This is a genomic window from Arthrobacter sp. Y3224055, assembly GCF_059090825.1.
In genome coordinates, this window is sequence record NZ_JBNHGB010000002.1 from 341174 (window position 1) to 398174 (window position 57001).

General features: G+C 67.8%; 49 protein-coding genes and 1 tRNA gene (2 of these 50 cut by a window edge). 16 read left to right on the forward strand and 34 right to left on the reverse strand.

What is annotated here, in order from left to right:
* The 9 genes from AC5RTY_RS06905 to AC5RTY_RS06945 form a co-directional block, all read right to left on the reverse strand.
* A protein-coding gene (locus AC5RTY_RS06905) for a hypothetical protein (protein WP_493999637.1) crosses the window boundary here: on the reverse strand, positions 1 to 73 show its 5' end (the start). The gene continues 122 nt to the left of window position 1, outside the view; 73 of the gene's 195 nt are visible here — the first part of the coding sequence; it begins with the start codon at positions 71 to 73; its stop codon lies off the left edge, out of view.
* Positions 74 to 100: 27 nt separating this feature from the next.
* Positions 101 to 1081: a DNA-binding protein WhiA gene (whiA, locus tag AC5RTY_RS06910; protein WP_493987300.1), complete on the reverse strand. Its 981-nt coding sequence runs from the start codon at positions 1079 to 1081 to the stop codon at positions 101 to 103.
* A gap of 15 nt (positions 1082 to 1096) precedes the next feature.
* The gene (locus AC5RTY_RS06915) at positions 1097 to 2137 is read right to left on the reverse strand and encodes a gluconeogenesis factor YvcK family protein (RefSeq protein WP_493999636.1); all 1041 of its coding nucleotides are present in this window, start codon (positions 2135 to 2137) and stop codon (positions 1097 to 1099) included.
* Positions 2137 to 3051, reverse strand: a complete 915-nt coding sequence (gene rapZ, locus AC5RTY_RS06920; RefSeq protein ID WP_493978538.1) for an RNase adapter RapZ — start codon at positions 3049 to 3051, stop codon at positions 2137 to 2139. Before rapZ ends, AC5RTY_RS06915 begins: the two co-directional genes overlap by 1 nt.
* A gap of 36 nt (positions 3052 to 3087) precedes the next feature.
* On the reverse strand, positions 3088 to 5097 hold the full coding sequence (gene uvrC, locus AC5RTY_RS06925; protein WP_493999635.1) for an excinuclease ABC subunit UvrC: 2010 nt from the start codon (positions 5095 to 5097) through the stop codon (positions 3088 to 3090).
* A gap of 48 nt (positions 5098 to 5145) precedes the next feature.
* On the reverse strand, positions 5146 to 5811 hold the full coding sequence (locus AC5RTY_RS06930; protein WP_494139272.1) for a lysophospholipid acyltransferase family protein: 666 nt from the start codon (positions 5809 to 5811) through the stop codon (positions 5146 to 5148).
* Positions 5808 to 6527: an HAD hydrolase-like protein gene (locus AC5RTY_RS06935; RefSeq protein ID WP_493999633.1), complete on the reverse strand. Its 720-nt coding sequence runs from the start codon at positions 6525 to 6527 to the stop codon at positions 5808 to 5810. The genes AC5RTY_RS06930 and AC5RTY_RS06935 overlap by 4 nt, the downstream gene beginning before the upstream one ends.
* 77 nt (positions 6528 to 6604) lie before the next feature.
* On the reverse strand, positions 6605 to 9451 hold the full coding sequence (uvrA, locus tag AC5RTY_RS06940) for an excinuclease ABC subunit UvrA (RefSeq protein ID WP_494001251.1): 2847 nt from the start codon (positions 9449 to 9451) through the stop codon (positions 6605 to 6607).
* 202 nt (positions 9452 to 9653) lie between these two features.
* Positions 9654 to 10037 carry a GntR family transcriptional regulator gene (locus AC5RTY_RS06945; RefSeq protein ID WP_493978542.1) on the reverse strand — a complete coding sequence of 128 codons (384 nt, stop codon included), beginning with the start codon at positions 10035 to 10037 and terminating at the stop codon, positions 9654 to 9656.
* 109 nt (positions 10038 to 10146) lie between these two features.
* Between AC5RTY_RS06945 and AC5RTY_RS06950 the strand changes: the two genes are divergently transcribed.
* Complete coding sequence (locus AC5RTY_RS06950; RefSeq protein ID WP_493999632.1) at positions 10147 to 10791, forward strand: MBL fold metallo-hydrolase; 645 nt, start codon at positions 10147 to 10149, stop codon at positions 10789 to 10791.
* 125 nt (positions 10792 to 10916) lie between these two features.
* Here the strand turns inward: AC5RTY_RS06950 and AC5RTY_RS06955 are convergent, their stop codons facing one another.
* From AC5RTY_RS06955 to AC5RTY_RS06980, 6 genes are all read right to left on the reverse strand, one after another.
* Positions 10917 to 11912, reverse strand: coding sequence for a DNA topoisomerase IB (locus AC5RTY_RS06955; RefSeq protein ID WP_494139347.1), 996 nt, complete (start codon positions 11910 to 11912; stop codon positions 10917 to 10919).
* Positions 11876 to 12331, reverse strand: a complete 456-nt coding sequence (locus tag AC5RTY_RS06960; RefSeq protein ID WP_494109216.1) for a hypothetical protein — start codon at positions 12329 to 12331, stop codon at positions 11876 to 11878. The genes AC5RTY_RS06955 and AC5RTY_RS06960 overlap by 37 nt, the downstream gene beginning before the upstream one ends.
* Positions 12332 to 12488: 157 nt before the next feature.
* The gene (locus tag AC5RTY_RS06965) at positions 12489 to 12740 is read right to left on the reverse strand and encodes a hypothetical protein (RefSeq protein ID WP_493999630.1); all 252 of its coding nucleotides are present in this window, start codon (positions 12738 to 12740) and stop codon (positions 12489 to 12491) included.
* A 289-nt stretch (positions 12741 to 13029) separates the two neighbouring features.
* Positions 13030 to 13239, reverse strand: coding sequence for a hypothetical protein (locus tag AC5RTY_RS06970; RefSeq protein ID WP_494013917.1), 210 nt, complete (start codon positions 13237 to 13239; stop codon positions 13030 to 13032).
* Positions 13240 to 13250: 11 nt separating this feature from the next.
* Entirely contained in the window at positions 13251 to 13664 is a 414-nt protein-coding gene (locus tag AC5RTY_RS06975) for a CBS domain-containing protein (RefSeq protein ID WP_494013916.1), read from the reverse strand.
* Between the two features lie 249 nt (positions 13665 to 13913).
* A complete protein-coding gene (locus AC5RTY_RS06980; RefSeq protein WP_493999627.1) occupies positions 13914 to 14132 on the reverse strand; it encodes a CsbD family protein in 219 nt (72 codons plus the stop codon).
* Positions 14133 to 14433: 301 nt separating this feature from the next.
* Here AC5RTY_RS06980 and AC5RTY_RS06985 point away from each other — a divergent pair, with 301 nt between their 5' ends.
* Complete coding sequence (locus AC5RTY_RS06985) at positions 14434 to 15327, forward strand: glucose 1-dehydrogenase (protein ID WP_493999626.1); 894 nt, start codon at positions 14434 to 14436, stop codon at positions 15325 to 15327.
* Positions 15328 to 15416: 89 nt separating this feature from the next.
* Here AC5RTY_RS06985 and AC5RTY_RS06990 read toward each other — a convergent pair whose 3' ends face one another.
* A complete protein-coding gene (locus tag AC5RTY_RS06990; RefSeq protein WP_494139273.1) occupies positions 15417 to 16193 on the reverse strand; it encodes a trans-aconitate 2-methyltransferase in 777 nt (258 codons plus the stop codon).
* 91 nt (positions 16194 to 16284) lie between these two features.
* On the opposite strand from AC5RTY_RS06990, the gene AC5RTY_RS06995 reads away from it, so the two are divergent.
* The 4 genes from AC5RTY_RS06995 to AC5RTY_RS07010 all read left to right on the forward strand — a co-directional run bounded on the left by AC5RTY_RS06995 (position 16285) and on the right by AC5RTY_RS07010 (position 21967).
* Positions 16285 to 18834 carry a DEAD/DEAH box helicase gene (locus tag AC5RTY_RS06995; protein WP_494139274.1) on the forward strand — a complete coding sequence of 850 codons (2550 nt, stop codon included), beginning with the start codon at positions 16285 to 16287 and terminating at the stop codon, positions 18832 to 18834.
* A 135-nt stretch (positions 18835 to 18969) separates the two neighbouring features.
* Positions 18970 to 20148, forward strand: coding sequence for a zinc-dependent alcohol dehydrogenase (locus tag AC5RTY_RS07000; protein ID WP_494139275.1), 1179 nt, complete (start codon positions 18970 to 18972; stop codon positions 20146 to 20148).
* A 29-nt stretch (positions 20149 to 20177) separates the two neighbouring features.
* On the forward strand, positions 20178 to 20672 hold the full coding sequence (locus AC5RTY_RS07005) for a GNAT family N-acetyltransferase (RefSeq protein WP_494139276.1): 495 nt from the start codon (positions 20178 to 20180) through the stop codon (positions 20670 to 20672).
* Positions 20673 to 20710: 38 nt separating this feature from the next.
* Positions 20711 to 21967 carry an alpha/beta fold hydrolase gene (locus AC5RTY_RS07010; protein WP_494139348.1) on the forward strand — a complete coding sequence of 419 codons (1257 nt, stop codon included), beginning with the start codon at positions 20711 to 20713 and terminating at the stop codon, positions 21965 to 21967.
* Between the two features lie 54 nt (positions 21968 to 22021).
* On the opposite strand, the gene AC5RTY_RS07015 is transcribed toward AC5RTY_RS07010, so the two are convergent.
* From AC5RTY_RS07015 to uvrB, 3 genes are all read right to left on the reverse strand, one after another.
* Positions 22022 to 23350, reverse strand: coding sequence for an MFS transporter (locus AC5RTY_RS07015; protein WP_494139277.1), 1329 nt, complete (start codon positions 23348 to 23350; stop codon positions 22022 to 22024).
* A 39-nt stretch (positions 23351 to 23389) separates the two neighbouring features.
* A complete protein-coding gene (locus tag AC5RTY_RS07020) occupies positions 23390 to 24508 on the reverse strand; it encodes a TerC family protein (protein ID WP_494013909.1) in 1119 nt (372 codons plus the stop codon).
* 259 nt (positions 24509 to 24767) lie between these two features.
* Positions 24768 to 26864, reverse strand: a complete 2097-nt coding sequence (gene uvrB, locus AC5RTY_RS07025; protein WP_494139278.1) for an excinuclease ABC subunit UvrB — start codon at positions 26862 to 26864, stop codon at positions 24768 to 24770.
* A gap of 162 nt (positions 26865 to 27026) precedes the next feature.
* Here uvrB and AC5RTY_RS07030 point away from each other — a divergent pair, with 162 nt between their 5' ends.
* On the forward strand, positions 27027 to 27860 hold the full coding sequence (locus AC5RTY_RS07030) for a VOC family protein (RefSeq protein WP_494139279.1): 834 nt from the start codon (positions 27027 to 27029) through the stop codon (positions 27858 to 27860).
* 11 nt (positions 27861 to 27871) lie between these two features.
* Here AC5RTY_RS07030 and coaE read toward each other — a convergent pair whose 3' ends face one another.
* A complete protein-coding gene (gene coaE, locus AC5RTY_RS07035; protein WP_494139280.1) occupies positions 27872 to 29083 on the reverse strand; it encodes a dephospho-CoA kinase in 1212 nt (403 codons plus the stop codon).
* A 171-nt stretch (positions 29084 to 29254) separates the two neighbouring features.
* A complete protein-coding gene (locus AC5RTY_RS07040) occupies positions 29255 to 29488 on the reverse strand; it encodes a DUF6480 family protein (RefSeq protein ID WP_493999616.1) in 234 nt (77 codons plus the stop codon).
* A gap of 118 nt (positions 29489 to 29606) precedes the next feature.
* On the opposite strand from AC5RTY_RS07040, the gene AC5RTY_RS07045 reads away from it, so the two are divergent.
* Together AC5RTY_RS07045 and AC5RTY_RS07050 are read left to right on the forward strand one after the other, a co-directional pair.
* The gene (locus tag AC5RTY_RS07045; RefSeq protein ID WP_494139281.1) at positions 29607 to 30281 is read left to right on the forward strand and encodes an IMPACT family protein; all 675 of its coding nucleotides are present in this window, start codon (positions 29607 to 29609) and stop codon (positions 30279 to 30281) included.
* Entirely contained in the window at positions 30274 to 31407 is a 1134-nt protein-coding gene (locus AC5RTY_RS07050) for a class I SAM-dependent methyltransferase (protein WP_494139282.1), read from the forward strand. Before AC5RTY_RS07045 ends, AC5RTY_RS07050 begins: the two co-directional genes overlap by 8 nt.
* Positions 31408 to 31461: 54 nt before the next feature.
* Here AC5RTY_RS07050 and AC5RTY_RS07055 read toward each other — a convergent pair whose 3' ends face one another.
* From AC5RTY_RS07055 to polA, 4 genes are all read right to left on the reverse strand, one after another.
* A complete protein-coding gene (locus AC5RTY_RS07055; protein WP_494013903.1) occupies positions 31462 to 31770 on the reverse strand; it encodes a PRC-barrel domain-containing protein in 309 nt (102 codons plus the stop codon).
* 232 nt (positions 31771 to 32002) lie between these two features.
* Complete coding sequence (gene rpsA / locus AC5RTY_RS07060; RefSeq protein WP_493980210.1) at positions 32003 to 33475, reverse strand: 30S ribosomal protein S1; 1473 nt, start codon at positions 33473 to 33475, stop codon at positions 32003 to 32005.
* 287 nt (positions 33476 to 33762) lie between these two features.
* Positions 33763 to 35073 carry a GNAT family N-acetyltransferase gene (locus AC5RTY_RS07065; RefSeq protein WP_494139283.1) on the reverse strand — a complete coding sequence of 437 codons (1311 nt, stop codon included), beginning with the start codon at positions 35071 to 35073 and terminating at the stop codon, positions 33763 to 33765.
* 108 nt (positions 35074 to 35181) lie between these two features.
* Positions 35182 to 37956, reverse strand: coding sequence for a DNA polymerase I (gene polA, locus AC5RTY_RS07070; RefSeq protein WP_494139284.1), 2775 nt, complete (start codon positions 37954 to 37956; stop codon positions 35182 to 35184).
* Between polA and AC5RTY_RS07075 the strand changes: the two genes are divergently transcribed.
* Positions 37955 to 38464: a hotdog fold thioesterase gene (locus tag AC5RTY_RS07075; RefSeq protein ID WP_494139285.1), complete on the forward strand. Its 510-nt coding sequence runs from the start codon at positions 37955 to 37957 to the stop codon at positions 38462 to 38464. The two genes, polA and AC5RTY_RS07075, sit on opposite strands and share 2 nt — an antisense overlap.
* A 117-nt stretch (positions 38465 to 38581) precedes the next feature.
* Here AC5RTY_RS07075 and AC5RTY_RS07080 read toward each other — a convergent pair whose 3' ends face one another.
* Together AC5RTY_RS07080 and AC5RTY_RS07085 are read right to left on the reverse strand one after the other, a co-directional pair.
* Complete coding sequence (locus tag AC5RTY_RS07080; protein WP_494139286.1) at positions 38582 to 40222, reverse strand: HNH endonuclease; 1641 nt, start codon at positions 40220 to 40222, stop codon at positions 38582 to 38584.
* Positions 40223 to 41141: 919 nt separating this feature from the next.
* The gene (locus AC5RTY_RS07085; RefSeq protein ID WP_494025862.1) at positions 41142 to 41690 is read right to left on the reverse strand and encodes a dihydrofolate reductase family protein; all 549 of its coding nucleotides are present in this window, start codon (positions 41688 to 41690) and stop codon (positions 41142 to 41144) included.
* Between the two features lie 138 nt (positions 41691 to 41828).
* On the opposite strand from AC5RTY_RS07085, the gene AC5RTY_RS07090 reads away from it, so the two are divergent.
* Positions 41829 to 42191, forward strand: a complete 363-nt coding sequence (locus AC5RTY_RS07090) for a nuclear transport factor 2 family protein (protein WP_494013897.1) — start codon at positions 41829 to 41831, stop codon at positions 42189 to 42191.
* A gap of 65 nt (positions 42192 to 42256) precedes the next feature.
* Entirely contained in the window at positions 42257 to 42877 is a 621-nt protein-coding gene (locus AC5RTY_RS07095; protein WP_494109200.1) for an L-threonylcarbamoyladenylate synthase, read from the forward strand.
* A 52-nt stretch (positions 42878 to 42929) separates the two neighbouring features.
* Here the strand turns inward: AC5RTY_RS07095 and ligD (AC5RTY_RS07100) are convergent, their stop codons facing one another.
* A complete protein-coding gene (gene ligD / locus AC5RTY_RS07100; RefSeq protein ID WP_494013895.1) occupies positions 42930 to 43952 on the reverse strand; it encodes a non-homologous end-joining DNA ligase in 1023 nt (340 codons plus the stop codon).
* Positions 43953 to 44002: 50 nt separating this feature from the next.
* Here ligD (AC5RTY_RS07100) and AC5RTY_RS07105 point away from each other — a divergent pair, with 50 nt between their 5' ends.
* Positions 44003 to 44677, forward strand: coding sequence for an alpha/beta hydrolase family protein (locus AC5RTY_RS07105; protein WP_494013894.1), 675 nt, complete (start codon positions 44003 to 44005; stop codon positions 44675 to 44677).
* Positions 44678 to 44752: 75 nt separating this feature from the next.
* Here AC5RTY_RS07105 and AC5RTY_RS07110 read toward each other — a convergent pair whose 3' ends face one another.
* Positions 44753 to 45184, reverse strand: a complete 432-nt coding sequence (locus AC5RTY_RS07110; protein ID WP_494013893.1) for a YybH family protein — start codon at positions 45182 to 45184, stop codon at positions 44753 to 44755.
* Between the two features lie 235 nt (positions 45185 to 45419).
* Here AC5RTY_RS07110 and AC5RTY_RS07115 point away from each other — a divergent pair, with 235 nt between their 5' ends.
* A complete protein-coding gene (locus AC5RTY_RS07115; RefSeq protein WP_494013892.1) occupies positions 45420 to 45872 on the forward strand; it encodes an SRPBCC family protein in 453 nt (150 codons plus the stop codon).
* A 24-nt stretch (positions 45873 to 45896) separates the two neighbouring features.
* Here AC5RTY_RS07115 and AC5RTY_RS07120 read toward each other — a convergent pair whose 3' ends face one another.
* The gene (locus tag AC5RTY_RS07120; protein WP_494139287.1) at positions 45897 to 48074 is read right to left on the reverse strand and encodes an elongation factor G-like protein EF-G2; all 2178 of its coding nucleotides are present in this window, start codon (positions 48072 to 48074) and stop codon (positions 45897 to 45899) included.
* Between the two features lie 180 nt (positions 48075 to 48254).
* Here AC5RTY_RS07120 and ligD (AC5RTY_RS07125) point away from each other — a divergent pair, with 180 nt between their 5' ends.
* Entirely contained in the window at positions 48255 to 49499 is a 1245-nt protein-coding gene (gene ligD, locus AC5RTY_RS07125; protein WP_494109194.1) for a non-homologous end-joining DNA ligase, read from the forward strand.
* A 265-nt stretch (positions 49500 to 49764) separates the two neighbouring features.
* Here ligD (AC5RTY_RS07125) and AC5RTY_RS07130 read toward each other — a convergent pair.
* Positions 49765 to 49845: transfer RNA gene (locus tag AC5RTY_RS07130), tRNA-Leu, on the reverse strand.
* Positions 49846 to 49982: 137 nt separating this feature from the next.
* Between AC5RTY_RS07130 and AC5RTY_RS07135 the strand changes: the two genes are divergently transcribed.
* On the forward strand, positions 49983 to 50576 hold the full coding sequence (locus tag AC5RTY_RS07135) for an ANTAR domain-containing response regulator (protein WP_493977830.1): 594 nt from the start codon (positions 49983 to 49985) through the stop codon (positions 50574 to 50576).
* A 105-nt stretch (positions 50577 to 50681) separates the two neighbouring features.
* On the opposite strand, the gene pyk is transcribed toward AC5RTY_RS07135, so the two are convergent.
* The 3 genes in view from pyk to gltB are tightly spaced (at most 46 nt apart) and all read right to left on the reverse strand, a layout consistent with a single transcriptional unit that may run on beyond the window.
* Positions 50682 to 52166, reverse strand: coding sequence for a pyruvate kinase (pyk, locus tag AC5RTY_RS07140; protein WP_494109193.1), 1485 nt, complete (start codon positions 52164 to 52166; stop codon positions 50682 to 50684).
* Positions 52167 to 52212: 46 nt separating this feature from the next.
* Positions 52213 to 53673 carry a glutamate synthase subunit beta gene (locus AC5RTY_RS07145; protein ID WP_494139288.1) on the reverse strand — a complete coding sequence of 487 codons (1461 nt, stop codon included), beginning with the start codon at positions 53671 to 53673 and terminating at the stop codon, positions 52213 to 52215.
* Positions 53666 to 57001, reverse strand: partial view of a glutamate synthase large subunit gene (gene gltB / locus AC5RTY_RS07150; RefSeq protein ID WP_494139289.1) — the 3' portion only. The gene runs 1296 nt beyond the window's last position; the window shows 3336 of its 4632 coding nt (coding positions 1297-4632); the start codon falls outside the window, past its right edge; its stop codon occupies positions 53666 to 53668. The genes AC5RTY_RS07145 and gltB overlap by 8 nt, the downstream gene beginning before the upstream one ends.

A 57001-nucleotide genomic window follows, 5' to 3' on the forward strand; every position in this document is an offset into this window, starting at 1 on the left:
CCATGATCCTCGCCCGGACGCGCCGTTCCAAGGCCGCGCAACCGTGGCCGGGGTGCAGTTCGTGCGTGCCCATGGTTCCCTCCAAACTGACGTGCCGTGCCTAGTCGTCCAGCATCTCCGGCGTCACGTTGGCTTCGGTCCCCGGGATGCGCAGCTCCAGCGCCCGCTTGTCCGCCATCGCCAGCAGCCGGCGGATCCGGCCGGCGATGGCGTCCTTGGTCATCGGCGGGTCCGCCAAGCGCCCGAGCTCGTCCAGGGAGGCCTGCTTGTGCGCCACCCGGAGTTCACCGGCGTAACGCAGGTGCTCCGGCACCTCGTCGTCGAGGATCTCGAGGGCACGCTCCACGCGCGCGCCCGCAGCGACGGCGGCCTGGGCCGAGCGCCGCAGGTTGGCGTCGTCGAAATTGGCCAGCCGGTTTGCGGTAGCGCGCACTTCCTTGCGCATCCGGCGTTCTTCCCACACCATCAGCGCATCATGGGCGCCCATCCGGGTCAAGAGCGCCGCGATGCTGTCGCCGTCGCGGATGACAACCCGGTCCACGCCACGCACCTCCCGGGCCTTGGCCGCGATCCCGAGCCGGCGGGCCGCGCCCACCAGCGCCAGCGCCGCTTCCGGGCCGGGACAGGTGACCTCCAGGGCGGAAGAGCGGCCGGGTTCGGTCAGCGAACCGTGCGCCAGGAAGGCTCCGCGCCAGACCGCCTCGGCATCGGCCGCCGAACCGTTGACGACCACGGAGGGCAGGCCGCGGACCGGCCGGCCGCGGCCGTCCAGCAGGCCGGTCTGCCGGGCGAGGGACTCCCCGTCCTTCACCACGCGCACGACGTAGCGGTTCCCGCGGCGCAGCGCACCGCCGGAGACCACGATGATGTCGCCGCTGTGGCCGTACACTTCCGAGATGGCGGTGCGCAGCCGCCGGGCGGTCGCAGCCAGATCAACTTCGGCCTCGATGACGATGCGGCCGGAAATGATGTGGAGTCCGCCGGCGAAACGGAGCGTCGACGAGACCTCCGCCTTCCGGACCTGGGACTTCTTGATGTCAAGGCGAGCGAGCTCATCCTTGACTGCTGCGGTCAGCGCCATGCACCTTGTCCTTACCTAATCCTTGTGGCCTTCGAAAATGTCGTGGTAGGCACTCGCCAGTCTCAACGGATCGTGTACGGGGCGTCCGCCTGAACTTCCTACTCTACCGAAGACCACGCGTGCTCCCAGCGCGGCCGCGGCATCCTCGAAACGCCCCTTGTCGTCAATCACGGCCGGATCGGCCAAGACCACGTCGAAACGCATCCCGGGGGCGCAGCGCCTCACCGCGGCCAGGTGGTCCGAGGCCGTCATCCCGGACGTTTCCTTGGTGTCCACCGACAGGTTCATGGTCAGGCAGCGGCGCGCCGGGGTGTCGCAGAGCGCCTCGCGCATCTCCTTCAGCATCAGGTGCGGCAACACCGAGGTGTACCAGGAGCCGGGCCCGAGGATCACCCAGTCGGCATATTCGACGGCGTTCAGTGCCTCGACGCAGGCCGGGGCGTCGTCGGGCAGCAGGCGCACGTCGTGGACGTGGCTGTTGCGTCCGGCCGCCGCCAACCGCGACTGGCCGGAGATCAGCGCGGTGCGCAGCCGCCCGTCCTCGCCCTCCACCAGCACGTCGCCCTCGATGGTCAGCGGCACGGTGGCCATCGGCAGCACCTCCCCGCGGGCCCCCAGCAGGGCGCCGGCCCACTTCAGGCCGGCAACGGGGTCGCCGAGCAGCTCCCACAGGGTCACAATCAGCAGGTTTCCGAGGGCGTGGTTGTCCAGCGACGGCTCGGCGCCCGGGGATGACTTGAAGCGATGCTGCATCACATCGCGCCAGGTCCGCCCCCAGTCGGTGTCATCGCACAGCGCCGCGAGGGCCATCCGCAAATCTCCCGGCGGGAGGACGCCGAACTCCTTGCGCAGGCGGCCGGAGGATCCGCCGTCGTCGGCCACCGTGACGATGGCCGTCAGTTCCGTGGTGAGCAGCCGCAGCGCGCCCAGCGAGGCAGAGAGCCCGTGCCCGCCGCCCAAAGCCACCACGGAGGGAGGCGCACCGCTCTTCCCGGTCCGGCTGCGGGAGGTCCCCGGGGCGGGAACCAGCGGCATCGGTCCGGTCAGGATCGCCACTATTCGCGCCCCAGGTCCCGGTGCTGGACGGTGACTTTGACGCTCGGCAGCTGGGCCAGCCGCTTCCCGATTTCCTCGGCGACCGCCACGGAACGGTGCTTGCCGCCGGTACACCCGATGGCGATGGTGCCGTAGTGCTTGTTCTCGCGGCGGTAGCCCTCCAGCACCGGCTCCAGCGCGTCCACATAGCGGTTGACGAATTCATCGGCCCCGGAGTCCACCAGCACGTAGTCGCGGACCTTCTCGTCCAGCCCTGTGTGCGGGCGCAGCGCGGGGACCCAGTGCGGGTTGGGAATGAAGCGGGCGTCGGCGACGAAGTTGGCGTCCACCGGCAGCCCGTATTTGAAGCCGAAGCTGACCACGTTGATGCGCAGCACGATCGGACCGGATTCGGTGAAGAGTTCCGTGATGGCAGTGGCCAGGGCGTGGACGTTCATCTCGGTGGTATCCACCACCAGGTCGGCCGAGTCCTTGAGGCTGCTCAACAGTTCCCGTTCGGCGGTGATGCCGTCGGATATGCGGCCGTCACCCTGCAGCGGGTGCGGCCGGCGGCCCTGTTCGAAGCGGCGGACCAGGACGTCCCCGGAGGCGTCCAGGAACAGCACCCGGTAGTGGATGCCGCTGGCCGCCAGGGCATGCAGCGCCTCACGGATGTCGCGGAAGAGGCTCTGGCTGCGCACGTCTACGACCACGGCAAGCTTGGGCAGCGACTGCGGCATCCGCGAAACCAGTTCGGCCAGCGTGCCCAGCATCTGCGGCGGCAGGTTGTCCACCACGTACCAGCCGTGGTCTTCGAGGGCATGCGCCGCCGTGGTCCGGCCGGCCCCGGACATGCCGGTGACCACCAGGAGTTCGGATTCCACCGGCTTTTCCGGCGTCAAGTCCTCATCCACCGTCATCGTCATTCCATCCATCCCGACCCCCGCTCCTCGATTCAAGCTCTAGCCTAACTAAGATTCGATGATTTCGCCGGTCGCCATATTTACCGCCGGCGCGGGCTCCTCCGCGGCACCGGCAGCCAGCTGGCGCTTCAAGGAAGCCGCCAGCGCCGGGCCGATGCCCGGAACCTGCTGCAGCTCTTCGGCGCTGGCCGCCTTGAGTTTCTTGGCCGAGCCGAAATGTTTCAGCAGCGCCTTGCGTTTCGCCGGCCCGAGGCCCTGGATGCCGTCCAGCACCGAGACGGTCATGGCCTTGCCGCGCTTCTGCCGGTGGTAGGCAATCGCGAAACGGTGGGCCTCGTCGCGGATCCGCTGCAGCAGGAACAGGCCCTCGGACGAACGCGGCAGGATCACGGGGAAATCGTCGTCGGGCAGCCAAACTTCCTCCAGCCGCTTGGCCAGGCCGACCACGAACACGTCGGTAATACCCAGGTCCGATAGCGCGCGGGAAGCGGCGGCCACCTGGGGCGGCCCGCCGTCCACCACCACCAGGTTGGGCGGATAGGCGAACTTGGTTTTGGGCGCCGGCGTGAGCGTCTCTTCAAGCACGACGGCGGTGTCCGCGCCGTCCCCGGCAGGGGTTTCGCCTGCATCGGCGGCCGCCGGGATTCCCTGGTGGCCTTGTTCCGCCAGATAGTTCCGGAAGCGCCGGCTGATCACGTCATACATCGCCGAGGTGTCGTCCCGGGCGGCCTCGCCGGTGATCGCGAAGCGGCGGTAGTCGGACTTCTTGGGCAGCCCGTCTTCCACCACCACCATGGAGGCCACCACGTTGGTGCCCTGCACGTGGGAGATGTCGTAGCATTCGATCCGCAGCAGCGCCACGGGCAGATCCAGTGCCTCCTGCAACTGCTGCAGGCCGGCCGAGCGCGTGGTAATGTCGCCGGCGCGCCGGCTCTTGTGCAGGGCCAGGGCCTGCTCGGCGTTCTCCCTCACGGTGGCCAGCAGGGCAGCCTTGTCACCGCGTTTCGGCACGTGGATCTGCACCCTGCTGCCGCGGAGTGCGCTGAGCCAGGCCTGCAGTTCGGCGGCATTCTCCGGTTCCTGCGGCAGCATGACCTGGCGCGGGATCCGGTCCGGCCCGTCGGCGTCCCCGTAAACCTGCTGCAACAGGTGTTCGGCCAGGTCGGCGTCGCTCTGGTCCTCGACCTTTTCCACCACCCAGCCGCGCTGGCCGCGGATCCTGCCGCCGCGGACGTGGAACACCTGGACGGCCGCCTCCAGTTCGTCCTGGGCCAAGGCGAACACGTCGGCGTCGGTGTCTTCAGTGAGCACCACGGCATTGCGTTCGAAGACCCGGCGCAGCGCGGCGATGTCGTCCCGGTGACGCGCCGCCGTCTCGTAGTCGAGTTCGGCCACCGCCGCGGCCATCTTCTTTTCGAGGTCCCGGATAAACCGGTCGGCTTCCCCGCCCATGAACGCGCAAAACTCGGCGGCCAGGGCCTTGTGGTCCTCGGGCGAAATCCGTCCCACACAAGGCGCCGAGCACTTGTCGATGTAGCCCAGCAGGCACGGCCGGCCGGTGCGCTGGGCCCGGTTGAAGACGCCGGTGCTGCAGGTGCGGACCGGGAAAACCCGCAGCAGGGTGTCCACGGTCTCGCGGATCGCTTTGGCCGGGTAGTACGGACCGAAGTACTTCACGCCCTTGCGCCGCTCGCCGCGCATCACCTGCACGCGCGGGAACTTCTCCCCCATGGTCACGGCCAGGTAGGGATAGGACTTGTCGTCCCGGAACATGATGTTGAAGCGCGGTGTGAACTCTTTGATCCACGTGTACTCGAGCTGGATGGCCTCCAGTTCGCTGCCCACGATCGTCCACTCCACCGAAGCCGCCGTGTGCACCATCGCATGGGTCTTGGGCGGCAGGTTCTTGGGGCTGGCGAAGTAACTGTTGAGCCGGGACCGCAGGTTCTTCGCCTTGCCGACGTAGATCACCCGCCGGTGCTCGTCCCGGAAGCGGTAGACGCCGGGATTGGTCGGGATCTCCCCCGTCCGCGGACGGTAGGAAGCAGGATTAGCCATGGCCGGTCACTCCCTTCCTCGCCTGGGCCCTGGGTGCCGTCCGGCCGGTCAAGCCGACGGCGTCTTGTTGTAGCTGTTCGAGCGTTCCTGGCCGGTCAGGTCGGCGATCGCGTCCATGATCTGGTCGGTGGCCGACCGGCGCGCCGGCAACGAGTGCTCCGGCCCGGTCCGCTTGAAGTACAGCGGCTTGCCGATCCGGACCGTGAAATGGCTCGGCCGGATCATCATCCTCCCGGCGGGCTGCAGCTGTTCGGTGCCGATCAGCCCGACCGGCAGCACCGGCGCCCCGGTCGTGAGGGCCAGCCACCCCACGCCGGTGCGGCCCCGGTAGAGCTTGCCGTCACGGGACCGTGTTCCTTCAGGATAAATCCCGAAAGCCTCGTTGCGGTCCAGTACGTCCAGGGCGCTCTGCAGCGCGGCCACGCTGGCGGCCTGTTCGCCCCGCTCCACCGGTATCGAGCCGACGCTGTGAAAAAACCACCGCATCGCAGCACCCTTGGGACCGCGGGTGGTGAAGTATTCGGCTTTGGCGAAAAAGGCCACCTTCCGCGGCATCATCGCCTGGATGATGACGCTGTCGAGGAAGGACAGGTGGTTCGGTGCCACAATCACCGGGCCGGTCGCGGAAAAGTTCGCGATTCCTTCAATCGTCGGCCGGCAGCTGAGCCGCAACCCGGCCCGGAACGAGGCGCGGGTCGCTTCGAACGTCCTCATGCGGCCGGTCCGGGGCGTCCGGCCAGGGCGCCCTCGGGCTCGGCGGCGGTCAGCCGCCCAATAGCGGCCTCAAGTTCTTCGGCGGTATCCACGACGACGACCGCGCCGGCGGCTTCCAGCTCCCCGGGGGCTGCGAAGCCCCAGCCGACCCCGACGGCGGGGATGCCGAGCCGGAGCGCAGCGGCCGCGTCGTAGAGCCGGTCGCCCACCATGACCACCGGGCCGCACGCGTCGCTGAAAGCGTCCAGCGCGGCCTGCAGGATCGGCACCTTGCCCAGCCCGGGTTCCGCCGGGGCGGGATCGTCACCCTCGGCTCCGTAAATTCCCGCAAAGTACTGCTCCAGGCCCTGCAGCCGCAGCAGCTCCCGCGCCAACCCGGTCGGCTTCTGCGTGGCGACGGCGAGGATAGCGCCGGTGGAGAGGAGCCGCTCCAGCAGGCCGGTAATGCCCGGGTACACGCGGCTGGCCGCCATGCCGGACCGGCGGTAGCCCGCCCTGTACAAGGCGATCACCTCGCCGAGCCGGTGCTCCGGGACGCCGGCGCCGCGCAGGGATTCACCCAGCGGCGGCCCGACCAGGGATTCGAGTTCTTCCTGCGGCGGGACCGGCAGGCCGGCCGCCGCGAGGGCGCCGGCTATTCCGGTGGTGATGGCACCTGCGGGGTCAACCAGGGTTCCGTCGAGGTCGAAAAGTACCAGCGCAGGCAATTGAGTCACCCGGGCATTTTCCCACAGATCCGCGGATCCGCCGGAATCCATTCCTGCTCGGGAATACCTTCTTCCCTCCGGCAGGCTCACTGCTGGCCGAGCGCCTCCGCCAGGAAGCGCCCGGTGTGGCTGCCCTCGACTGCCGCCACCTGCTCGGGAGTGCCGCTGGCGATGATCTGGCCGCCGCCGGAACCGCCCTCGGGCCCCATGTCCACAACCCAGTCGGCGCTCTTGATCACGTCGAGGTTGTGCTCGATGGTGATCACCGTGTTGCCCTTGTCCACCAGCCCCTGCAGCACCTGCAGGAGCTTGCGGATGTCTTCAAAGTGCAGGCCGGTGGTCGGCTCATCCAGCACGTAGATGCTTCGCCCGTTCGAGCGGCGCTGCAGTTCGCTGGCGAGCTTGACGCGCTGGGCTTCCCCGCCCGACAGCGTGGTGGCGGGCTGTCCGAGCCGGACGTACCCCAGCCCGACGTCCACCAGGGTCCGCAAGTGGCGGGCGATCGGGGTGAACGCGGCAAAGAATTCCGCTGCTTCCTCGATCGGCATGTCCAGGACTTCGGCAATCGTCTTGCCCTTGTAATGGACTTCCAGCGTCTCGCGGTTGTACCGCGCGCCGTGGCAGACCTCGCACGGAACGTAGACGTCGGGCAGGAAGTTCATCTCGATCTTCAGCGTGCCGTCGCCGGAGCAGGCCTCGCAGCGCCCGCCCTTGACGTTAAACGAGAACCGGCCGGGCAGGTAGCCCCGGAGCTTCGCCTCGTTGGTCTCGGCGAACAGTTTGCGGATGTTGTCGAAGACACCGGTGTAGGTGGCGGGGTTGGAGCGTGGCGTGCGGCCGATCGGGCTCTGGTCGACGTGGATGACCTTGTCCAGCTGGTCCACGCCTTCCACCCTGGTGTGGCGGCCGGCAACATGCTTGGCTCCGTTGAGCTTGTTCGCCAGCACCTTGTAGAGGATGTCGTTGACCAGGGTCGATTTTCCGGAGCCGCTGACGCCGGTGACCGCGGTGAAGATTCCCAGCGGGAACGAGGCATCGATGCCGCGGAGATTGTTTTCCCGGGCACCCACCACCTTGATCTGGCGCTTCTTGTCCATCTTCCGGCGCTTCGCCGGCAGTTCGATGCGGCGCCGGCCGGACAGGTAGTCACCGGTGATGGAACGCGTGTTGTCCAGCAGTTCCTGCAGCGAGCCGGAGTGCACCACTTCGCCGCCGTGCTCGCCGGCGCCCGGTCCGATGTCCACTATCCAGTCGGCCTCGGCGATGGTGTCCTCGTCGTGTTCCACCACTATCAGGGTGTTGCCGAGGTCGCGCAGCCGTGTGAGGGTCTCGATCAAGCGGCGGTTGTCCCGCTGGTGCAGGCCGATGGAGGGCTCGTCGAGCACGTAGAGCACGCCGACCAGGCCGGAGCCAATCTGCGTGGCCAGCCGGATGCGCTGGGCCTCCCCTCCGGACAGCGTGCCGGCGGCGCGCTCCAGGTTCAGGTATTCCAGGCCCACGTCCAGGAGGAACCGCAGCCGTGCCTGGATCTCGATGAGTACCTGGTGGGCGATCTGGGTTTCGCGGGCCGAGAGCTCCAGGCCGGCGAGGAACGAACTCGCCTCGCGCAGCGGCAGGGCAGACACATCCGCGATGGACTTGCCGTTGATCAGCACGGACAGCGACGCGGGGTTCAGCCGCGCGCCGTTGCATTCCGGGCACGGGACCTCGCGCATGTACTCCTTGTAACGGTCCCTCGCCCACTCGGACTCGGTTTCCTCATGCTTTCGGTGGATGTACTGGAACGCGCCTTCGAATCCGGTGCTGTATTTCCGTTCCCGGCCGAAGCGGTTGCGGTACTGCACCACGACCTTGAAGTCCTTGCCGTGCAGTACGGCCTCCCGGACCTTCTTCGGCAGGTTCTTCCACGGCTCGTCCATGGAGAACCCCAGCTCATGCGAGAGCCCTTCGAGCAACCGCGTCCAGTACTCCTGGGTGGCTTTGCCCAAGGACCACGGGGCAATGGCGCCCTCGGACAGGCTCCGGTCGGGATCCGGGACCACCAGGTCCACATCTACTTCAAGCTTGCTGCCGATACCGGTACAGGCCGGACAGGCGCCGAACGGATTGTTGAACGAGAACGAGCGCGGCTCGATCTCGTCGATGGCGAGCGGGTGTTCGTTCGGGCAGGCCAGGTGCTCGGAGAAGCTACGCGTACGGCCCGGGTCGTCCTCGTCAATGTCGACGAAATCGGCCAGCACGCGGCCCTCCGCGAGGGCCAGGGCGGTTTCCACCGAGTCGGTCAGGCGCTGGTGGATGCCTTCCTTGGCCACCAGCCGGTCCACCACCACCTCAATGGTGTGCTTGTACTGCTTCCCCAGCTTCGGCGGTTCGCTTAGCTGCACCTGCTTGCCGTCCACCTTTGCGCGGGAAAAGCCCTTGGTGCTCAGTTCCTTGAACAGGTCGACGAACTCGCCCTTGCGCCCGCGCACTACCGGGGCCAGGATCTGGAACCGGGTCCCTTCGGGAAGCTCTTGCAGCTGGTCAACGATTTGCTGCGGGGTCTGCTTTTCCACCGGTTCACCGCACTGCGGGCAAAAGGGGCGGCCGACGCGGGCCCACAGCAGGCGCAGGTAGTCGTAGATCTCGGTGATTGTTCCCACGGTGGAGCGCGGGTTGCGGCTGGTCGATTTCTGGTCGATCGAGACCGCCGGCGACAGGCCCTCGATGAAGTCCACATCCGGCTTGTCCACCTGCCCCAAGAACATCCGCGCATAGGAAGAGAGCGATTCCACGTACCGGCGCTGGCCCTCGGCGAAGATCGTATCGAAGGCCAACGACGACTTGCCCGAGCCGGACAGGCCCGTGAAGACGATCATGGCGTCGCGGGGCAGGTCCACGCTGACGTTCTGCAGATTATGCTCGCGGGCGCCCTTGACGACCAGCCGGGACATATCCGCGGAGCGGGAAACGGAGGTGGCAGACTCGGAATCGGTCGCCGGGACGGACGCTTCGCTTGCTTTTAGCACGGTATCTACTCTAATCGAAAATTCGTTCGAACTTGTATTACATCGGTCACGGCGGACGGCACCTGCGGACAGTGAGCGTCCGCAATCGTCGGCTCCCCGGCCGGCGCCAGACGACGCCTGATGCCGCCTACTTGATGCCGTGGCGCTCCAACGCGGCCTTGGCGGCGGCGAGTGCTTCCTTGCCGCCGATCCCTTGACCGTGAACGGCGCGGGCGAATGCTTCGGCGGCATCGCCCAGTTGTTGCCGGGCCTTGCCGGCTCCGGCGCTGACCACGGTGCCGGCCCGGCCGTGGGTTTCCACCCGCCCGGCAGTTTCAAGCTCCCGGTAGGCGCGTGCCACGGTATTCGGGACCACACCCAGATGGTCGGCCAACCGCCTGACGGGCGGCAGCTTCGTGCCCACCGGGAGTTCGCCGGCATCGGCCGCTTCGATGATCCGCAGCCTCAACTGCTCGAAGAGCGGCACGGCGCTGTCGCGGTTCATCCGCCAGTCAAACTCGCTCGCTTCCATCGTCTGCGCCCGCTCCTCGTCGTGTCCCCAGCATCGCGCTGCCTGTCCGCTGCTACAACCAGAATGACATCCTGAGCCGTCCGGGTCGACTGTCGGTAGGCTGGGAAGCATGTTGCTTCACGAAGATCCTGCAGTCACCATCCGCGGTATTTCCGTTTCCGAGATGGACAACAACGTCTATCTGCTGACGGCCAAGGCTTCCGGCACCCAGGTGTTGATCGACGCCGCCGATGACTTTCCGGCCATCCAGCAACTGCTGCGCGAGGGCGCCGCGGATGCCGGGCGGCCGGCCGAGGTTGCCCTGATCGTGACCACGCACAGCCACTGGGACCATGTCCGGGCCCTGCCGGAGGCGGTGGCCGCTACCGGCGCCAAAACGGCGGCCGGGGTGGAGGATATTCCGCAGATCGAGGTGCGGACCGATGTTGCGCTCGAGCATCAGGACGTCGGCCGCTTCGACGGATTCTCGTTGGAAGCCATCAAGCTGCGCGGGCACACGCCGGGTTCCGTGGCGCTGCTCTACCGCGCACCCGAGGGCCCGCCGCACCTGTTCACCGGAGATTCCCTGTTTCCGGGCGGGCTGGGCAACACGCAGCAGGACCCGGAACGGTTTTCAACCCTCTTCAACGATGTGGCCGAACGGGTGTTCAACTACCTGCCCGACGACACGGTGGTCCATCCGGGCCATGGCGCCGGCACCACCCTCGGGGCGGAACGGCCCCATCTGGACGAGTGGAAATCGCGCGGCTGGTAGGGCGCATTCAACCCCGACAGACGTGGACGTTGGGGGGAATCCCGCCTGCCGGGGCTCTCTAATTCTAGCGCCGCGGGCTGCTTTCGCTCCCTTGCCACCCGAGGAAGGATGGCAGGCTGCCCCTGTCAGGCCAGGAAGGACGGCAGGCTGCGTTCCGCCGCGGAGTACGTGGCGGCGTCCGGGATCTGTCCCGCCATAAAGCGGTCCACGAGCCGCGGATCCACGTACGACTTGCGGGCGACGGCGGGCGTATTGCCCAGCCGCTCCGAGACGGCGTGCATGGCTGCGACCACGGCCTTGCGCCGTCCGGTGAGATTCGGCTTGCCGGTGTAGCCGGCCAGTGCCACGGCGGCCGTTACCGTTCCCTGCCACGTCCGGAAATCCTTGGCACTGAACTCCGGCCCGCAGAGTTCGTGGATAAACTCGTTCAACTCCGACGCGCCCAGCCCCGACCAGTCTCCGGTGCCGTTGCGGTAACCGATGGCCGGATCGTCGGCCTTCAGGGTCCGCACCGCCGCCAGCTGGACGGCGATATCCGGATCCTTCAGTTCCACGTCCCACTGCAGTCCGCTCTTCCCGGGAAAATGCAGCCGGACGGTATCTTCCCGCACCTGCACGTGGCGAACCAACAACGTCGTAACCCCGTAGGATCCGTTATCTTCGGCGTAGACTTCCGAACCGATCCGCAACGACGCGCTGTCCAGCAGGCGGAAGGCAACGGCACAGGCCACCGGGCGGGTTCGTTCGCCGGACCTCAGCAGCCTCGTCACCTTGCGGCGCGCGGTGGTCAGGGTGGCTCCGAACGCCAGGGAGCGGTCGAACTTTTCCCGATCCCTGAGTTCCCGCCAACGGGCATGGTAGATGTATTGCCGCCGCCCGGCGTCGTCGGTTCCCGCGGCCTGGATATGCCCGTTGGGTGCCGGGCAGATCCACACATCCGACCACGCCGGCGGGACCGCCAGCCCCTTGATCCTTCGGAGCTCGTCCCCGGCAGGCCTCGAACCGTCGGGGTTGCGGTAGGAAAACCCCGTCCCGTGGCGCCGGCGGGTGATGCCGGGTGCACGGACGTTGCTGCGCCTTAGCCTCAGACGGGCACCTCCATCTTGAATCCGCAGCTGCAGCGAAGGATTTCGACGTCGACCCGCACGGTCGGGAGCGGCCCGGTTTCCGGGGAGCCTGCATCCACGGGATCTACGATGGAGTGGTCGATGCGTTCCACCGGCTGCATGGGCTCCCCGCAGTGCATGTAGCCCTCGGCGCCGAAATCGATTCCGACGCTCTCGGATTCCGTGGCCGGCACCTTGAAGGTTTCGTGCCCGTAGTACGCGTCGCAGCGGCTGCACCAGTAGCTGACGTCCCATCGCGGCAGTGCGGGTGCCCCGGCCTGCGGCGGCAGCAGCGTTACGGCATCGAAGACCAGGTACTCGTCGGTGCTGCAGGCAGAGCACGAGGGATCGGGCAACGCGCTTCCCGGTTCCCGGTCCTGGCCGGCATGGGCACTTGAACTGTCATTGGCAATCATGATCGTCTGCCCTTCCAATCTGCAATCCAACTAATGATAAGTATACTGTTTGTAACCCATCATACTGAGGTTGGAAAAGCAGCATAAGCGCCGCGGCGGCGCCCCCGGAAGGGTGTACGGCCACCGCGGCACGGGCCGCTTGGATCAGCCGCCAGGGAAGCAGCCCCGGGCGGGGCTAACTGGTGCCGTCATACAGCGAGTCCGGCGGTTCGCCCCCGGGTTTGCCGTACAGGCCACGGACCCGCCGCTTGCTGGCCTGCAGCGCGTCCCTGCTGTCGCGCCGGTCCAGTTCGACCCGCAGCTCCTCCAAGCGGAACTCGGTCTCGGGGTCGGCCGCGCCGAACTGGATGCTTTCCCGCTCGAGCTGGCGCATGGCCCTGCCGTACAGTGCCAGCAGTTCGGGGTCGCCCAGGGGAGCCAGATCCATGGGAAATTCGTCGGCGGGTGACAGATGGCGGTGCCGCATCAGTTCCGCCCCAAACCGAGGAAACCCCCTGCATACCGACCGGCATCGGACCTGTCCATGCGCAGCCTCCAGATAGCCCGGGAGCCGATTCGGCTCCAACTGCTGCGAGCTTACAAGCGCTTCCCCCCTCCGGCAACGAATGACTGTATTATCCCGCCGGCGCGGTTAATTTTACGCCTTGGTCTTGACAGGCGGCAGCCCGGGATGCCGTGGGCATCCCGGGCACCCGTCCGCCGGGGCGGCGGGATGATCATTCGTCGTAGCGTTCTTCCCGGATGGTTCCGAACGGGACCTCCTCGGTCGCCATGGCTTGCACTTCGTTGGGGAGGAAGCGGACCAGCACGCCGCGATCGCCTTCGGCGGCCGATTGCTTCAGCACCGGCAAAATCGCGTCGGCCTGGGTCGGCTCACATCCGGCCAGATACTTGGCATACGCCTCCGGCAACTGCTCCGACATCATGGCCGCCGGGATCAGTAGGAGATGAACTCGACCAGTTCACCCACCCGGTCTTCCGGATAGTTGCGGGCGACGTCGGCCTGGCTGAGTATTCCGACCAGGTCGTGTCCATCGATGACCGGCAGCCGGCGCACCTGATGGTCCTGCATGGTTCTGATGGCCTCTTCGATGCTGTCGTCCGCGCCGATGGTCACCGGCTTGCCTTGGCCCAGTTCGCCCGCTTTCACCTCGCGCGGGTCCCGCCCGTCGGCCAGGCACTTGATCACAATGTCGCGGTCGGTGACCATGCCCTTGAGCCTGTTGTCCTCACCGCAAATGGGCAACGACCCCACGTCGAGGTCGCGCATTTTTTGCGCGGCCAGCTCCAGCGTCTCGTTCTCGCCAATGCATTCAACACCACCGGTCATGATTTCCCTTGCGGTTGTCACGGATATCAGTCCCTTCAGGTAGTTCGAGCCGCTTCGCGCACCGTCCGGCCAGCGGAGACGAGCACGCCAAGCTGATTTATAAGGTTACTTACAATTACCACAGGGTGCGGGGGAATTGAAGGGCGGTTGGCGCCTCCCCCGCCCTGACGTCGGATTTGCGCCCATCCCCTTGGCCGCCGGCCCGCGCTTTAAGCCACGGAGCCCCCGTGAACCAGCGGCTCACGGGGGCTCAGTGACAAAGGAACCGGATCAGCGCCTGGCGCCGCCTTCGGTGTCGTCGGCAACACGGTCGGCGTCCTCGTTCAGGTGGGCCTTGGCGTCGGCGATCTTGTCCTTGGCCTCGCCCTCGACCTGCTGGCCCTTGCCCTTCAGCTGCTGGGACTTGTCATCCCTCGCCTCGCCGACGGCTTCGTTGACCTTGCCGGTCACCTTGTCCTTCGCAGCATCGAACTTGTCGCCCATACCCATATCAGCACCTCTTTCGGTTCAGGTTTTCCTACAGGTCCAGCCAGAGTATCGCGCCGCGGGCCAAGTAGAAAGCTTGCTGACCTTCGGGCCGGTTCGCCCGGGGCCGACCCTTCGCGCTTCCGGATCCTTGCGGGAGGGCAGGCCGCTATCCGGCTGTACGACCCGATGCACGACAGCGTAGGGTGGCATCACGATCAGCATACTGACCATACCGGCCGCTCCCCGGCCACGCCTTCCACTCCAGTGGAGCACCAACGGTGCCGGCGGAGCCTTCGCAGCGGCCGTTAGAAGGGAGCCAGACATGACGGATCAGTACACCTTCCAGAATCCGGTAGACCGTTTTCCCAGCATCTCGCCGCCCAAACAGAGCCAGCCGGAGCCCGGGCTGGACAAAGAGCTGGAGCCCGAGACCGACCGCGGCGAAGAGTCGTACCGCGGCACCGGCCGGCTGACCGGCCGCAAGGCCCTGATCACGGGAGCAGACTCCGGCATCGGCGCCGCCGTCGCCATCGGGTTCGCCCGCGAGGGAGCCGACGTCGCCCTCTCCTACCTTCCGGCGGAGGAATCCGATGCCCGGCACGTCGCTTCGGTCATCGAGCAGGATGGCCGGAAGGCGGTGCTGCTTCCGGGCGATATTTCCGATGCCGAGGCGTCCCGCGAGCTGGTCGCCAAGGCGGTGGAACAGTTGGGCGGGCTGGACATCCTGGTCAACAACGCAGGGCGCCAAATCGCCGTCGAGAAAATCGAAGACATCAGCGACGAACAGTTCGAGGACACGTTCCGCACGAATGTCTTTGCCATGTTTTGGATCACCAAGGCCGCCGTGCCGCACATGCCGCCGGGCTCGACGATCATCAACACGACCTCGGTCCAGGCCTACAATCCCTCGCCGGTCCTGCTGGACTATGCCTCCACCAAGGCGGCCATCAACAACTTCACCAAGGGTCTTGCGCAGCAGTTGGCAAGCCGCGGCATCCGGGTCAACGCCGTGGCCCCCGGCCCCTTCTGGACCCCGTTGCAGGTCAGCGCGGGACAGCCGAAGGAAAAGCTGCCGGAGTTTGGCAAGAACGTTCCCCTCGGCCGCGCCGGGCAGCCCACAGAACTGGCGCCGGCCTACGTCTATCTGGCCTCGCCGGAGTCGAGCTACGTTTCCGGCGAGACGCTGAACGTCAACGGCGGAACGCCCACGCCGTAGAAGCAAAACGCCCCGCCTTCGAGGGACCGCCCTGCGCCACCCGCCGGGCCGCGGGGCGGTCGTCCGGAGGAAAGCGGAGAACAGAAGACTCAGTCGAGCTTGCGTCCCACCGCGAAGATCCGGCGGAATCCGAACACGGTTCCGTGCTCGCCGGCCGGATAGGCGTCGCGCAGCAGCGTGGCGTACTCGGACTCGAACTTGGCCGCTTCTGCCGCCGGCAGGGCGGCCAGGACGGGGCGCAAGCCGGTCCCCCTGACCCACTCCAGCACCGGATCCGGCCCCTGGAGCAACTGCTGGTAGGTCGTTTCCCAGACGTCGGCGTCACATCCTTCGTCCCGTAGCAACATGAGGTAGTCCTCGGGTTCGGAAACCGCGTCCTCGTGGCGAAGCACCCCGTCCAGCCTGCGATGCCACCGCGGCGAGCCGGCGAGCGCCCGCATGAGCGCGTGCGACGGCGCGGCGAAGTTGCCGGGTACCTGCACGGCGAGCCAACTGCCGGGCTTCATGGCGCGCAGCCAGGAACGCATGAGGTCCTGGTGCCCGGGCACCCACTGCAGCGCGGCGTTGGACACCAGCACATCCAGTCCCGCCGGAGGGGTCCAGCTCCGGATATCCCCGGCCGCGAACGATAACCTGGCCGAGGTGTGCCGCTGCTGCGCCTGCCGGATCATCTCGGGCGAGGAATCCACTCCGGTGACGCTGGCGGCGGGCCAGCGGTCGGCGAGCGCCGCCGTCAGGCCGCCCGGGCCGCAGCCCAGATCCACCACCACTGCGGGGTCGTCGGCGGCGATCCTTCCGGTCAGGTCAAAAAACGGCCGGTCGCGGTGGCCGGCGAATTCCACATACTTCTGCGGGTCCCAGTGCATGGGCAGTACGTTACGCCACGCCCCCGCCGGGGCGGCGCACCGCCGGGTGCCCGCATGGCGCGGCGCGACCACCGCATAAGCTGGAAACAACATGAATCTTCTCCAGCTCCTGCCGGGTACCGGCACTGCCTCAGATCCCGACGACGTCTACACCTGGTTCACCGAGTGGGTCGAATCCCGTGGAATGTCGCTCTACCCTGCCCAGGACGAAGCCGTCATGGAGCTGGTCACCGGCAACAACGTCATCCTGGCTACCCCCACCGGGTCGGGGAAGTCGTTGGTCGCGATCGCGGCCCACTTCCACGCCATGTCCGCCGGGACCGTCAGCTATTACACGGCACCCATCAAGGCGCTCGTGTCGGAGAAGTTCTTCGCCCTGTGCGACATCTTCGGCCCGGAGAACGTCGGCATGGTCACCGGCGACTCGTCGGTCAACCAGGACGCCCCGATCATCTGCTGCACCGCCGAGATACTGGCCAACATCGCGTTGCGCGAGGGCTCCGCCGCGGACCTTGGCACGGTGGTCATGGACGAGTTCCACTACTACTCCGACCCGCAGCGCGGCTGGGCCTGGCAGGTGCCGCTGCTGGAACTGCCGCAGGCGCAGTTCCTGCTGATGTCCGCGACGCTGGGCGACGTGACCCGGTTCGAGAAGGAACTCACCGACCTCACCGGCAGGGCGACGGTCACCGTCAGTTCGGCCGAACGCCCCATTCCGCTGCATTACTACTATGTGCAGACCAGCGTGCAGGAGTCGCTGGAGGAACTGCTCTCCACTAGGCAGGTACCCGTCTACGTGGTGCACTTCAGCCAGCTGGAAGCCATCGAGCGTGCACAGAACCTCATGAGCATCAACGTCTGCACCCGGGAGGAGAAGGACCGCATCGCGGAACTGATCTCGGGTTTCCGGTTCGCGGCCGGCTTCGGCAAGACCCTCAACCGCCTGGTCCGGCACGGCATTGGCGTCCACCACGCGGGCATGCTGCCCAAGTACCGCCGGCTCGTGGAGCAGTTGGCGCAGGCCGGGCTGCTGAAGGTCATCTGCGGCACCGACACCCTGGGGGTGGGCATCAACGTGCCCATCCGCACCGTGCTGCTGACCGCCTTGAGCAAGTACGACGGCGTGCGCACCCGCCTGCTCAACGCGCGCGAATTCCATCAGATCGCCGGCCGCGCGGGCCGGGCCGGCTATGACACGGCGGGCACCGTCGTCGTGCAGGCCCCGGAACACGTGGTGGAGAACACCAAGGCGATGGCCAAGGCCGTGGCCAAGTTCGGCGACGACCAGAAAAAACTTCGCCAGGTGGTCAAGAAGAAGCCGCCGACCGGCTTCGTGAGCTGGGGCGAACCGACCTTCCACAAACTCGTGGAGAGCGACCCCGAACCGCTGACGTCCAGCTTCACCATCAGCCACGCGATGCTGCTGAACATTCTCGAGCGACCCGGCGACCCGTTCGCCGCCGCCAAACGGCTGCTGACACGCAACCACGAAACACGCGCGTCCCAGCTAAAGCTGATCAAGAAGGCACTGGGCATTTACCGGGAGCTGGTGGTTTCCGGCCTGGTGGAACGCCTGGACGCGCCGGACGAGCACGGGCACCTCGTCCGGCTGAAGGTGGAGCTGCAGCCGAATTTCGCGCTGAACCAACCGCTTTCCCCGTTCGCCGTGGCCAGTCTGGACCTGCTGGACCCCGAGGACGGCGGCTATGCACTGGACGTGGTCTCCATCATCGAGGCCACGCTGGAGAAGCCCCGCCAGATCCTGTCCGCGCAGGAGAAGAAGGCACGCGGCGAAGCCGTGGCTGCGATGAAGGCCGACGGCATCGAATACGACCAGCGGATGGCCCTGCTGGACGAGGTCACCTACCCGCAGCCGCTGTCCGAGCTGCTCGAGACCGCCTTCGAGACCTACCGCCACGGTGCGCCCTGGCTGGGCGATTTTGAACTGGCGCCGAAGTCGGTGATCCGTGACATGTACGAACGGGCGATGAACTTCGGCGAGTTCGTGCAGTTCTACGGGTTGGCCCGCAGCGAGGGCATAGTGCTCCGCTACCTGACCGACGGCTACAAGGCACTGCGGCAGACCGTGCCGGCCGAGGCCCTGCGCGAGGATCTGGCCGACATCATCGCCTGGCTGGGCGAGCTGGTGCGGCAGGTCGACTCCAGCCTGCTGGACGAGTGGGAAGAACTGGCCGCGGGCAAGGGCGCCGCGGATCTTGCGGCCGAGCACGCCGCCGAGTCGGTGTTCACGCAGGAGCCGCCGAAGCTGACGGACAACATCCGGGCCTTCCGCGTGATGGTGCGCAACGAGTTGTTCCGCCGCGTGGAACTGTTCGCCGAGGAGCAGGAAGAGGAACTCGGTGCCCTGGATGCCGATGCGGGCTGGGACGCCGACCGCTGGGCGGACGCGATGGACGCCTACTACGAGGAGTACGACGACCTCGGCATCGGGCCCGATGCGCGCGGACCGGCGCTGCTGATCATCGAGGAGCAGCCGGCCGTCTGGAAGGTGCGGCAGATCTTCGATGACCCGGCCGGCAACCGGGACTGGGGCATCAGCGCCGAGGTGGACCTTGCCGCCAGCAACGAGACGGGAGCGGCCGCGATCCGGATTCTCGACGTCGGACCGGCCGGCGGCTGAGGCCGGAGGGTCGGCCCGGGCCGGCCGGCGGCTTCCGCTTGCAGGCGGTTGGCGGCGACCCTAGGGTGGTAAGCACACTTACCTTCCGCGGGGCGCGGCCTGCGCTCCCCCGGGCGGCGCGACAGGGGGACAAGCGTGAAAGCACTGACTTGGCAAGGCAAACGGAAGCTGAGCGTCGAGCAGGTTCCGGACCCGGTGCTGCGGGAACCCACGGACGCCATCATCAGGGTCACCTCCACCGCCATCTGCGGATCCGATCTGCACCTCTACGAGCTGTTTGGCCCGTTCCTGTCGCCCGGCGACGTCCTGGGCCATGAACCCATGGGGATCGTCGAGGAGACCGGCAGCGCCGTGCCGGGGCTCAAGCCCGGCGACCGGGTGGTGGTCCCCTTCAACATCGCGTGCGGTCGCTGCCACATGTGCAGCCGGGGGTTGCAGTCGCAGTGCGAAACCACGCAGGTCAAGGACAAGGGTTCAGGTGCCGCACTGTTCGGCTACACCGAGCTCTACGGCTCGGTTCCGGGCGGGCAGGCCGAGTTCCTGCGCGTCCCACACGCGGACTACGGCCCCATCAAGATCGAGGACAGCCAGGCGCCGGACGAGCAATACCTGTTCCTCTCCGACATCCTCCCGACCGCGTGGCAGGCGGTGGCCTACGCCCAGGTTCCCGACGGCGGCACGCTGGCGGTTTTCGGGCTCGGGCCGGTCGGCCAGTTCGCCGCCCGCATTGGCCGCCATCTGGGCCACCGCGTGATCGGGATCGACCTCGTTCCGGAGCGGCTGGAAATGGCCCACAGGCACGGCATCGAGACCCTGATGTGGGGACCAAAGATCGCCGACGAACTGCGCGACGCGACCCAGGGCCGCGGTCCGGAGTCGGTGGTCGACGCCGTCGGCATGGAGGCGCACGGCGCGACCGCGGCGGCCACCGCACAATTCGCCGTCGGACTCCTCCCCGACCCCGTGGCCAGGAAGCTGATGTCAACGGCGGGCCTGGACCGCCTCTCCGTCCTGCACGCCGCGATCGACGCCGTAGCCCGCGGCGGCACCATCTCGCTGTCCGGCGTCTACTCCGGCCAGGCCGACCCCATGCCGATGCTGACGCTCTTCGACAAGCAGGTCACGCTGCGGATGGGCCAGTGCAACGTCCGGCGCTGGATCGACGATGTGCTGCCGCTGGCGGCTGATCCGGAGGATCCGCTCGGCGTCGGCGACCTGGTCACGCACACGGCCCCGCTGGATCAGGCCCCGGAGATGTACGAGAAATTCCAGAAGAAGGACGACGGCTGCATCAAGGTGGTGCTCAAGCCGTAGCGCCCGCTCCGGGACGCTAGGCTTTTGTCATGTCTGTGATCCGCCCGGCCGACGAAGCCGACGTCCCCGTTATCCTCGACCTGATCCGCGACCTGGCCGTGTACGAGAAGGAACCGGACGCGGTCAAAACCACGCCCGAACAGCTGCGGCACGCCCTGTTTTCCTCCCGGCCGTCGGTCTTCGCGCACGTGGCGGAAGACGACGGCGGTGTGCAGGGTTTCGCCCTCTGGTTCCGGAACTTTTCCACGTGGGAGGGTGTGCACGGCATCTATTTGGAGGACCTGTATGTACGGCCCGAGGCCCGCGGACGGGGGTACGGCAAGGCCCTGCTGCAGACGTTGGCCAGCCACGCGGTGGCGTCCGGGTACGCCCGGGTGGAGTGGGCGGTACTGAACTGGAACCGCCCGTCCATCGACTTCTACCGCAGCCTCGGCGCCCGGCCGCAGGAGGAATGGTCGACGTTCCGGCTGGCCGGCGACGCCCTCGCTTCGTTCGGCTCGGGCGCCGGCCGGGTGCACCCGTGACCGGACACCGGGTGACCGGAACGCACCGCATCCGCGGCATGCGGACGGCCGGGTATTTCTTTGACGTGCCGCTCGACCATGCGGATCCGGACGGCGAAACCCTCGAGATCTTCGCCCGCGAGTATTCATCCCTGGAACACGACGACGGCGCCGCGGCGCGTCTGCCGTGGCTGCTGTTCCTGCAAGGCGGGCCCGGCGGCCGAGGCAACCGGGTGACGTCGTTGTCCGGCTGGATGAAGGAGGCGGCCAAGACGTTCCGCATCCTCATGCTGGACCAGCGCGGCACCGGCCTCTCCTCCCCCGTGAACCGGCAGACGCTGCCGTTGCGCGGCGACGCGGCGGCGCAGGCGGCCTTCCTGGCCCATTTCCGTGCGGACTCGATCGTGCGCGACGCCGAACTGATCCGGCAGGAGCTCGGCAGCGGACCGTGGAGCATCTTCGGGCAGAGCTACGGCGGCTTCTGTGTGCTGACCTACCTCTCCCTCGCACCCGAGGGGCTGCGGGAAGTGTTGATCACCGGCGGCCTGGCCCCGCTGGCGGGAGGAGCCGAGCAGGTCTACCGGGCCACGTTTCCCCGGGTGGAAGCACGCAACCGGGAATACTTCGCCCGCTACCCGGAAGACCGGGCCCGGGTCACCGCCGTCGCACGACACCTGGAATCGGTGCCCGAATACCTGCCGTCCGGCGAGCGACTGACCACCGGCCGGTTTCAGATGGCCGGGTCGTTTTTGGGCGGCAACACCCGGATCGACGCCCTGCACTACCTGCTGGAGGACGCCTTCGTCCCGACGCCGTCCGGCCGGCGGCTCTCGGATACCTTCCTTGAGCAGGTCTCCGCGCTGGCGGGCCGTGCTTCCAACCCCCTCTATGCCCTGATGCACGAATCCATCTATGCCCAGGGCGAAGCGACCGGGTGGGCGGCGTGGCGCGTGCTCCGGGAGTTCCCGCAGTTCGCCCCGGAGGCGGACGAGCCGCTGCTCACCGGCGAGATGGTCTATCCCTGGTACTTCGAGCAGGACCCGGCCCTGGTGCCGCTGCGGGAGGTGGCCGAGCTGCTGGCGGCGAAGTCGGACTGGCCGGCGCTCTACGACGCCGACCGGCTGGCCGGGAACGACGTCCCCGCCGCCGCGGCCGTCTATCGCGACGACATTTACGTGGAGCGCGGCCTGTCCCTGGAAACGGCCGCGCGGGTGAAGGGGCTGCAGGTCTGGGAAACCGGTGAGTTCCATCACGACGGCATTGCGGACGACGGCGAGGCCGTCTTCCGGCGCCTGCTCGGCATGGTCCGGGGCTGACTGCCGTCCCTCACGGCCCGGCAAACGTGCCCGAATGCGCTTTCACCCCGTGGCTCACGATGGGCTCCTGTCGCCAGCACCCACGCCTGCCGGGATGCCCCGGCTGCGGGCGGCGAAAGCCATCGCCAGCAAGACGCAGGCAACGACGGCGGCCGCCGCGTTCAGGCCGCCGAACCCCAGGGCGGACAGCAGCGGGCCGGACAGGGCTGCCCCCATGGCCCCGGCGGCGCCCATCAGCGTGTCGGACAGGCCTTGGGCCGGCACGCGGCCGGACTCCGGCACGGACTCGGCCAACAGCGTGGAGCCGGCAATCACCGAGGCCGACCACCCCAGGCCCAGCAACACCAGACCGGCACCCACCAGCCACGTGTCCTGCTGTCCCAACCCGGCCAGCGCCGTCGCGGTCAGGAGGACCAGTTGCCCGGCCGCGATGGTGCGGGTTCGTCCCAGCCGGTCGGTCAGCCAGCCCATCAGCGGCGAGAGTGCGTACATGCCGGCCAGGTGCAGCGAGATCGTGAAGCCGATGATGGCGAACGTGTCTGTCTGGCTGTGCTGGTGCCCGCCGGCATGGTCCAGCGCCTGCAGGTGCACGGGCGTCATGGACATCACCGCTACCATCACCAGCTGGGCGCCCACCACGGACGCCAATCCTAGCGCGGCCATGGGATGGTGCCGGATCGCCGCCACGCCCGTCCGCAGGGTTCCGCGGCGGTTGACCGGCAGGGCTTCCGGGCCGCCGCGTGCGCGCGCATAGCCCAACGGGTCCGGCCGCAGGCCCACCAGCAGCAGCACGGCGCCGATGGCCATGCCCGCCATCGAGAACAGGAATGGTCCGGAGGATTCGGGCAAGCCGATCGCGGCGCCCAATTCGGCGCCCGGCCGGATCAGGTTAGGGCCGGTCACGGCACCGACCGTGATGGACCAGACCACGAAGGCCAGGTCCCGGCCGCGATGCTGTGGCACGGCCAGGTCCACCGCCGCGAAACGGGCCTGCAGGTTGGCTGCGTTGCCGACCCCTAAGAGGGCCGACCCGGCCAGCAGCACGGCAAAGGACCCGGTTACAGGTGCCAGCGCCATCAACGCCGAACCCAGCAGGGCCAGCAGCAGACCGGTGACCAGCGCCCGCCGGCGTCCGGAACGGGCGGCGACACCGGCCAACGGCAGCGCCGCCAGCGCGCCCGCCAGTGCTATCGCCATCGTGGACGTTCCCGCCAGGGCCTCGCTGCCGGTGAGCTCCACGGCCAGCAGCGAGCCGATGGCCAGCCCGGCGCCGTGGCCCAAGCCGCTGAACAGCTGGGCCAGGGACAGGGAAACAACGACGCGGCGCTGAACGGCCCTCGTGCGAGGGTCTGCGTTCAGCGCCGCGTCTGGTTGCTGGGTCACACGCCGATCCTAGTCGACCTGCAACCGGTTAAACCGCCGTTACTCGGTGTCGGACTTGGCGCGCTCGGCCTCCGACTGGACGCGCTCAGCGTTGGACCGGGCCGGCTCGGCGTCGGCCCGGGCGGCCTCGCTGTCGGCCCTTGCGCGCTCGGCGTCCTTCGCCAGCCGCGCATCGATTGCTGCCTGACGGCCGGCCGGGCTGAGCAGGCTGGCCACCGTGGCGACCACCAGGGTGCCGATGATCACTCCGAGCGACAGCTGGGTGCTGATCTCCGGGACCCACTCGACGTGCTGGCCGCCGTTGATGAACGGCAACTCGTTCTCGTGCAGCGCGTGGAAGATCAGCTTCACGCCGATGAAGGCCAGGATGACCGACAGCCCGTGCTTGAGGTAGACCAGGCGGTCCATCAGGCCGCCCAGCAGGAAGTACAGCTGGCGCAGGCCCATCAGCGCGAAGATGTTCGCCGTGAAGACGATGAACGCGCTCTGGGTGAGGCCGAAGATCGCCGGGATGGAGTCAACCGCGAACAACAGGTCGGTCATGCCGATGGTGATGAAAACCATGACCATGGGGGTGAACAGGCGCTTGCCGTCGACCGTGGTGCGCAGCTTGTTGCCGTCGTAGTGCTCGCTGACCGGCAGCTTCTTGGTCAGCCGGGAAATCAGCCCGGACTCGGAGCCCTCTTCCTCGTCCTCGCCCGAGTCTGTTGCCTGCTTCCAGGCGGTCCAGAGCAAAAATGCCCCGAAGATGTAGAAGACCCAGCTGAACTGGGCGATCAGCGTCGCGCCCAGCAGGATGAAGATGCCCCGCAGGATCAGCGCGATGATGATGCCGAACATCAGCACTTCCTGCTGGTACTTCCTCGGCACGGAGAACCTGGCCATGATGATGATGAAGACAAACAGGTTGTCCACGCTGAGGCTGTACTCGGTGATCCAGCCCGCCACGAATTCCTGGCCGTAGTCGGGGCCGGCCTGCCAGAACAGCATGCCCGCAAAGATCAGCGCCAGGGTGACGTAGAAACCGACCCAGAGGCCGGCTTCCTTCATGGACGGCTCGTGCGGCCGCTTGACCACGTACAGCAGGTCGAACAGCAGGATGGCGCCCAGGACCACGAAGGACGTGATCTCAAAGGACAGCGATAATTGGTCCGACACGGAACCTTGCCTTTCACAGAAGATGCCGCGCGGGTGCTGTGCGCGGGTGCGAGTGTTCGCCGCAAGTCTCTCCGCCTGCCGCTCTGCGGCCAGGCCACTGCGCCCGGCGGGGCGTCGATGCCCCGCGTGTTGACGTCCACAGTGTTCGGGATACTCCCCTACGCTCGGTCAAGTGTAGCGCAGGAGCGCCCGACGACGGCGGGCGCGCACCGCCGTCGTCGTTTCACCGCCGGAAGTCCGGGCGGCAGCTGCCGAGCGCCTAGGCGTGGCCCGCGGCGCGCATCTGCCGCAGGTCCTTCTTCAGGTCCGAGACCTCGTCGCGCAGCCGGGCAGCCAGCTCAAACTGCAGCTCTGCCGCGGCGGCGTGCATCTGCTCCGTCATCTGGGCGATCAGCTCGCCCAAATCCTCGGCTGGTGCCGCGGCCAGACCGTCGCGGCGGATCTTGTCCTTGGGCACGGCGGCGGACAACCCCCGCTTGCCCTTGCCGTAGTCGAACTCCTTGAGCAGTTGCTGGGTGTCGGCGTCCTCGCGGGCCAGCTGGTCGGTGATGTCGGCGATCCGCTTCCGCAGCGGCTGCGGGTCCACCCCGTGTTTCTTGTTGTGCGCGACCTGGATCTCCCGGCGGCGGTTCGTTTCCTCGATCGCCTTGGCCATGGAGTCGGTGATCTTGTCCGCGTACATGTGCACCTGCCCCGATACGTTTCGGGCGGCACGGCCGATGGTCTGGATCAGCGAGGTGCTGCTGCGCAGGAAGCCTTCCTTGTCCGCGTCCAGGATGGCGACCAGCGAGACCTCCGGCAGGTCCAGGCCCTCGCGCAGCAGGTTGATGCCCACCAGCACGTCGAACGTGCCCATCCGCAGCTCGCGGAGCAGTTCGACCCGGCGAAGGGTGTCCACGTCGGAGTGCAGGTACTGGACCTTCACGCCGTGCTCGTTCAGGTAGTCGGTGAGATCCTCGGCCATCCGCTTGGTCAACGTGGTGACCAGGACGCGTTCGTTGCGTTCCACGCGCGCATTGATCTCGCCCAGCAGGTCGTCGATCTGGCCCTTGGTCGGCTTGATGATCACCTCGGGGTCCACCAGGCCCGTGGGCCGGATAATCTGCTGGACATAGCCGTCGGACTTGGACAGCTCGTACTTGCCCGGCGTTGCCGAAAGGTAGACCGTCTGGCCGATCCGCTCCAAAAACTCGTCCCACTTCAGCGGCCGGTTGTCCATCGCGGACGGCAGGCGGAAACCGTAGTCCACCAGACTGCGCTTGCGGGACATGTCGCCCTCGTACATCGCGCCGATCTGCGGCACGGTCACATGCGATTCGTCGATCACCAGCAGGAAGTCGTCCGGGAAGTAATCCAGCAGGCAGTGCGGCGCGGTGCCCGGACCGCGGCCGTCGATATGTCGCGAGTAGTTCTCGATGCCGTTGCAGAACCCCATCTGCTGCATCATTTCGAGGTCATAGGTGGTGCGCATCCGCAGCCGCTGCGCCTCCACCAGCTTGTTCTGCGACTCGAGGACCTGCAGCCGGTCGCGCAGTTCGTCCTCGATGTCCCTGATTGCCCGGCTCATCCGGTCCTCACCGGCCACATAGTGCGACGCCGGGAAGACGTACATTTCAGTCTCTTCGCGGATGATCTCCCCGGTAACGGGATGCAGCGTCTGGATGTTCTCGATTTCGTCCCCGAAGAACTCGATCCGGACGGCCAGTTCCTCGTACATCGGAATGATCTCCACGGTATCGCCCCGGACCCGGAACGTGCCCCGGTGGAAGTCGATGTCGTTACGGGCATATTGCATGGCGACGAACCGGCGCAGCATGTCGTCCCGGTTCATTTCCGCGCCCTTACGGAGCGTGACCATGCCCGAGATGTACTCTTCCGGCGTGCCCAGACCGTAGATGCAGGACACGGTGGCCACCACGATGACGTCGCGCCGGGTCAGCAGCGCGTTGGTGGCAGAGTGGCGCAAACGTTCGACTTCCTCATTGATGGAGGAGTCCTTCTCGATGAAGGTATCCGTCTGTGCCACGTAGGCTTCCGGCTGGTAGTAGTCGTAGTAGGAAACGAAGTACTCCACGGCATTGTTCGGCAGCAGTTCGCGGAACTCGTTGGCGAGCTGGGCGGCCAGGGTCTTGTTCTGCACCAGCACCAGGGTGGGCCGCTGGACCTTTTCCACCAGCCAGGCGGTGGTCGCGGACTTGCCGGTGCCGGTGGCGCCGAGCAGCACAATGTCCTTCTCGCCCGCCTGGATCCGTTGGGTCAGTTCCGCGATGGCGGCCGGCTGGTCGCCGGCCGGCTGGAATTCGCTGACCACTTCGAAGGGCGCCACAACGCGTTTGATGTCCTGCGCAAGACTCATGAGGTTAACGGTAGACCCGATTGCGGTCAGCGTGGGTCCGGAATCGCTCTGGGCCTAACCCGGGCAGCGGATCGGCCCGCCCCTTGCCCCCTGACCATTGCCCGGTACCCGCCGCGTGCGGTAAATCTGTGGGTGCAGCCGACGACGAACGGAAGGCACGCCATGGACCTCGTCCGGACCTATCCCGAGGGTGTGACGTCGTGGATCGACGTCGAACACCGCGACCTGGAGGCGGCCAAGGACTTCTATGGCGGGATCTTTGGCTGGACCTTCGCCGATGCCACTCCGCCGGGGGCATCTCCGCGCTATGTGATCGCCAGGCTCGACGGCCGGGACGTTGCCGGTCTTGGCGAGGGCACTGCGGGCGCCACCCCCGCGTGGAACACGTACGTCGCCGTCCTGGACTCGGAGGCGGCGGCGGACCGGATCCGCTCCGCGGGCGGTCAGGTGCTCTCCGGCCCGGCCGATGCCGGTGACGGCGGCCGGGCGACGTTGTGCGCGGATCCGGCGGGCGTCCCGTTCCGGCTCTGGCAGGCGCGGAACCGGCCGGGCGCCCAGGCGGTGAATATGCCGGGCGCGTGGAACTTCAGCGACCTGCACGCGGCCGATCCCGCCGCAGCGTCGGCCTTCTACGGCAAGGTCTTCGGGTGGCACTTCGACGACGTCGGTTTCGGCAGCATGATTCGCGTCCCCGGCTACGGCGACCACCTGCAGGCGACCAGTGATCCCGGCATCCGCGAGCGCCAGTCGGGCATCAACGTCCCGCCGGGATTCGCGGATGCCATCGGGTGGCTCACGGGCCTGCAGCCCGGCGAGACGGCACACTGGCACGTGGCATTCACGGTCGCCGACCGCGACGAGACCGCCGCCGAGGCTGAACGCCGGGGCGGGACGGTGCTTGGCCAAACCACGTCCGACTGGACCCGGGATGCCCTGATCCGGGACCCGCAGGGCGCCGTGTTCACCGCCAGCCAGTTCGCCCCGTCCGCGGGGTGAGGCCGGCGCCGCTAGCTGCCGACGGCGGGCGGTTTCCACCCGGTGTCCCGGGCCCATTCGTTCATCTGCGGATCGGCCGTCCGGCTGAACCAGTCGTCCTTCGCACGTGCGTAGCCGCCGGTGGAGGGGTCGGACGCATGCAGGCTGGCGAGCCGACGCTTCTCGGCCAGATAGGCCGCAGCCGCGCGGGGGTTGGCCCGCAGCCAGTCGCGGAACAGCAGGGCGTAGCGCCACCCCGGGGAACCTGCTGCCCGGATGTGGACGTTGACGGCGCGGCCCGGGTCGGCGTTGCCGTGCAGTCTTTTCTGCCAGTCCCCGGGCTCCGGGTGCTGTGGTCTCGGGGTGTCGCGCCAGGTGCCGGGCCAGCGCGGGAAGCCGGCGGCCGCGAGTGCGTCCGCGGCGGAGTCGGCGTCGTCCAGGCTGCCCACGGTCACCTGCAGGTCCAGCACGTCCTTGGCCGGCAGCCCCGGAACGGCGGTCGAACCAACATGGTCGACGGCAAGGATGCGCGGGTCGGTGCGGCTGATCCGCGCCGCGAGCAGGGCTGCCTGCGTGGGCCAGTGTGGCTGGGGGTCGAGCAGGACCGGCGGGCCTGTGCGCGGAGCCAGCCGCCCGGCCAAGAGGTTGCGGTTGAAGGGCATCAGGCGTTCCGCCCAGAGCGCGTCCAGCGCCGCTGACAATTCCTCCCGGCTGCCGTTGTTTTCCAGCACGACGTCGGCGGCGGCCCGGCGTTCGGCCGCCGAGGCCTGGGCGGCGATGCGGGAGCGGGCGTCGGTTTCGCTCATGCCGCGGTCCTCCACCATGCGCCGCAGCCGCTCGGCTTCGGGTGCATCGATCACCAGCACCAGGTGGAAGGAGGGGCTCTGCCCGGTTTCCACCAGCAGCGGGATGTCCTGCACCAGGATGGCGCCCTCGCCCGCCGCCGCCGCGCGCGCGGCAGCGGTGGCGCGGACCAGCGGGTGCACGATCCCGTTCAGGCGCTCGCGGTGTGCGGGATCGTTGAAGACCAGGGCACCGAGCGCCGGACGGTCAAGCCGGCCGTCGGCCGTGAGGATTCCGGGGCCGAACGCGTCGACGACGGCGCGCAGGCCGTCGGTGCCGGGCTCTACCACTTCCCGGGCGATGGCATCGGCGTCGATGAGGGTGGCGCCGAGCTCGGCCAGCCGCCGGGCAGCCAGCGATTTTCCGGCGGCGATGCCTCCGGTGAGTCCGATTCTGAGCACGGCCTTAGTTTAGCCAGCACGCGGACTGGCAACGCGCCACCGCGCGCCCAACGTGCTGCGGGCGGTCCGGGCACCGGCCCGCCGTCGTCCTGCCTCCGCACCGGCCCGCCGTCGTCCTGCCTCCGCGGGCCTCGGTGCCCTGCCTCCCCCGGGCTTTGGTGCCCGGGCCCGCTACTCCTCGTGCCCTTGGTCTGCGCTCATCTGGTCTTCGGCGGGCGGCGTTTCTCCGGGCGGAACGCCACCGCCGGGTTCCAGTCCGGTGATGTTCTGGCTCTCGGGATCGGGGTTGGCCGAGTCGCCTTGGTCGGCCGAGACCCGGCCTTCGTTGACGCCCTCAGGTGCGGCCGGGCCGTGGCCCTTTCCGCCTGAAACACGGGGGTCGAATTCCGGTTGGTTTTTCGCCATGGTTCCGCCGTTCGTTGCGCTTTCCGGCCGCACCGCGGGCGCGGCCCTGTGCACCCACACTAGGCACGCGTGGGCCCCCCGGACAAGGGACCCGGGCGGGCGCACTAGGCTGGATCCTATGGTTCCCCCGTCCCCCAACAGCAGCTACACCACCGTGGCCGGCGAGCACCGGCACGAGATCGAAATCAAACGCTCGAGGTTCATCACGGTGCTGCGGCGGGTGGAAACTGAGCAAGAGGCCCGCGGCCTGGTCGCGGAGCTGCGCCGCGAATTCCACGACGCCCGGCACCACTGCAGTGCCTTCCTGCTGGGCCCGGACCGGGGCGCCCAGCGCTCCAACGACGACGGCGAGCCCGCCGGCACGGCCGGGGCGCCCATGCTGGAGGCCCTGCTCAAACGCGAGACGGCGCCCGGGGTGGCGGACCTCAGCGACGTCGCGGCCGTCGTCGTCCGCTATTTCGGGGGCATCCTGCTGGGAGCCGGAGGACTGGTGCGGGCCTATTCGGAGTCGGTGTCGCAGGCCGTGGCGGCCGTGCCGCTGGTCCGGCGGCGCCGGATGCGCCTGTTCGCGGTGCCGGCGGCGCATGCCCACGCCGGGCGTTTGGAAAATGACCTGCGCGCGGCGGGCACTGTGGTGCTTGGCAGCGAGTACGGTGCCGACGGGGTCCGGATCAGCCTGGCGGTTGATGACGAGCCGGCGGTCATTTCCCGGTTCGAGGAGCAGCTTGCCGCGCTGACCTCGGGTGGTTCGGGCGCGGACCCGCTGGGCACGAAATGGGTGGATCTTGACTGAGCGGCCCGCGTTCGATTATTCCGGGCTCCGGCGCTGGCCGGATGTGGAGGCTGACAACCTTTTCGCCTACGACGCGGCGGACAGGTTGCTCCTGGACACCGCCGCGGCCCTGTTGGACGGCGTGGACGGCAGCCGGATCACGGTCGTCAACGACCACTACGGGGCGCTGACACTGGCCCTCGCGGCAGCCGGCAAGCAGGGCATGCGCGTGGTCCAGGATCCGCTCAGTTCCGAGCGGGCCCTGGCCAACAACGCCGCGCGGATGGGACTGGCAGGCTACCGGAATGTCCTGCTGGAACCGGCGGCGTTCGACGACGCACTGCTCGTGCTGCTGCAGTTGCCCCGCGCGCTGGATGCGCTGGAGGAGATCGCCGGCTGTATCGCGGCGGCCGCCTCGCCGGGCGTCACCGTACTGGCGGGCGGGCGCGTCAAGCACATGACCACCGCGATGAATTCCGTGCTCGGCGCCTCCTTCTCTTCCGTGACCGCGGGGCTGGCGCGGCAGAAGGCACGCGTGCTCACGGCCACGGGTCCGCTGCCGGCGACGGGCGGGCGCTTTCCCCTCGCGGAAGAGCACGACGTCGGGCTGCCGGTTCCGCTGCGGCTGCTTGCCTTCGGCGGCACCTTCGGCGGGCCCAAGCTGGATCCCGGTACACGGTTCCTGCTGCCCTTGTTGGCGGGCGCCCGGCGGGCGGACCGCGCCGTCGATCTCGGTTGCGGCAACGGATCCATCGCCGCCTATCTGGCCCTCTCACGCCCGGGCATGCGGGTGCTTGCAACTGACCAGTCGGCCTCCGCCGTCGCGTCGGCACGTGCAACGGCGGAAGCAAACGCCGTGGCGGACCGCGTGCAGGTTTGCCGGGACGATGCGCTGTCCACCCTGCCGGCGGCCTCCGAGCAGCTGGTAGTGCTCAACCCGCCGTTCCACATTGGCAACGCCGTGCACGCGGGCATCGCGCTGAAGCTCTTCGCCGACGCCGGGCGGGTGCTGGGGCCGGCCGGGGAACTCTGGACTGTCTGGAACAGCCACCTGGCCTACAAGCCGGCGCTGAACCGGCTCGTGGGTCCCACCCGGCAGGTGGCGAGGAACTCCAAGTTCACGGTCACCGTCAGCACACGGCGCTGAGGAGCGGCTCCCGCGTGCCTGGGCGTCTGCTGCCGTTTCCCCGGCCGGGCAGCCCTAGGTCCCGTAGTACCTGCGTAACTCGGCCTCTTCCTCAGGGGTGAGGCTGTCGGACGCGTCCGGCGAGGGCGAGTCCTTGATGGTGTCATGGCTGTAGGCGACATACACGTCGCGTGACTCGATGCGGGCTCCGGCGACCGGCACGAACTTTTCGCGGGTGTCGGCCAGGCCCAGGCCAACCGTGAGCCAGGTGATGGTTCCGGTCTCCGGATCCTGGTGGACCTGCCCCACCACGCCCAGTTTCTGCTGCTCGCTGTCCCACACTGTGGATCGCTGCAAGGCGTGAATGTCGACTTTTTCTGCCATGTTCTCTCCATTCCGGCCAACGGCCTGCGTGGGTGTGCGTACGTTCCTCACCCTAAATCCCACGCCTGGACCGGGCAAGGACCGCAGCAACCCCCGGGCGGGCACCGGCCGCGCAGCGACGGTCTTCCGGCGCTTAGGGAAAGGCGCCGGAGACGGCGGAACCCCCGCGCCCTAGGGGTGCGGGGGTTCCTCAGTCAGCGATGCCGGGTTGCCCCGGCGCCCAGGGCCGTTGTTACTGGCCGGTCAGCTTCTCACGCAGTGCAGCCAGGGCTTCGTCGGAAGCCAGGGTGCCGCCGCTGGAGGCCGGAGCTGCCGGGGCGTCGGAGGAGTAGCTGGTCGGTGCGGCCTCGGACTCGCTCGGAGCCTCGGCTTCCTCTGCCATGGAGGCAGCAACCTGCTTCTTGTGGGCTTCCCAGCGCGCCTGGGCGTCGGCGTACTGCTGCTCCCACGCGGCGCGCTGCGCCTCGTAGCCTTCGAGCCACTCGTTGGTCTCCGGGTCGAAGCCCTCCGGGTACTTGTAGTTGCCCTGCTCGTCGTACTCGGCAGCCATGCCGTACAGGGCCGGGTCGAACTCGGAGCCCTCCGGATCGACGCCCTCGTTGGCCTGCTTCAGGGACAGCGAGATGCGGCGGCGTTCCAGGTCGATGTCGATGACCTTGACGAAGACCTCGTCGTTGACGGAGACAACCTGCTCGGCCAGCTCCACGTGGCGCACGGCCAGCTCGGAGATGTGGACCAGGCCCTCGATGCCGTCTTCGACGCGGACGAACGCACCGAACGGAACCAGCTTGGTGACCTTGCCCGGGACGATCTGGCCCAGCGCATGGGTGCGGGCGAAGGTCTGCCACGGGTCTTCCTGGGTGGCCTTCAGGGACAGGGACACGCGCTCGCGGTCCAGGTCCACCTCGAGCACCTCGACGGTGACTTCCTGGCCAACCTCGACGACCTCGGACGGGTGGTCGATGTGCTTCCAGGACAGCTCGGAGACGTGCACCAGGCCGTCGACGCCGCCCAGGTCCACGAAGGCACCGAAGTTGACGATCGAGGAGACGACGCCCGGACGGACCTGGCCCTTCTCGAGCTTGTTGAGGAAGGTGGAGCGGACCTCGGACTGGGTCTGCTCGAGCCATGCACGGCGGGACAGCACAACGTTGTTGCGGTTCTTGTCCAGCTCGATGATCTTCGCTTCGATCTGCTGGCCGATGTACGGAGCCAGGTCGCGCACGCGGCGCATCTCGACGAGGGACGCGGGCAGGAAGCCGCGCAGGCCGATGTCGAGGATCAGGCCACCCTTAACAACCTCGATGACGGTGCCGGTAACAACGCCGTCCTCTTCCTTGACCTTCTCGATGTCGCCCCAGGCGCGCTCGTACTGAGCACGCTTCTTGGACAGGATCAGACGGCCTTCCTTGTCTTCCTTGGTCAGCACCAGGGCTTCGACCTCGTCGCCGACGGAGACAACTTCGCCCGGGTCGACGTCGTGCTTGATGGAAAGCTCGCGGGAGGGGATGACACCTTCGGTCTTGTAACCGATGTCGAGCAGGACTTCGTCGCGGTCAACCTTGACGACAGTGCCTTCGACCAGATCGCCATCATTGAAGTACTTGATGGTCGCGTCGACGGCTGCGAGGAAGTCTTCAGCGGTACCGATGTCGTTGATGGCGACCTGCGGGGTACCGGGCTTCTCGGTGGAGGTGATGGTCATGTAGTAGGGGCTCCGATGTGGATAGTTTTCTGAGTTCCGCTGCTGCCCTGCTTCCCGGCGCGCAGCAGCATTGAACCGCTGCAGCACGAGGGATGCATTGCCGTTTACGGAAACGGACTGATGTGTTTTGGTGAAGCTCATGGAGCCTGCCCTTCACTGAAGGGCTCTCCATACGCATTACGCGCCCAATAAGTCTAACTGGTCGCGCCAATCCCGGCAAAGCGACTCGCCCCGTCAAGGCGCAGGTGCACGCCGAAACTGTGCCCGCGGCCCCGCTCCCGGAAGGGTCAAAAATGCGTGATGCAATACGGAGCGGTGTCCGTTGCGAACAGTCGGTCCATCCTGGACACTGCCTCCGCTGACGTACCGGAGAAGTGGCCGCCCGCCGCCAGGGTCCGCGCCCGGACTCCGCCCAGATAGAGCGACCCCAGGGAATCCACGGGCACTGTGGCGTCGACGTCCGCGTCCTCCGGCAGCACGTCGACCACTCCCCGGCCATCCTTGACGGTCAGCCGGTAGGCGCCGCCGCAGATGTCCAGCGGATCGGTGATCCGCAGGGTGCACGAGCCGTCGTGCAGGTACGGCCTGGCTTGGAGGGCCGCTACCGGGTCCAGCACGCGCAGCCACAACACATCTTCGACCGCCGCCACCTCGTAGCCGCGGCTGTCCGCCAGTCCCCACGCCAGCGGATCTTCCACCGGCCCGAGCGGGAACTTGATCCGTTCCACCAGGTCCAGCGACCCGAGGTAACGCCACAACTCCACGTACGCATCCTGTCCGGCGGCAACCAGGTCAGCCACTTTCACGGTGTAGGGCTTGCTGTCCCAGCCGGCAAAGCGGTAGCTGACATAGCCGTCCGGCCGGCCGTCGCCGTCGTAATGGACGGCCGCCCGCAGCGACTTGTCTTCCGACGCCTTGTCCTCGCTCCAGCGGCCCGAGACGCGGAAGGCGTAACTGGCCTGGCGTCCGACCGAGCCAGGGGTCCGGGTATGGAACCCGTTAAATATTTCCGGCGCCAGGTCCTGGAGCGAAGCCGGGTCGGCCAACTCCATCGTCCCCGTCGCCGCGGCGCGCAGCCCGAACCGTTCGCGGGCATCGATTTCCACTTCGCGGATGAACGTCGCCGCGCCAAACCCGAAGCGTCCGTAGATGGTGGCCTCGGAAGCGGTGAGCGCCGCCATCGCGAGTCCCCGGCCGGCCGCCTGCTTCAGGTCGTCGGTGATCATCCGTCGCAGCAGGCCGCGGCGCCGATGCGTCGCCCGGACCGTCACCGCGGTGATCAGGTGGGTGTCCAGCAGCTGCCCGCCGCCCACGTTCAGGGTGTTGACCATGGTGGCGTAGGTAGCGACAGGTACTTGGGGGTCCCACACGCCAGGGCGCTGCGTGTCGTCGTAGGCACCCCACAGGATTCGCTGGTCCATCCCGTAGACCCGGGCGTAGGCGGCGATGTCGGAGGCATCGGGCTTGCCGTCGTGGAACCCGAACCTGACCGCTTCGAACCAGCCGAGGGTCCTGGCGTCGGGCCGGTCGCCGTCGAGCCCGGCGGCAAACCGGTCGATGCGGATGTCCTGGCGGGTTTCCTGGGTGCGCGTGGTCACGATCTACGAGCCTAGCGGCACCTCCCCCGGTCCACCAGAGGGAGCCGCAGCCATCGCACAGAACCGTCACCGCCTCCGCGTGCCGGGGACACTGGAGGCTGGACGTGTCTAGTGTCCGGCTTCCTGCCAGTTGGCGCCGACGCCGACGGACACGTCCAACGGCACGGTCAGTTCCGCGGCGCCGCCCATTTGGGCGCGCACCAACTTCTCCACCTGTTCCCGCTCCCCCGCCGCTACTTCGAGCACGAGTTCGTCGTGGACCTGCAGCAGCATCCGAGACTTCAGTCCCTGGTGGCGCAGCTCCTCCGAGACGCCGAGCATGGCCTTCTTGATGATGTCCGCCGCCGATCCCTGGATGGGCGCGTTCAGCGCGGCCCGCTCCGACATCTCGCGCAGCTGGCGGTTGTCGCTGGCCAGGTCCGGCAGGTAACGGCGGCGGCCTTCGATCGTCGAAGTGAACCCGTCCACCCTGGCCTTGTCCACCACTCCCCGCAGATAATCGCGGACGGCGCCGAACCGCGAGAAGTATTCCTTCATCAGTGTCCGCGCCTCGTCCACGGAGATGTTCAGCTGCTTGGACAGCCCGAACGAACTCAGCCCGTACACCAGGCCGTAGGACATGGCCTTGACCTTGGCGCGCATCTCGCTGGTGACGTCCTCGGGCGCGACCCCGAAGATGTGCGCGCCGACAAACCGGTGCAGGTCCTCGCCCGAGCGGAATGCCTCGATCAGGCCTTCGTCTCCGGACAGGTGGGCCATGATGCGCATTTCGATCTGCGAGTAGTCGGCGGTCAGCAGCAGCTCGTAGCCCTCGCCGACGACGAACGCTTCCCGGATGCGCCGGCCGGCCTCCGACCGGACCGGGATGTTCTGCAGGTTCGGGTTGATGGAGGACAGCCTGCCGGTGGCGGCCACCGTCTGCGCGTAGGTGGTGTGGATCCGCCCATCGTCCGCCACGGTCTTGCGGAGGCCTTCCACCGTCTGCCGCAGCTTTGAAGCATCGCGATAGGCCAGCAGCTGGACCAGGAATTCGTTGCCCGTCTTGGCGAACAGGTCGTTGAGCGCATCGGCGTCGGTCGAATAACCGGTCTTGATCTTCTTGGTCTTCGGCAGCCCCAGCTCCTCGAACAGCACCGTCTGCAGCTGCTTGGGAGAGCCCAGGTTGATTTCCTTGCCGATGATGCCGAAAGCCGCCGAGCTGGCCGCGTCGATGGTGACGGTGAAATCGTCCACCAGCCGGTCCAGCGCGCCGGCGTCCACGGCAATGCCGTCAAGTTCCATCCGCGCCAGTACCAGCGACAGGGGCAGGTCGAGCCCGCCCAGCAGCTGGTTGGCGCCGCGGTCCACCAGTTGTCCGGCGAAGTGTTCGCTCAGCTGCAGCGCGGCGAATGCCTGCACCACGGCCGGTCCGGCCTTGTCGTCCTCGGACAGGCCGAGCTCCAACTGCCCGTTGGCTGCGGCTTCGGGGGCCGCCACGGACATCTTCAGGTGGTACTGGGCCAAGTCCGCCAGTTCGTAGCTGCGCCGGTCCGGCTGGATGAGGTAGGCCGAAATCGCGGTGTCGTCGACGACGCCCAGCAGCTCGAACCCACGCCGCGAGAGAACTTTGTAGGCGTACTTGAAGTCGTGGACGACCTTCGGCGCGTCAAGGTCGGACAGCCAGTGAGCCAGCAACTGCTCGGCGTCGGCGTCCAACGAAGTCAGCGGCACGTAGGCGGCCTGGGCGTGGGCCACCAGGGCCAGCCCGACGGCGTCGTCCCCGCCTTCCGCGGTTTCGGCCACCAACTGCAGGGCAACGTTGTGCTGGTTGGTCTCCTCCAGCCATTCCTTCAGGGCGGCCGCACCGGTGACCACCGTGTGGGCGGGGGCGTTGACCTCAGTCTCGCGGACGGCGTCCTCCTCGCCGAAGAGGTCGAAGAGCCGCTTGCGCAGGGTGTTGAACTGGAGCGCATCGAAGAGTTCCTCGATGGCAGTCCGGTCGGGGTGCTGCAGCACCATGTGCTCCAGCTTCACGGGCAGGTCCAGGTCCCGGAGCAGGTGGTTCAGCCGGCGGTTGCGCTTGACCGAATCGACATTGGCCCGGAGCGCCTCGCCGACCTTGCCGCCGATCGAATCCAGGTTCTCCAGGATGCCTTCGACGCCGCCGTAGAGATTGATCCACTTGGCCGCGGTCTTTGGGCCCACGCCGGGGACGCCGGGAAGGTTGTCGGCGGTCTCACCGACGAGCGCCGCGAGATCGGCATACCGCTCCGGCCGGACGAAGTACTTGGCTTCCACCGCGTCGGCGTCCATCGGCGGGATGTCGCTGATGCCCTTCTTCGGGTACAGCACGGTGACTTTGTCCGTGATGAGCTGGAACGCGTCCCGGTCCCCGGACACCACCAGAACCTCCCAGCCGGACTTCTCCGCCCGCTCACTCAGGGTGGCGATGACGTCGTCGGCCTCGTATCCGTCCAGGGTGACGGTGGGGATCTGCATCGCCTCCATCACCTTGACGATCAGGTCCACCTGGCCGTGGAATTCCTCGGGGGTTTTGTTACGGCCGCCCTTGTACTCGGAATACTCCTCGGTGCGGAAGGTGGGAGTGTCCAGGTCGAACGCCACGGCGATGTGGGTCGGTTCGCGCTGCTCGATCATCTTGATCAGCATGGAGGTGAAACCGTAGACGGCATTCGTGTGCTGGCCGGTATCCGTGGAGAATTTTTCCACCGGCAGGGCGTAGAACGCGCGGAACGCCATCGAGTGGCCATCGATCAGCAGCAGGCGCTTTGGCCCCGATGCTTCGCTCTCCGGGCCGGAAACGGGGGCTCCCTCCGCCTCTACTGTCGCGGTCGCTGCTGCCGGTTTGTTAGTTTCACTCACACCTGCCAGCCTAGTTCCCATGAGCGACAAATTCACACCCGGCGACAGTGCTGCGGGACACTCGCAGGGCGCGCTTCCGGCCACGGCCGCGGCCACGATCGCCGAACTGGTCGACGCCGGTGTCCCGGAACACTTGCACCGGTGGCTGATACACACCGGGGTGGGATCGCTTGTGGTGAAGATGGGCATCGTTTTCAGCGAGATGACCCCGCAGCGCATGGTGGCAACCATGCCGGTGGAAGGAAATACCCAAGTAGCGGGCATCCTGCATGGCGGCGCACACGTGGTGCTGGCTGAAACGCTGGGGTCCTTCGCGGCGACTCTGCACGCGGGAGCCGGCCGCCACGCCGTCGGCATCGAAGTCGGCGCCAGCCATCACCGCTCCGTCTCTTCGGGCCTGGTCACCGGCACTGCGACGGCCATCCAGCTGGGGCGTTCGCTGACCGTGCACGAAGTCGTGATGACCGATGACGCCGGACGGCGCCTCTCCACGGCGCGGATCACCAATTTGATCCGCGACAACGGGTAGGCACTCTTCGAAACCCTGGCCCGCGAGCCCGGAGGCCAGATCGACGCACTGCTGGGATCGGCGTCAGCGCCACTCCCCCTTGCGCTGGTCAGCGCCACTCCCCCTCGCGCTGGCAATTTAGGCGGCCGACGGGGCGAGCTTGTCCCTCGGGATTTTCGCTACTGCCCAACCGCCCGCAGTGCATGCGCTCCGCCGGGCGCCGTCGTCGGCGTCGTCATCGCTGTTCGCCGCGGCAGCGGCCAACGCGCCGTGAATGATTTCTGCGCTCGATGCCAAGGATGGCTGAGCGGTCTCTGCGGCCGACATCACTGTGCCCGCCGGCACCGTCTCGGTTCTGGCCTTATCGGTCTCTGACGCTCCGGTTGGCGGCGTGCCTGGTAGTGGTCGCGGGGTGGAGGTGTAGGTGTGTCCGGTGGGGGTGGTGGTTTCCACCGTGTGGTGGAGTCCGTTGAGGGGGCGGCTGGACCAGCCTTCGGCTTCCTTTGACTGGTTGCATTGTTCGCACAGTCCCTGGCCGTTGGCCATGGTCGTTTCACCGCCTTGCGTCCAGGGCACGATGTGGTCGATGTGCCGGATCGGGGCGTCGCACCAGGGCCTTGCGCAGACGGCGTCGCGGGCGTGGATCATCCGGCGCATCCCGTCGGGGAATCTCCGTGCGGCCGAGTCCATCCCCAACAGCTGCCCGGTCCCAGGGGCGGTGTAGAGGCGGCGGACCCAGACGTCCTCCACGCTGGCCTGTTTCAATACCTTGGTGCGTCGGGCCTGCTCGCGGGCGGTCTTCCACCCCGATTCGGTCCCGGCCGGCGGCGCCTTCTGCCCGGCCCCGCCCGGCGGGCTGCCGTCGGCTGCCGGCGGTTCTGGCGGGCGGGTGAGGTTGCGGGCGTAACGGGCCGGGACGATGCCGTGCCCGGTCAGCCAGGCCGGTTCGGCCTCGCCGCGGAGCAGGGTGCGGTCGGTCATCACCAACTGGATTTCCAGCCGGGCCGGGTCGGCGGTGCTGCGGCCGGTGACGCGTTCGAACACGGTATCGGCCATCATCTGGCCCCGCGACATGGGGTCTCCTAGGCTGCGCAGCCGGTCCGCTTCCTTGTGCAGGGCGGCCATCACCGCCACCCCCTGGGTGACCGGCAGCAGGGTCCGGACCGAGACCATCGTGTCCGGCTCGGGCCGGGAGGACACATGCCGGTCCGCTTCGGCCTTCGCCGCCCGGTCCACCACCGAGCGGGGATCGAGCCGGTAGGCCAGGCGCTTGGCTTCGGCCCGCAGCGCCCGGTTCCCCAACCCGTGCAACCGGTCCCGGTTCCCGGCCAGTTCCCGGTCCACCCGGGCCCGGTGCTCCGGGGACAGGCAGCCGGTCTCCTGGGCCAGGATCTCAGCCCGGTATTCGTTCAGGTCCCCCGCGGCGAGGGCGGCCAGGGTGTGCGGCATCTGTGTGACCAGGGTCCGGGACAGGTTCAGCAGGACCGCGGCACGGTGCGGGGACTCGCGCCGGGCCAACCCGATCTGGGCGGCCACCCCGGCGCCCTGCCGGTCTTTCGGGATCCCGGCGCAGGCACGGCGGGCACGCACCGATTCCTCCAACGCGACCTGCACCCTGGCCTGCGCGGCCGCCGCGGCAGCCTTCAAACCCTCCAACGCCGTCAGCTCCTCCACCAACTCCCGCTCCGACGCACCCACGTCGATGCCCTCGAGGGCAACGGCCGCAGCCCGAACGCCGGCAGAATCCAGCGGTGCCGAGGCCGGTCCGGGCTCCCGCAACAAACCTTCGCCGGCAGGTGATACCGGGGCGGCCGGGGTTGTGACAGACGGGGTTTCGGCAGGAGATGGTGCGGCGTCCCCGGTTGCGGCAGACGACGTTACGGCAGACCGGGCTGGGGCAGACGGGTCTCCGACAGGTCCTGCAGCAGGCGATGCTGCTGCGGGAGGATCGGGTACGGCCGGATCAAACATCTCAGCGTCTCAATCTTCAGCATGCATGCTGCATGGCTTCGACTACGAGCGGTCACGAACCCTGCACGGATCCGCAGACGCCGCCGGCAAACCCACAACCCGGCGGCCAACGATGGTGCTGAACTGCTACTGAAAAAAGGCTATCCGCCGCCACTGACAGTTTCGGGCGATGCAGAAATTCCCCGCCGAAAGCCGCGGATGAGTGGTATCGGGCCGTGAATTTGGATCGTCGAGCAGGGACACAGGCGGTGCAGGGACGCCGGAGGACGACATGGGGGAAGGCGGAGGCCCGAGCCTCATTGGTCAACATCGGAAGACTAAAGGCCGACTGCAGAGGCTGAGGGACCTAAGCGGCGCACCGCGGAGGCCTGACAGCCGGCAGTGGCCATCAAAGGAGAACCGCAAAGGCGCACCGCCGGGGCGGAGGACTACAGGGGTGGTCGCAGCGGGCGCCGGGCTACAGGGGGTTACGTTCGCCATCCCCCGGACGGGGCCTGCAAAGGAACCGTACAGGCGCACCGCGGGGACGGAGGACCGCAGTTATGGTCGAAGCGGGGGCCGCACGGCGCGAGCCAGGTGTGCGCGAGGTATGGGTTAGCCCACGTAATCCGAAGGCACAGACGGGTCCCCGCAGCAGGACCCCGCGGGGGCAAGGCGCACCGCTGAGTTGGAGGGCCGTAGTCGTGGTTGCAGCAGGACCGCGCGGGGGCACCGCGCAGGCGCGAGGCTAGACCGCCACCGGATTTAGGTCGTAGTGCATCTCTACCAAGTCGCCCAAAGTGCGGCTCCCGCGAAGCCGGGCCGGCGCCGTCGTGCTGGTAACCGGTAGCAGCGGTTGTCCTCCGCCCAGCATTACCGGCACCAACGTCAGGATGAGTTCGTCCAGCAGGCCAGCCGACGCGTACTGGGCGGCAAGTTGTCCGCCGCCGACCAGCCACACGTCTTTCTCGCCGGCATCGGCGCAGATGTCGTCGTGGAAGATACCCACGTCGCCCCGCACAAACGTGATGTCTGCCCCGGGGATGCCTGGAAGTTCGTGATGCGTGAAGACCCAGGTGGGTGTTGAGCCGTAAGGCCATTCCTCCGGTGCCTGCTCCAGCACGAACTTGTACGTCTCGGAGCCCATCACGATGGACCCGATGCGCTGCATGAAGGTTTCGAAGCTGTCCTGGACGCCGGCGGCGTCGTTGAATTGCGTGAGCCAGTCGAGCTTGTTGCTGCGGTCGGCGATATACCCATCCACCGAGCTGCCGACGTAGTAGATAGTCCGGGCCATGGGCCCCATGCTAGCCAGCGGGTTCAACCAGCGGAAGCGTGGCATGCGGCCCGCGGGAAAGACGGGGTTATCGGTCCGCACGCGGCCCGTGGGGATGCCGGGGTTGTCGGCCCGCGGCCGCCGCAGTACAACGGTGGGATGGATGGGAAGACGGCGGCGTGGATCACCGCTTACCGGCAGGCGTGGGAAACCAATGACCCGGATCAGATCGGAGCCCTGTTTGCCGACGACGCCGAGTACCGGCCGGAGCCGTGGACGGACCCGTGGCGTGGCCGGGACAGCATCGTCCAGCAGTGGCTGGCCCGCAAGGATGAGCCCGGCGCGGCGACCTTCGAGTGGCACGAAGTCGCCGTGACCGACGACGTCTCCGTGGTGGAGGGAACGACTGCCTACCACCGGGACGGACGCACCTACAGCAATTTGTGGGTGATCCGGTTGAACGGCGAAGGCCGGGCAACCCACTTCACGGAGTGGTGGATGGACCAGTCGGTCCCTTCCTGAGACCGACGCCCGCACAGGATGCTCCGCTCATGCATCAACCGCGCCCGTGGCCGTAAGCTCGGGGAATGGCGAGATACTTCGACGTACACCCCCAGGATCCCCAGCCGCGGTCGATCGGCCAGATTGTTGGCCTTGTCCAGTCGGACGCGTTGATCGTGTACCCGACCGACTCTTGTTATGCCTTCGGCGCGCAGCTGGGCAACAAGGACGCCCTGGAACGGATCCGGACCATTCGCCGGCTCGACAACAAGCACCATTTCACCTTGGTCTGCAAGGACTTTGCCCAGCTGGGCCAGTTCGTGCACGTCGACAACAAGGTTTTCCGCAGCATCAAGGCGGTGACGCCGGGAAGCTACACCTTCATTCTGCCGGCCACCGCGGAGGTTCCCCGCCGGCTAATGCATCCGAAGAAGAAGACCGTGGGCGTCCGCATTCCGGCGAACAAAGTCGCGCAGGCGATCCTGGCGGAGCTGGGCGAGCCGCTGCTCTCCAGCACGCTGCTGCTGCCGGGCGAGGAGGAACCGCTGACCCAGGGCTGGGAGATCAAGGACCGGCTCGACCATGTGGTGGACGCCGTGGTGGATGGCGGCGACTGCGGGTCCGAGCCCTCCACGGTCGTCGACTTTTCCGGCGGCACTGCCGAAGTGGTCCGTTACGGGGCCGGCGACCCGTCCCGGTTCGAATAGGGGCCGGGGGCGGCGGTCGCCGAGGGCGGTATCCGTCAGGTTGGCGGGCCCGCTAGTCCTTCTTGCGCGCCCGGCTGGGCTGCACCCGCGGCGGCTCGCCCGGCATCTTCGGATAGTCGGGCGGGAAGGGCATCTCCCCCAGGCCCGCGGCGAGGTCGCGTTCCCACCACTGGAGCAGGACGTCGATCTTGCCCGGCTCATCATGCATGCGGGCCCATGGGTCGCCGGTTGTCTTCAGCCTGTCCGGAACCGTGGCGATCGTGAAGTTCTTCGGATCGGCCGTCTCGAGTTCGTCCCATGCGATGGGGCAGGACACCGCCGCGTTCGGCAGGGCCCGCGGGCTGTAGGCACCCGCCATGGTCCGGTCGCGGTTGGCCTGGTTGAAGTCCACGAAGATCCGCTCCCCGCGCTCCTCCTTCCACCACGACGTCGTCACTTGTTTCGGCATCCGCCGCTCGATCTCCCGCGCCGCGGCGATGACGGCGTGGCGCACGTCCAGGAATTCGTGCGTCGGCTCGATCGGCGCGAACATGTGCAGCCCGCGGTTTCCGGAGGTCTTGATGAACGCGTTGAGTCCGGCCTCCGCCAGCACCGACCGCAGTTCGATCGCCACCGGGATGGCGTCGTCGAACGAGGTCCCCGGCTGCGGGTCCAGGTCGATGCGAAGCTGGTCCGGGTTGTCGGAGTTCCCCGCGCGCGACGGCCACGGGTGGAACACCACGGTGTTCATCTGCACCGCCCACACCGCCGCGGCGGGCTCGTCGAGGACCAGTTGCGGGTGCGACCGGGCGCTCGGATACACCACCATCACCGACCGCACGAACTCGGGCGCACCCTTGGGCGGATTCTTCGAGAAGAACTGCTCGCCGTCGACCCCGTTCGAGAACCGTTGCAAGGACACCGGCCGGTCGCCGTTGGCGCGGACGAAGGCCTCGCCAACCTCCGCGATGTAGCGCGCCAGATCCAGTTTGGTGATCCCGAGTTCGGGCCACATCACCCGGCTCGGGCTCGAAATGCGCACCTCGCGCTCGCCGTGCGGTCCGTCGACCGTCAGCGTTGTCTGTTCGCTGGCCATGGGAACACCTAAACACACACACTCGCTTCTGGCGAGGGCATGATGGGAGCATGCCTATCACCGAGTCCACCGTGACCATCGACGTCGGCGACACCACTGTCTCCGGTATCTACGCCCGCCCCGAGTCCCCCTTCGCTTCGCTGGTGGTGGCCCACGGGGCCGGCGCGGGCATGGACCACCCGTTCCTGTCCGGTTTCACCCGCGCCTTGAACGACGACGGCGTAGCCACCTTGCGCTTCAACTTCCCCTACCGGGAGGCCGGCAGGAAGTTTCCGGACCGCCCGCCGGCTGCCATCGTGGCGTGGCGTTCGGCCATGCGGGAAGCGGCAGCGCGGTCCGAAGGTGAACCGCTGTGGGCGGCCGGCAAATCCTTCGGCGGCCGCATGGCGTCGATGGCCGTGGCGGAGGGAATGCCGGCCGCCGGCCTGGTGTACCTCGGCTATCCGTTGCACCCGCCGGGGAAACCGGACAGGCTGCGCGACGAGCACCTGTATGGCCTCACGCTGCCCATGCTGTTCCTGCAGGGCACCCGCGATACCTTCGCAACCCCGGAACTGCTCGAGTCCGTCGTCGCACGCATCGGCCCGAATGCCGTGCTCGCCTGGCAGGAAGGCGGCGACCATTCCTTCGACGTCAAGGGCGGGAGAAGAGGGGCGGCGGAGATTGGGGCATCGCTCGCCGGCCCTGCTGCCGAATTCCTCCGCTCGAGGGTCAGCGGCGCCTGACCGCCGGCCGGCTGCCGGCCAGTGCCCGACGATGGAGTCGAGGGCCCGCGGCGCCTGCCGCCGGCCGGCTGCCGGCTACTGCTCGACGATCGAATCGATGGTCCGCGGGGAGGTGATGGGATCGGCGTGACGGTGGATGATCTTCCAGTTGCTGTCCTCCAGCCGGAATATCGTCGTGACCCGCAGCGAGATCGGGGACGCCGAATCGGACACGCTGACCTTCACCCGGGTCCGCTCGATTTCGACGATGTAGGCCAGATCGGTCGCGACGTAGGTCGAAATCCGTTCAAACCGGATCGGCTCGCCCTCCCTGAAATGCGATACCGCCCGGTCCATGGCCGCCTCGACCTCCGCCCAGCCACGGGCAGGCGGCCCCAACGGATTGGCAAGCGTGACCTCCTCCTGCCGCGAAAACAGGTCCTTCGCCAAAGCGGGGTTTCCCTGGACGAACGCGTCCAGCGCTCGGTGATACCGCTCGGCAACAAGTTCGAGATCGGGCCCTGGCATGATTCCTCCAGCCGCTGCCTCCCGCCGGGGCCGTGCGGCCGGGGCGCGAATACAGCCATGCTCCCACCGGCATCCGGGGATGTCCATGACCGGTGTCGACCCCGGGCTCCTGCACGGGGCCGGCCGGCGGGACTACGATGGCCGGGCCGGCGACCGCACGCCGGGACTACGATGGTCGGACAAGGGGCCCCCACGCCTTCAACTGCGGGGTCGGTGCCGGAAGGGGCCGCGTCCGATGAACGAGCAACCCGGCGGTTTCGTGCTGGAGCTGAAGGTGGTCCTGGCCGCGCCGTGCGACAAGGTTTTCCGCATGCTGACGGAGGCGGGTGAATTGGCCACATGGTGGGGTCCCGAAGGTTTCACAACACCCGACGCCGTGCTCGACGCCAGGCCGGGCGGCACCTACCGGCTGACGATGAAACCGCCCGACGGCCCGCCCTTCCACCTCGCCGGTGAGTTTCTCGAATTCTTCCCTCCGCGCCGCCTCGCCTACACCTTCCGGTGGGAGGAGCCCGCGCCCGATGACCGCGAAACCGTCGTCACGCTCTCCCTCAAACCCTCGGAGGACGGCACCCGCCTCGCCCTCCGGCAGGGCGGGTTCGCCACCGAGGAACGTCTCGGCCTGCACCGGGCCGGCTGGACGGACGCCCTGGGAAAACTCGCCCGCGTCCTCCGCTCCGGCGGGTGACCGGACCCGTCCCGGCCGAAGACCTTACCGCTGCCCGACCCCCGTCGCCGCCGCCGAAGGCACCGGGTCGTGCCTCAGGTAGGCCCGCCGGAAACGCCCGGTGCCGCCGGTCAGCGCACGAAGATCGATGGCGTAGCGCAGCAATTCCTGGTCCGGGACTTCTGCACTGATTTCGGTGAGGTCCCCGCCGGCCGAATCAGATCCGGTCAGCCGTCCGCGCCGTGCGGACAAGTCGCTCATCACAGTTCCCACGTAGTCGTCGGGCACCGTGATCGTCACGGCGGAGACCGGCTCGAGCAACTGGATGCGCGCCGCCGCTGCGGCTTCCCGCAGGGCCAGGGCACCCGCGGATTGGAAGGCCGCGTCGGAGGAATCGACGCTGTGGGTCTTGCCGCCGACCAGTGTCACGCGGATGTCGACGACGGGGAAGCCGGCGGAGACGCCTTTTTCCATCTGCGCCCGGACACCCTTCTCGACGGACGCGATGTACGGCCCCGGGATGATGCCGCCCACGATCTTGTCCACGAATTCAAACCCGGCGCCCCGCGGAAGCGGTTCCACCTCGATCTCGCAGATGGCGAATTGGCCGTGCCCGCCGGACTGCTTGACGTAGCGTCCGCGTCCGGTGGCCCCTATCGCGAACGTTTCGCGCAGGGGCGTGACGACGTCGACGGTTTGCACATTCACGCCCTGCCCGCGCAGCCGGTCGAGCACCACCTCGGCGTGCGATTCGCCCATGCACCACAGGATGAGTTGGTGGGTCTCAGTGTGCCGCTCCACCCGCAGGGTCGGGTCGCCCGCGGCCACCTTGGCCAGGCTTTTCGCCAGGGCGGCCTCGTCGTTGCGCGTGGCCGCCTCCACCGCGACAGGCAACAGCGGTTCCGGCATCTCCCAGGGTTGGATGAGCATCGGCTGCTCCCGCGACGACACCGTGTCGCCGGTCTCGGCCGTGCCGATCTTCGTCAACGCGCAGATGTCGCCGGCGATGCACAGGGACACCGACCGCAGGGTCGAGGCGAGCGGGGCGTGCAGATGCGTGACCCGTTCGTCGCTGTCGTGGTCGGCGTGGCCCCGGTCGGCGAGCCCGTGCCCGGACACGTGGATGGCGGAGTCGTCCCGCAGGGTGCCCGAAAAGATCCGGACCAGGGAGACCCGGCCCAAAAACGGGTCCGTGGTCGTGCGGATCACTTCGCCGGCGAGCGGTCCGTCGGGGTCGCAGCGCAGCGGGGTGCTGCGCGAACCGTAGAGTCCCGTCGCCGCCGGCATCGGGCGCTCGAGCGGGGACGGGAATGCCCGCTGGAGCATGTCCAGCAGCTCCGGGATGCCCAGCCCGGTTTCCGAGGAGGTGGCCAGCACCGGGTAGAAGGATCCGCGCGCGACGGCGGTCTCCAGGTCGGAGAACAGCACATCGAGGCCGATTTCCTCGCCGCCGAGGTAGCGGTCCATCAGGGACTCGTCCTCGCTCTCGGCGATGATGCCTTCGATCAGGGCGCTGCGGGCCTCCTCGGCTCCCGCGAGCTCCCCGGCGCCCGCGGGACGGACATCGGGCTTTCGTTCCCCGGCACTGTAGTCCGATACGATGCCGGACAGCAGTGCGTGCAGCCCCGTCAGGTCCGCCCCGCTCCGCACCGGCAGGTACAGCGGCTGCACGGACTCGCCGAAGGCGCGGCGGCAGCCGGCCAGCGCCGCTTCGAAGTCGGCCCGCGGGTGGTCCAGCCGGCTGATGGCCACCGCCCTCGGCATCCCGACGCTCTCGCATTCGCCCCACAGCGCGGTGGTCGCGGCATCGATCCCGTCCACGGCGGACACGACGAACAGGGCGGCGTCGGCGGCACGAAGACCGGCCCGCAGCTCGCCGGTGAAGTCCGAATAGCCCGGAGTGTCCAAGAGGTTGATTTTGACGTCGTCGAACATCACGGGAAGGACGGAGAGCACGACGGAACGCTGCTGGCGGATCTCGGAGGGATCCGAGTCGCTGACGGTGGTGCCGTCGATGATCGAACCCATCCGGTTCGTGGCCCCCGCCGCCAGCAAGAGGGCCTCCGCGAGCATCGTCTTCCCGGCACCGGAGTGGCCCACCAACGCCACGTTGCGGATCTGCTCCGGCCGGGACACCGTTGCCGCGGCGGAGACCTCCGCCCGGCGCAGATCCGCGCTCCGTCCAGAACCCTTCGCCAACCCGTTGGCCGATTTCCCCGACATGAGCGCCTCCTGGCGTCGTAGGCAGCCTCGTCCCTGCACACTCGCGTGCTGTTAACAGATTCGACACCCAGAAGGGGTACACCGGCAAGGGTTGGACCGCTTCCCTGTGCAAACAAGACCAGGCCGGGCTGCCGCGCAGCTGGTCTGGTTGGGACATCCGATCGTTGCTAGCGTGGCGGAATGAACCCGTCGAAGGCCCCAGCCGAGATCCTTAACATTGCCGGCAGCGAGGTTCGCATCTCGAGTCCGGACAAGGTGGTGTTCCCACAACCCGGGCTGACGAAGCTCGACCTGGTTCGCTACTACCTTGCCGTCGCGGATGGTGCACTGCGCGGCGCCGGCGGCCGCCCAATGGTGCTCAAGCGCTTCCCGAAGGGCATCGATGCTGAGCCATTCTTTCAGAAGCGCGTGCCTGAAAACCACCCTGACTTCATCCACACGACAACGCTGCACTATGCGTCGGGGACATCAGCCGAAGAGGCCGTCCTTAGGGATGCTGCGGGCCTAGCGTGGGTCGTGAATCTTGGATGCCTGGACCTCAACCCGCACCCCGTGCGCGCCGAGGACCTCGAGCACCCCGACGAGCTGCGGGTCGACCTCGATCCGATGCCGGGAGTCGACTGGTCGCAGATCGTCGACGTCGCCTGCGTCGCACGGGAGGTGCTCAACGACGTGGGACTGGTGGGTTGGCCGAAGACGAGTGGGTCGCGGGGACTCCACATCCTTGTGCGCATCGCGCCTCAATGGTCGTACCGCCACGTGCGGCTCGCCGCAGAGACCCTCGCTCGCGAGGTCGAGAACCGCGCTCCCGGCCTCGCCACCGCACGGTGGTGGAAGGAGGAGCGCGGCGAGAGTGTGTTCGTCGACTTCAACCAGAACGCCAAAGACCGCACCGTGGCTTCCGCGTACTCGATCCGGCCCCTGCCCGACGCCCGGGTTTCGACGCCGCTCACATGGGACGAGGTCACCTCCGCCCGGCCGGAACAGTTCACTGTGCGCTCGGTGCTCGAGCGCTTCGCCGACGTGGGCGACCCTCACGCCGGCATCGATGACGCGGTCGGCACCCTCGACGGGCTCCTCGCCTTGGCGGCCGAGCTCGGCCCCGCCGAGAAACCGCCGGGCGGCGGCGACGGCTCCGGCCGCCGGAAGTCGATGATGCCGCTCATTGAAGTGGCCCGAACCAAGACCAAGCGCGAGGCGTACGCGGCGCTCGATGAGTGGAAGACTCGGCATGCGGACGTCGTCCCGGCCCTGCAACCGGCTGATGTGCTCGTCGACGGAATGCGCGGATCAAGCTCGCTCTGGTACAGGGTGCGAGTGAACTTGCAGCACGTCCCCGTAACGAAGCGGCCGCCGCAGGAGGAGCTCATCAGCGACTACGACCCATGGGCCGGCAAGGACTGGCCGGGGCGCCCGGGGTCCTAACCCACTGACCAAAAACCGGAAGCGCACAAAGCCAACGGAACAGCCGGTGTCTGCAAGGTGCAGCTTGTCCCCCAGCCAATGTCACGTCTTGCAGTTCCGACGCGGAACAGCTCCGCCATGACCAATCTGCAGCGCCACTGCGCCAAAACCAAGCGAGGAGCCGGCTGCCCCGGCAACGGCCGACAAATGAAAGACCCCCGAAGGGGCCCACAAGTCAACATTTGTCCACTACCAGAGGCCTACATGCCTCCGCACAGTAAAAACGTGCCCGAGGTGGGATTCGAACCCACACGAGTTTCCCCGCCGCATTTTGAGTGCGGTGCGTCTGCCATTCCGCCACTCGGGCCTGCATCGGTCGCGAAGCCGGTCTCCAACTGTGAAAACCGTCATGCTGCCCGGTGCGCGAATCTACTCTACATGCCGATAGGCTATTTCACGGAACCGACGCCATGCCAATGGCAACGCAACACTCTAGGAGCGCCAGTGTCTGAACAAACCGAGTCTGTCCCCGCTCGCCGCGTCGTCGTCGCGGAGGACGAGACACTGATCCGCCTGGATATCGTCGAAATTTTGAGGGGCGAGGGCTACGACGTCGTTGGCGAAGCCGACAACGGCGAAAAGGCCGTGGAACTCGCCCAGGAACTGAAGCCGGACCTGGTCCTCATGGATGTGAAGATGCCCGTGATGGACGGCATCTCGGCCGCGGAGCAGATCGTCAAGGCACGCATCGCCCCGGTGGTGCTGCTGACCGCGTTCAGCCAGAAAGAGCTCGTGGAGCGCGCCCGCGACGCCGGTGCCATGGCGTACGTGGTGAAGCCCTTCACGCCGGCGGACCTGATCCCGGCCATCGAGATCGCGCTCTCCCGCCACGAAGAGATCGCCGCCCTGGAGTCCGAGGTGTCCGACCTGCAGGAGCAGTTCGAGACCCGGAAGCTGGTGGAGCGGGCCAAGAGCCTGCTCATCACCAAGATGGGCCTGACCGAGCCGGAAGCGTTCCGCTGGATCCAGAAGACGTCGATGGACCGCCGGCTGAGCATGCGCGAAGTCGCCGAGACCATCATCAACCAGGTGAACTAAGGCAACGCGAACGGCCAACCCAGTTGGCGAAACTAGACTACGGGAACGGCCTCCGGAATGATCCGGAGGCCGTTCTGTTGTCCGCGGACTGCGCCGGCCCTTCGCCTACGACGTCGGCCAGGGGCCGACCCGCTCGGGCCGGGGGTGCGGCTGGCCGTCCAGCAGCTCGCCGGCATCCGCCAGGTCGCCTACCCGGTGCACCTTCAGGGAGTTGGTGGAACCGGCCTTGCCCGGGGGCGAACCGGCGGCGATGACGACCAGGTCATCAATCTCCACCAGCCCGCGCTCGTAGAGGATCCGGTCCACCTGGGCGGTCATATGATCCGTGTGCTCGACGAACTCCACGACCAGCGGCTGGATGCCCCAGGTCAGCGACAGCACGTTCAGGGTGGACTGGAGCGGGGTGAACGCGAAGACCGGCCGCCCCGGGCGCAGCCGGCTGAGCCGGCGGGCCGAGTCGCCCGACTGGGTGAACGTACAGATGTACTTGGCGTCGAGCTGGTCGGCGATTTGCACGGCCGCCCGCGTGATGGCGCCGCCGCGGGTCCTCGGCTGGCTGCCCAGCGGCTGGATGCGGTCCAGCCCGTGCTGCTCGGTGGACTCGATGATCCGGGCCATGGTCCGGACCGTCTCCAGCGGGTACTTGCCCACGCTGGTTTCGCCCGAGAGCATGACCGCGTCCGCACCGTCGAGCACGGCGTTGGCGCAGTCCGACGCCTCGGCCCGGGTGGGCCGGGGGTTGTCGATCATCGATTCGAGCACCTGGGTGGCCACGATCACCGGTTTCGCCCAGCGGCGGGCGAGTTCGACGGCGCGCTTCTGCACCAGCGGCACGTCCTCCAGCGGCAACTCCACGCCCAGGTCGCCGCGGGCGATCATGATGGCGTCGAACGCGTCGATGATCTCTTCGATGGCGTCCACGGCCTGCGGCTTCTCGATCTTGGCGATGACCGGGGCGCGGCGTCCCTCCTCGTCCATGATCTCGTGGACCCGCCGGACGTCGCCGGCGTTGCGCACGAAGGACAGCGCCACCATGTCGACGCCGGTCTTGAGCGCCCAGCGCAGGTCTTCCTCGTCCTTCTCGCTCAGGGCCGGGACGTTGACCGCGACGCCGGGCAGGTTGATGCCCTTGTTATTGGACACCGCACCCGCCACGGTGACTTCCGTGACCACCTTGACGTCGTCGACCTCGATGGCCTTCAGCGCCACCTTGCCGTCGTCGATCAGCAGGGAGTCGCCCACGTTGACGTCGCCCGGCAGGCCCTTGTGCGTGGTCGAGCATTGCTCGGCGGTTCCCTCCACGTCCTCGGTGGTGATCGTGAAGCGGTCCCCCACCGCGAGGTGGTGGGGGCCGTTCACGAAGCGCCCCAGGCGGATCTTGGGTCCCTGCAGGTCGGCGAAAATGCCCACCGGCTTGGACAGTTCCGCCGACGCCTTGCGGACGTTGTCATAGGTCTGCTGATGCACGCGGTAGTCGCCGTGGCTCATGTTCATCCGGGCCACGTCCACGCCCGCCTGGAGGACGGCCAAGGTGCTCTCGTAACTGGCGATGGCTGGGCCGAAGGTTGCAACGATTTTTGCGCGTCTCATATACCTACCCTAATCAGAATGCGGCCATCGCGCAGGCGGGCCGCCGCTAGGGCAGCACCGCGATCGCACGGTCTTCCGGGGCCACCGGTGCCGGCAGCCGCGTGGTACCGGTCAACCACCGGTCGACGGCGGCGGCGCAGGCGCGCCCCTCGGCGATCGCCCACACGATCAAGGACTGTCCTCGCCCGGCGTCGCCGGCCACGAAGATGCCCTCGGCGCCGGTCATGTAGCCGCCGTCGCGTGCGACGTTCCCGCGCTCGTCGAAGGACGCGTTGACCTGCGCATCGATCCCGGCATGCTCCGGACCGGTGAAGCCCAGGGACAGGAACACCAGGTCCGCCGGGATCTCCCGCTCCGTTCCCGCCTTGGGCACCCGCCTGCCGTCCACGAACTCGGTCTCGGCGACCTTCAGCGCGGTGAGCACGCCGTTCTCGCCCACGAACTCCACGGTGGAGGCGAGGTAGGTCCGCTCGCCGCCTTCCTCGTGGGCGCTGGCCACTTCGAACAGCGTGGGGAACGTCGGCCACGGCTGGTGCGAAGCACGCTGGGCCGGCGGCTGCTTGCCGATGGCCAGGGTGGTGACCGAGGCCGCCTGCTGCCGGTGCGCGGTGCCGAGGCAGTCCGCGCCGGTGTCGCCGCCGCCCAGGATCACCACGTGCTTGCCCCGGGCGTCGATCTGGTCCGGGACCGATTCGCCGGCGACCACCCGGTTGGCCTGCACCAGGTAGTCCATGGCGAAGTGCACGCCGGACAGCCCGCGACCGGGGATCGGCAGGTCCCGTGGCACGGTGGCACCGGTCGCGATCACCACGGCGTCGTAGCGGCGGCGCAGCTGGTCCCAGCTGATGTCCTTGCCCGCCTCGATGCCGGTGCGGAACCGCGTGCCCTCGGCCCGCATCTGCTCCAGCCGGCGGTCCAGGTAGTGCTTCTCCATCTTGAAGTCGGGAATGCCGTAACGCAGCAAACCGCCTACCTTGTCGTCGCGCTCGTACACCGCCACGGTGTGGCCGGCCCGTGTCAGTTGCTGCGCCGTGGCCAGCCCCGCGGGGCCGGATCCGACGACGGCGATCGTGTGACCGGTCAGCCGCTCCGGCGCGTGCGGAGTCACCCAGCCCTGGTCGAAGGCTTCCTCGATGACGGAGACTTCCACCTGCTTGATGGTCACCGCCGGCTGGTTGATGCCCAGCACGCAGGCCGCCTCGCACGGCGCCGGGCACAGCCGGCCGGTGAATTCGGGGAAGTTGTTGGTGGCGTGCAGCCGCTCGATCGCTTCCTGGTCCTTGCCGCGCCAGGTCAGGTCGTTCCACTCCGGGATCAGGTTCGCCAGCGGGCAGCCCTGGTGGCAGAACGGGATGCCGCAGTCCATGCAGCGGCCGGCCTGGCTGCGGAGCACTCCCTTTTCCTGTGCCTCGTAGACTTCCTTCCAGTCCATGATCCGCACGGGAACAGGACGGCGGGGCTGGGTCTGGCGTTCTCGAACTTTCATAAATCCGCGTGGGTCAGCCACCGGTTACCTCCAGGATTCGGGTCCAGACAACATCGCCGTCGGGGTCGAGCCCTTCGGCTTCGGCGTTCGCCCGGGCTTGCAGCACCGCCGCGTAGTCGCGCGGCAGCACCTTGGTGATGCGGGCCAGGGTCCCTCCGAGGTCCTCGAGCAGGCGCCCGGCGAGCCGGGAACCGGTCTCCTCCGTATGTTTCTTCAGCAGGGTGGCGATGGTCCCTTCGTCCGCCGGGTCCGGCCGCAGCAGCTGCAATTCGCCGCTGCCGGTGCTCTGCGTGTTCAGCATGCCGGGGTCCAGGTCCAGCACGTAGGCCACGCCGCCGGACATGCCGGCGCCGAAGTTGCGGCCGGTCCGGCCCAGGACCAGGGCCAGTCCCCCGGTCATGTACTCGCAGCCGTGGTCGCCGATTCCTTCGACGACGGCGGTGGCACCCGAGTTCCGGACCAGGAACCGCTCGCCCACCTGGCCGCGCAGGAACATCTCGCCGCTGGTGGCGCCATAACCGATGACGTTGCCCGCAATCACGTTGCGTTCGGACGCGAACGTGTTGGCCCGGTCAGGCCGGACGATAATCCGTCCGCCGGAGAGCCCCTTGCCGACGTAGTCGTTCGAGTCGCCGAGCAGCCGCAGGGTGATGCCGGCGGGCAGGAAGGCGCCCAGCGACTGCCCGGCCTGTCCGGTCAGCGTCACGTCGATGGTGTCGTCCGCCAGGGTCTCGATGCCGAAACGCTTGGTCACTTCGTGGCCGAGCATCGTGCCCACGGCCCGGTCGGTGTTGATCACGTCCAGGCTGATCCGCACCGGTTCGCGGTTGGTCAGCGCGTCGGAGCTCATGGCGATCAGCTGGTTGTCGAAGTGCTTGTCCAGTTCGTGGTTCTGCGTGGTCGTGTTGCGCAGCGGAATGTCGGAGTCGGTGCCGTAGCCGCGCAGGATCGGTGACAGGTCCAGGCCGTCGGCCTTCCAGTGGTCGAGTGCTTCGCGGGTGTCCAGCAGCTCCGCGTGGCCGACGGCCTCGGCCAGGCTGCGGAAGCCCAGTCCGGCCAGCAGTTCGCGCACTTCCTCCGCAATGAACTCGAAGAAGTTCACCACGAACTCGGGCTTGCCGGTGAACCGCCGGCGGAGTTCCGGGTTCTGCGTGGCAACCCCCACGGGGCAGGTGTCCAGGTGGCAGACGCGCATCATGATGCAGCCGGAGACCACCAGCGGCGCCGTCGCGAAGCCGAACTCCTCGCCGCCCAGCAGCGCCGCGATCACCACGTCGCGGCCGCTCTTCAGCTGCCCGTCCACCTGCACGACCACCCGGTCCCGCAGGCCGTTGAGCATCAGCGTCTGCTGCGTCTCGGCCAGCCCCAGTTCCCAGGGCGCTCCGGCATGCTTGAGCGAGTTCAGGGGGCTCGCCCCGGTGCCGCCGTCATGCCCCGAGACGAGGACGACGTCGGCCTTCGCCTTGGTCACGCCGGCCGCCACGGTGCCGATCCCGACTTCGGACACCAGCTTCACATGAACGCGCGCCGAGGGGTTGGAGCGCTTCAGGTCGTAGATCAGCTGCGCCAGGTCCTCGATCGAGTAGATGTCGTGGTGCGGCGGCGGGGAGATCAGGCCCACGCCCGGCGTCGAATGCCTGGTCCGGGCCACCCACGGGTAGACCTTCTGGCTCATCAGTTGGCCGCCCTCGCCGGGCTTGGCTCCCTGGGCCATCTTGATCTGGAGGTCCTCCGCGTTGGTCAGGTACAGGCTGGTGACGCCGAACCGGCCGGAGGCCACCTGCTTGATCGCCGAACGGCGCTCCGGGTCCAGCAGCCGGTCCACGTCCTCGCCGCCCTCGCCGGTGTTCGATTTCCCGCCCAGCCGGTTCATGGCGATGGCGAGCGTTTCGTGCGCCTCCTGTGAGATGGAGCCGTAGCTCATGGCCCCCGTGGAGAAACGCTTGACTATGCTGGAGACCGGTTCGACCTCCTCCAGCGGCACGGGCGGGCGGGCGCCGGCCTTGAACTTCAAGAGGCCGCGGAGCGTCATCAGGTCCTTCGCCTGGTCGTCCACGCCGCGGGTGTACGCCTTGAACACGTCGTAGCGCCGTTCGCGGGTGGCATGCTGCAGCCGGAACACCGTCTCCGGGTTGAACAGGTGCGGCGGTCCTTCGCGGCGCCACTGATATTCGCCGCCGTTCTCGAGTGACCGGTGGGGGTCTTCGATCCCGTCGGCGGGGTAGGCCTGGGCGTGCCGCGCCGCGGTCTCGGCGGCGATGACGTCCAGGCCCACGCCGCCGAGCTGCGACTGGGTGCCGGCAAAGTACTGGTCGACCAGGGATTGGGCGAGCCCGATCGCTTCGAACGTCTGGGCACCGCAGTAGGAGGGGACGGTGGAAATGCCCATCTTGGACATGATCTTGAGCACGCCCTTGCCCAGGCCCTTGATCAGGTTCTGCACGGCCTGGGCCGCGGTGACGCCCTGGAGGTCGCCGTTGCGCACCAGTTCCTCGCAGCTTTCCATCGCCAGATACGGATTGACGGCGGAAGCGCCGTACCCGATGAGGGCGGCCACGTGGTGGACCTCGCGCACGTCGCCGGCTTCCACCAGCAGGGAGATCTTGGTCCGGTTGGCGCTCTTGAGCAGGTGGTGGTGCACGGCGCTGGTCAGCAGCAGCGACGGGATGGGCGCCCATTGGGCGTTCGAGTCCCGGTCCGAGAGCACGATGAACTTCACACCGCGGTTGACGGCGCCGGAGACCTTTTCGCAGATTTCCTGCAGCCGGGCGGCCAACTCGGCGGCGCCGCCGTCGGGCCGGTAGAGGCCGCTCACCTTCAGCGCGAGGCGGCTGCCCTCCTCGTCTTCCATCGCGGCGATCTTGGCCAGTTCGTCGTTGTTGATCACGGGGAAGTTCAGCGCCACCTGAGTGGTGCGAACCTGGCCGGTCGCCAGCAGGTTGCCGTCGGGGCCGATCGACGAACGCAGCGAGGTCACGAGTTCTTCGCGGATGGCGTCCAGCGGGGGGTTGGTCACCTGGGCGAAGGACTGCACGAAGTAGTCGAACAGCAGCCGAGGGCGCTTGGACAACACCGCAATCGGGGTGTCGGTGCCCATGGCCCCCAGCGGTTCGGCGCCGGTGCGGGCCATCGGGCCCAGCAGGATCCGCAGCTCTTCCTGCGTGTAGCCGAAGGTCCGCTGGCGGAGGTTGACCGACGCGGCGGTGTGCACCACGTGCTCGCGTTCCGGCAGGTCTTCCAGCCGGATCATGTTGTCCTTGAGCCATTCGCCCCACGGGTTGGCGGCCGCGACGTCGGCCTTGATCTCCTCGTCCTCGACCAGCCGGCCGGCCTCGGTATCCACCAGGAA

What these genes read in the sequence shown, in the direction of transcription:
- AC5RTY_RS07105 (WP_494013894.1), top strand. Translation starts at nt 44,003, where the DNA reads ATGCCTATCACCGAGTCCACCGTGACCATCGACGTCGGCGACACCACT.
- AC5RTY_RS06930 (WP_494139272.1), bottom strand. Translation starts at nt 5,811, where the DNA reads ATGAGGACGTTCGAAGCGACCCGCGCCTCGTTCCGGGCCGGGTTGCGG.
- uvrA (WP_494001251.1), bottom strand. Translation starts at nt 9,451, where the DNA reads ATGTCCCGGCTGGTCGTCAAGGGCGCCCGCGAGCATAATCTGCAGAAC.
- pyk (WP_494109193.1), bottom strand. Translation starts at nt 52,166, where the DNA reads ATGAGACGCGCAAAAATCGTTGCAACCTTCGGCCCAGCCATCGCCAGT.
- AC5RTY_RS07010 (WP_494139348.1), top strand. Translation starts at nt 20,711, where the DNA reads ATGCGGACGGCCGGGTATTTCTTTGACGTGCCGCTCGACCATGCGGAT.
- AC5RTY_RS07115 (WP_494013892.1), top strand. Translation starts at nt 45,420, where the DNA reads ATGAACGAGCAACCCGGCGGTTTCGTGCTGGAGCTGAAGGTGGTCCTG.
- AC5RTY_RS06945 (WP_493978542.1), bottom strand. Translation starts at nt 10,037, where the DNA reads ATGGAAGCGAGCGAGTTTGACTGGCGGATGAACCGCGACAGCGCCGTG.
- ligD (WP_494109194.1), top strand. Translation starts at nt 48,255, where the DNA reads ATGAACCCGTCGAAGGCCCCAGCCGAGATCCTTAACATTGCCGGCAGC.
- AC5RTY_RS07120 (WP_494139287.1), bottom strand. Translation starts at nt 48,074, where the DNA reads ATGTCGGGGAAATCGGCCAACGGGTTGGCGAAGGGTTCTGGACGGAGC.
- rpsA (WP_493980210.1), bottom strand. Translation starts at nt 33,475, where the DNA reads ATGACCATCACCTCCACCGAGAAGCCCGGTACCCCGCAGGTCGCCATC.
- AC5RTY_RS06985 (WP_493999626.1), top strand. Translation starts at nt 14,434, where the DNA reads ATGACGGATCAGTACACCTTCCAGAATCCGGTAGACCGTTTTCCCAGC.
- polA (WP_494139284.1), bottom strand. Translation starts at nt 37,956, where the DNA reads ATGGGAACTAGGCTGGCAGGTGTGAGTGAAACTAACAAACCGGCAGCA.
- AC5RTY_RS07085 (WP_494025862.1), bottom strand. Translation starts at nt 41,690, where the DNA reads ATGGCCCGGACTATCTACTACGTCGGCAGCTCGGTGGATGGGTATATC.
- AC5RTY_RS07095 (WP_494109200.1), top strand. Translation starts at nt 42,257, where the DNA reads ATGGCGAGATACTTCGACGTACACCCCCAGGATCCCCAGCCGCGGTCG.
- AC5RTY_RS06995 (WP_494139274.1), top strand. Translation starts at nt 16,285, where the DNA reads ATGAATCTTCTCCAGCTCCTGCCGGGTACCGGCACTGCCTCAGATCCC.
- AC5RTY_RS06970 (WP_494013917.1), bottom strand. Translation starts at nt 13,239, where the DNA reads ATGATGTCGGAGCAGTTGCCGGAGGCGTATGCCAAGTATCTGGCCGGA.
- AC5RTY_RS06990 (WP_494139273.1), bottom strand. Translation starts at nt 16,193, where the DNA reads ATGCACTGGGACCCGCAGAAGTATGTGGAATTCGCCGGCCACCGCGAC.
- AC5RTY_RS07075 (WP_494139285.1), top strand. Translation starts at nt 37,955, where the DNA reads ATGAGCGACAAATTCACACCCGGCGACAGTGCTGCGGGACACTCGCAG.
- AC5RTY_RS06950 (WP_493999632.1), top strand. Translation starts at nt 10,147, where the DNA reads ATGTTGCTTCACGAAGATCCTGCAGTCACCATCCGCGGTATTTCCGTT.
- AC5RTY_RS07045 (WP_494139281.1), top strand. Translation starts at nt 29,607, where the DNA reads ATGGTTCCCCCGTCCCCCAACAGCAGCTACACCACCGTGGCCGGCGAG.
- uvrC (WP_493999635.1), bottom strand. Translation starts at nt 5,097, where the DNA reads ATGGCTAATCCTGCTTCCTACCGTCCGCGGACGGGGGAGATCCCGACC.
- whiA (WP_493987300.1), bottom strand. Translation starts at nt 1,081, where the DNA reads ATGGCGCTGACCGCAGCAGTCAAGGATGAGCTCGCTCGCCTTGACATC.
- uvrB (WP_494139278.1), bottom strand. Translation starts at nt 26,864, where the DNA reads ATGAGTCTTGCGCAGGACATCAAACGCGTTGTGGCGCCCTTCGAAGTG.
- AC5RTY_RS07030 (WP_494139279.1), top strand. Translation starts at nt 27,027, where the DNA reads ATGGACCTCGTCCGGACCTATCCCGAGGGTGTGACGTCGTGGATCGAC.
- rapZ (WP_493978538.1), bottom strand. Translation starts at nt 3,051, where the DNA reads ATGGATGGAATGACGATGACGGTGGATGAGGACTTGACGCCGGAAAAG.
- AC5RTY_RS07110 (WP_494013893.1), bottom strand. Translation starts at nt 45,184, where the DNA reads ATGCCAGGGCCCGATCTCGAACTTGTTGCCGAGCGGTATCACCGAGCG.
- AC5RTY_RS06980 (WP_493999627.1), bottom strand. Translation starts at nt 14,132, where the DNA reads ATGGGTATGGGCGACAAGTTCGATGCTGCGAAGGACAAGGTGACCGGC.
- ligD (WP_494013895.1), bottom strand. Translation starts at nt 43,952, where the DNA reads ATGGCCAGCGAACAGACAACGCTGACGGTCGACGGACCGCACGGCGAG.
- AC5RTY_RS07055 (WP_494013903.1), bottom strand. Translation starts at nt 31,770, where the DNA reads ATGGCAGAAAAAGTCGACATTCACGCCTTGCAGCGATCCACAGTGTGG.
- AC5RTY_RS07090 (WP_494013897.1), top strand. Translation starts at nt 41,829, where the DNA reads ATGGATGGGAAGACGGCGGCGTGGATCACCGCTTACCGGCAGGCGTGG.
- AC5RTY_RS07005 (WP_494139276.1), top strand. Translation starts at nt 20,178, where the DNA reads ATGTCTGTGATCCGCCCGGCCGACGAAGCCGACGTCCCCGTTATCCTC.
- AC5RTY_RS06965 (WP_493999630.1), bottom strand. Translation starts at nt 12,740, where the DNA reads ATGGATCTGGCTCCCCTGGGCGACCCCGAACTGCTGGCACTGTACGGC.
- AC5RTY_RS07040 (WP_493999616.1), bottom strand. Translation starts at nt 29,488, where the DNA reads ATGGCGAAAAACCAACCGGAATTCGACCCCCGTGTTTCAGGCGGAAAG.